The sequence below is a fragment of the Komagataeibacter saccharivorans genome (assembly GCF_004348195.1).
Lineage (GTDB): Bacteria > Pseudomonadota > Alphaproteobacteria > Acetobacterales > Acetobacteraceae > Komagataeibacter > Komagataeibacter saccharivorans.
Window position 1 is genome coordinate 1,377,773 of sequence record NZ_CP036404.1, and the last position, 57,054, is coordinate 1,434,826.

A 57,054-nucleotide genomic window follows, 5' to 3' on the forward strand; every position below is an offset into this window, starting at 1 on the left:
GGCTTCATCCTTGCTGGCGCCTTCCTTGATGGTCTTGGGCGCGCCCTCGACCAGATCCTTGGCTTCCTTCAGGCCCAGACCCGTGATCGCACGGATTTCCTTGATCACGTTGATCTTCTTGTCGCCGGCCTTGGTCAGGACAACGTCAAATTCCGTCTTTTCTTCTGCCGGAGCAGCAGCAGCCGCACCCGGAGCAGCAGCAACGGCTACCGGAGCGGCAGCGGAAACGCCCCACTTCTCTTCCAGCAGCTTGGACAGCTCAGCCGCTTCCAGAACGGTCAGAGCGGACAGGTCTTCAACAATCTTGTTCAGATCGGCCATAATTCGGTCTTCCTAATTTATACACTGGTTGACACAGCACAATCCCGTTTTTTCGGAAAAATGCCGTTTTGTTGATAACCCGGCGGGCCGGGCCATTGGGTCTCAGGCTGCTTCGCCCGTCTTGGCATAGGCACCAAAAACCCGTGCAAGCTGTCCGGCCGGCGCCTGGAGCACGCCTGCGATGCGGGTTGCCGGCGTGGAGATAAGCCCCACCAGCTGCGCACGCAGAACATCCAGGGACGGCAGTTCCGCCAGGGCCTTGATACTCGCGACATCGAGCGTCTGGGCACCAAGCGATCCGCCGAGCAGAACAAGCTTGTCATTGGTTTTGGCGAACTCGACCAGCACCTTCGCCATTGATACGGGTTCATCCGCCCACGACAACGCGGTCGGCCCCTTCAGCAGCGGCTTGATGCCTTCGAACTGGGTCCCTGCCAGGGCGAGAGAGGTCAGCCGGTTCTTCGCGACCTTGTGTGTAGCTCCAGCCGCACGCACGCGACGCCGAAGTTCCGTCACATCAGCCACAGTCAGCCCGTCATTACGGGTGACGATGACCATGGACGTCTTCGCGAACACGGCTGCGAGGGAGGCAACAAACTCCCGCTTCTCCGTACGGTCCAAATCCCGTCTCCATCATCATCCGCCGGCAAAACCGGCAGATAGGGTTTACCCTTGGGATGTTGCGGCAGGCCGCTTGCATCCCGGTTCGCCTGTCCTTTTTTAACGGAACAACCAGTGCGGGCTTTCGCCCCGATCCGGCATCCCCGTCTCCCGGTTGCAGCCCCTGCGGGCAATCAAGGCTTTCGCCACATCCGGTCATGGACAGGTTCGGAAAATGGCGGCGGACCGCCATCTCCTGTCCCCTACCCCTTGCAGGGCAGGGTCATTCGGAAGCTGGTGTCAGCCCGCCGTGAAGGCGGAGACATCAACCGTAACACCCGGCCCCATGGTGGAGGACAGGGCGATCTTCTTGACATACGTGCCCTTCGCACCCGTCGGACGGGCCTTCTGGACGGCGTCCACGAACGCACGGATGTTTTCAGCCAGCTTGGAGCCGTCGAACGACGCCTTGCCAACACCGGCGTGCACGATACCGGCCTTTTCCGCGCGGTATTCGACCTGACCGGACTTGGCTGCGGAAACCGCACCCTTAACGTCCATGGTCACGGTGCCCAGCTTGGGGTTGGGCATCAGGCCACGCGGGCCAAGGATCTTACCCAGACGGCCAACGAGGGCCATCATGTCGGGGGTCGCGATGCAGCGGTCGAAAGCGATTTCGCCAGCCTGCACCTTTTCGGCCAGATCTTCGGCACCAACCACGTCGGCACCGGCGGCCTTCGCTTCCTCGGCCTTCGGGCCGCGGGCGAACACGCCAACGCGCAGGGTCTTGCCCGTGCCGTTGGGCAGGGACAGCAGGCCACGGACCATCTGGTCGGCATGACGCGGGTCGATGCCCAGGTTCATGGAGATTTCGACCGTTTCGTCAAACTTCGCCTTGGCGTTGTTCTTGACCAGGGCGATCGCCTCATCAAGACCATACTGCTTGGCATTATCGACTGCGGCGCGGGCTGCGGTCAGACGCTTGTTCTTTGCCATTCTATCAGCCCTCCACCACGTCGATGCCCATGGAGCGGGCGGAACCCGCCAGCATGCGCACGGCGCCGTCGATATCGTTGGCGTTCATGTCTTTCTGCTTCGTCTCGGCAATCTCGCGCAGCTGCGCGATCGTCACCTTACCAACGGTGGCAGCCTTGCCCACGGTGGAGCTGCCCTTGGAAATCTTGGCAGCCTTCATGAGGAAGTAGGTGTTCGGCGGCGTCTTGGTGATGAAGCTGAACGTACGGTCGGCATACGCGGTGATGACGACGGGAATCGGCATACCGGGTTCGAGACCCTGTGTCTTCGCGTTGAACTCCTTGCAGAACTGCATGATGTTCAGGCCGCGCTGACCCAGTGCCGGACCAACCGGCGGGGACGGATTCGCCTTGCCGGCGGGGATTTGCAGCTTGATGTAGCCAACGATTTTTTTGGCCATATCCGGGGCTCCTGACTGTTTCACCCGGACCGCGGTTCTGGTGGCCACCCCCTACCCTGAAGGTATGATGGGGGTGACCTCCCGCGTTCCGATAAGAGGCGCGCACCTACCGCTGTTTAGGTGTGCCTGTCAAGTCCCCGTCCTGAAATCCCTTGCCTGAGAGGTCGTAGGATTCAGGCCCGTTATCGACATTGACGCCCTTGACGGCCTTGGGCGTGCGCAGATGCGTGTACTGTAACGGAGAGAACGGACGGATCTGCCGGTTATTGGGCAGTTCCGCCGTGGTCCACCCGCCGCCAAGCGCGCGGATAAGCTCCACCTGCGCCTGCATGTAGCGGGTTTCCACCTGCACTTCTGCAATGCGGGCCTGAAGGGCCGCGACCTGCGCCACCACCACGTCCAGATAATTGGTCAGGCCGCCCGTATAAAGCTGCATGGTCATGTTCTGCGTGCGCATGGCGGCCTGCACCGCCTCAGCCTGCTGCGTGGCCTCCGTATCAAGGCCATGGGTCAGGCTCAGGCCGTCCTCCACGTCCTTGAAGGCTGCCAGCACAGTGGCGCGGTACTGGTCTTCCGCCTGACGGTACTGCGACCAGTTGCGTTGCAGTTCCGCGCGCCGCAGTCCGCCCTGGAACAGGGGCAGGACAGCCTGCGCGGCATAGTTGTACATGCCGTTGGCGAATTTATCGAGCGTGAAGCCGTTATCCATGAAACCGGCAGTCGCACTGAAGGTTACATGCGGATAGAACGCCGCGCGCGAGACACCGATGGCGCGGTTGGCCGCCGCCATATGCCGCTCGGCGCTGGCGATGTCGGGCCTGCGCTCCAGCAGGGTGGCGGGAATGCCCACCGGGGCGGGCACCTTGGGGAAGCTGATCTGGGAACGGGGCGTGATATGGAAATCGGACGGCGCCACATTGGCCAGAATGGCAATCGCATGTTCCATCACCGCCCGGCGGGCCTGAAGGTCCGTATCCGCCGCCTGCGTGGACGAAAGCTGGGTCTGCGCGCGCGAGACATCGATTCCCGCGGCGATAGCCCCCGCCTGCCGCATTTTCGTGATCTGCACCGCGGTCTGGTAATAACGGATCGAGTCGAGATAGACCGCATGCTGCGCGTCCATGCCGCGCAACTGCATATAGTCATTGGCCAGTTCGGACTGGATGCTCAGACGCGCCACGGCGAAGTCAGCCGCCGCCGCCTGCGCCAGACGCTGCTGCACACGCCTGCGGTTGCGGATGCCGGACCAGAAATCCGGCTCCCATCGCGCGGAAGCACTATACTGCTCCGACGACATGTAGATCGGCCCCTGCGAACCCGCACCACGCCACAGCCTGTGGCTGGACGCCTGGTTCTGTGAGGCTGAAGCCGCCCCGCTGATCTGGGGGTACAGATTGGACTGCGCTTCCGCCACGATGTCGCGCGCCTGCGTGAAGGCTTCCGCATCGGCCTGCAGGTCCGGGTTCAGGCGGCTTGCACGTTCTTCCAGTTCATCAAGGGTGGGGTCGTGAAAGACCTGCCACCAATCCCCGCGCGATACGCCATCCTGCGGGTTGCCGTACTGCACAACCCCGTCGCCCTTCCAGTTATCGGGCAGCATGTAATGCTGCTGGCGATATTTGGGGGCAAGGTCCACACAGCCGCCCAGACCGCCCGCCAGGGCGGCGCAACCGGCAAGTGAGAGCATATGGCGCGAAAGGACATGGCGGAACCGGCTGGGCGGCGCTTCCATCATTGCCGCACCCCGGTATCGCTTGCGTTACTGTCACCCGCTGGCATGGCCCGCACGTCATCTCCCTTGTCGACTCCGGGGGATGCCGTGGCCCCGGCGTCATTGTACCCCGTCGTCGCGCCGACCAGATAGACCTTCTGGCCTTCCAGCAAGCCTGCGGACGGGTTGTTCACAATCCGGTCCTTCGGGCCGATACCCGCCAGAACCTGCACCTTCGTACCCAGGTTGGTGCCAACCGTTACATTGCGTAGGCGTATGCGGTTATCGTCATCCACAATCGCCACCTGCATACCCTGCGCACGGAATACAAGCGCGCCTTCGGGGATTATCAGAATATCGGGGTCACCGGGTGCGACAAAATGTACATTGGCATAGGAATCGGGCCACAGTTCCCGCTTGTCGTTATCGACAACCAGTTCCGTGGTCACGGTGCGGGTGCCGGAGTTGAACGCACGTGCGGTTGCAAGGAACTTGGCCCGGAACACCTTGCCCGGATACTGCGGCACCGACACGTCGCCCGTCAGCTTGGGGCTGATGATGTCCGCATAGTCCTGCGGGATGGATACGAAAATACGCATCCGGTGCACGTCGGCCACGCTGAACAGTTCGGTCGCCGTCCCGCGTGAGGAGACATCGCCCCCGCCCGCGTTCACGTAATCGCCCACGTCAGCCAGACGGGACGTAACCACCCCGTCGAACGGCGCCACAAGCTGCTTGAACCCGATCAGGGCGGCATAGCGCGAGACCTCATGCCGGGCGGCTTCCACCTCCGCCTGATTGACTTCGGCATTGGCGGCCTGCACGTCCACTTCCTGCTGCGACACGGCCTGCGTGCCCTGCAGCGCCCGCCAGCGCCGGGCCGTGATCTGCGCCAGCCTGTAGCGCGCCATGGCCACGTCAAAATTCGCCTTGGACGCCGCATACTGCGCATCCAGTCCCGGCGTGTCGATGGTGGCCAGAATCTCGCCCGCCTTCACCTTGGCGCCAATATCCTTGTACCACATCTGCACGTAGCCCGAGACCTGCGCATAGATCGGCGCCTGGTACCATGCGGAAATATTGCCCGGCAGGTCCAGCGTGCGGGTCTTGGGGCCTTTCTGCGGCAGGATGATCTGCACGCGGGGAATGGCCGCGTCCTGTGTCGCGGCCTTCAGGTGGGAGACATGGATGCGGCGTTCCACAATGCCGCCGATAACAACCGCGGCCAGCACGATCCCGCCCACAGTGGCGTACAGCCGCCCACGCCCGGACCTGTGCGGCGTGTGGTTTTCCCCTGTGGCGGTCATGCGTGCTCTCCTTCGCCGACGGCGGCCTTCTTGGACTTTCTGGAATGGATCAGGGCGAACACGCAGGGCACGAACAGCAGCGTGGCGCAGGTTGCGACAAGCAGCCCCCCCATCACCGCACGACCCAGCGGCGCGTTCTGCGAATTGCTCAGCGACATGGGCAGCATGCCGATAATCATGGCCGACGCCGTCATCAGGACGGGACGGATACGTTCATAACCGGCTTCGATCGCGGCGCGGACGGCATCGCCATGCACATCCATCCGTTCCCGCGCAAAGGAGACGACAAGGATGGAGTTGGCCGTGGCCGTGCCCATGCACATGATCGCCCCCGTCAGCGCCGGAACCGACAGGGTCGTGTGCGTCAGGAACAGGCTCCATGCGATACCCGCCAGCGCACCGGGCAGGGCCGTAATGATGATGAACGGGTCCATCCACGACTGGAAGTTCACCACGATGATCAGGTACACCAGCAGGATCGACATCGCGAGACCGCCGATAAGCTGGACATACGCCCCGTTCATGGTGGAAGCCTGACCACGCACGCTCAGGCTGGAGCCTGCGGGCAGGTCCTTGCTGGCCTCTGCCACCACGCGGTTGACCTCACGGGAGACCGCACCAAGGTCCAGTCCCTCGTTCGAGGCATAGATGTTGAACACCGGCATGATGTTGTAGTGCGAAACCTCGCCGGGCGTGCCCGTCTGCACGATCTGGCTCAGGCCACCGAGTATCTGCGGCGCCTTGTCCGACGGGTTGCCATCCCCCTTGTCGATGGGGATGGTTTCAAGATCGTTCAGGGTCTGCAGGAACTGCAGCGGCGTCTGGATATCGACCAGATGCGAAACCCCCGTCTTGGGGTCCAGCCAGTAGGTCGGCGCCACCTGCCCGCTGCCCGACAGCACGGCCAGCGCGTTGTTCGCCACGTCCGCTTCGGTCAGGCCCGTGCCCAGCGCGTAGGTCCGGCGGGCATTGACGCGCAGGGTCGGCGTATTCAGCGGTTCCTGCACCGACACATCGGCAATGCCGGTGACGTGCCGCAGCTTTTCGGCCAGTTTTTCGGCAAAATCGAAATTGCCATACAGGTTGCGCCCCGATACCTGCACATCAAGCGGCGCGGGCAGCCCGAAGTTCAGGATCTTGGCGGTCAGATCGGCTGGCATGAAGGTGATTTCGGTGCCGGGGAATTTCTCCGCCAGCCCCTTGCGCAGGATGCCACGGAACTCCGCCACCGGCGCTTCGTCATTCTTCAGCGTAACCGTCAGATCGCAGTCCTGCGCGCCAACGGTGGGCGTGGGAATGAACGCCTGATTGAGCGGACTGAACGGCAGGCCGCAGTTATTGACGATGCCTTCGACCTGATTGGGCAGCAGGCGTTCGATCTCGTCATTCACCAGCATCGCGATCTTGCCCGCTTCGGCAATCTTGGTGCCCATGGGCGCGCGCATATGGATCGCCAGCGCGTTGGAGTTGATTTCGGGGAAGAAATCCTGTCCCGCGAAAACCAGCAGACCCAGCGAACAGAAGGCGGACAGGGCAAATATCGGGACGAAACGCCCGCGAATGGTCACCAGATGTTCAAGCAGCCCACGGTAGTTGTTACGGAAGATGACGAAGCGGCGCTCGAACCCCTGCTGGAAGCGGCCAAAGACATTGCGTGGTTCCTGATGGCCACCCTCCGCCTTTGCTCTGGCATGGGCCGCGACCTGCGCCGCCAGCATGTATTTGGCCATGGTCGGCACCAGCGTACGCGACAGGATGAAGGATGCGATCATGGCGAAGATGATGGCTTCCGCCATGGGCATGAACAGCCAGCCCGCCACACCGGTAAGCTGGAACAGCGGCATCCACACGATACAGATACATAATGTCGAGACGAAGGTGGGAATGACGATCTGGTTTGCCGCATCGATAATGGCGGTTTCCAGATCCTTTTCCATTTCCAGATGCGCGTCGATGTTCTCGATCATGACGGTGGCGTCATCGACGAGGATGCCCACCGCCAGCGCCAGACCGCCCAGCGTCATGACGTTGATCGTCTGCCCTGCCGCCCCCAGCCCGATGACCGAGCACAGCATGGCCAGCGGGATGGACGTTGCAATGATGACGGTCGATCGCCACGAACCGAGGAACAACAGCACCACAAGACTGGTCAGCATGGCGGCAGTGCCCATTTCCTGCACCACGTCGCGCACCGCCTCCTTCACGAAGGTGGAGGCATCGCCCAGCACGGTGATGTCGACCCCCGGCGGCAGCGTCCTGACGATGGAAGGCAGAAGCTGCTTGATCCCGCTGACAACGGACAGGGTGGACGCATCACCACTTTTCATGATGACGATCAGCACCGCCTGATGCCCCTTGACCAGTACCATGTTGGTCTGTGGTGGTCCCCCCGCATGCACCCATGCCACATCGCGCAGGTAGACGACGGAATTGCCCTCCTGCTTGATGGGCATGTTGTTGAAGGTGTCTATCTCCTCGGGCGAGGCATTGGTCTGGACCATCCAGTCGAACGCGCCGATCTGCTGGTCACCGGCGGGCAGCACGATGTTCTGCTTGCCCAGCGCGTTACCGATATCCGTGGCGGACAGCTTGTGGGCCAGCAGCTTGCTCTGGTCCAGATCGACCATGATGTTGCCCGGCTGGCCACCATAGGGATTGGGAATGGCCGCCCCCGCAACCGATACCAGCGCCGGGCGGATCAGGTTGGAGGACATGTCGTAAATTTCCGACGCCGTCATGGAATCGGATGAAACCTGCAGCGTCAGCACCGGCACGGAAGACGCGTTGTACGTGAGTACAAGGGGTGGCGTCATGCCTGCGGGCATCTGCTTGATGACAGTCTGGGAAACGGCGGTGATCTGCGTCTGCGCCACGGCGGTATCGGTGCCGGGCTGGAAGAACACCTTCACGATGCCACGTCCGTAATAGGACTGGCTTTCGATATGTTCGATGTTGTTCACCGTGGCGGTCAGTGCGCGCTCGTAATAGTACACCACGCGCCCGGACATATCTTCCGGCATGAGGCCGGTATAGGTCCAGCAGATCGCGACCACGGGAATATTGATGCTGGGGAACACGTCCGTTGGCGTGCGCAGGAGGCCCCGCACACCGAACACGACAATCAGGATGGAGAGAACTACGAAAGTATATGGCCGCTTGAGCGCGGTAACGACAATACCGTTCATGCGCGGCCAGTTACCCTCCACTGTGGCGGTCTACGCCACGTAGCAAGGCGCATGTCGCATGCCGCCTTCGCACGGGACAGGTGGTGTTCATGCATGTCTCGTCTCCCCGTCTGTCCTTCCGGTGTTAATGAGGGAGCGTCAGGTGGCAAATGAAATTTCAATTTAGTTTCCGGGCTGCACAACTCCGGATGGCGGAAAAACGATGTTCATGGTTGCCCCGGGCAGACTGTCATGCACCCGCGACTGCAGGATATCGAGCCGCGCGTGATGCAGCGCCAGAATCGCTGATACAAGGCTCAGCCCCAGCCCGCTGCCGGGAATGTGACGGCTTTTATCGGACCGGTAGAAGCGCCCCGTGACCGCCCTGCGTTCGCCGGCGGGAATGCCGATGCCCGTATCGGCGATCTGGAGCATGGCGCAGCCATCATTCATGCGGGTGCGGATTTCCACCCGCCCCCCTTCGGGCGTGAATTTGATGGCGTTGTCCACAAGGTTGGCCAGAACCTCGATCAGCAGGTCCCGATCACCCAGTACATGAATGGGGGGATCATCACCCGTAACATGGGACAGGGCGATACCCTTGGTCTCGGCAATCGGTTCGTACAGATCGATGATATCCGCCACCAGCGATTCAAGGTCCACCGTGCCGAAACCCGCCCGGCGGCGGCCGTTCTCGATCTCGCCTATGCGCAGCAGGGCGGTGATGATGGCGAATGACTGGTCCAGATCATCGATGGTATGGGAAATGACATTGCGCAGCGCTTCCGCCGAGTGGTCGGCGTTCAGCGCACGGTCAAGACGCGCCCGCACACGCGCCAGCGGCGTACGCAGATCGTGGGCGATGTCGTTGCCCACGTCGCGTATTTCATCAAGGAGCTGTTCCAGCCGGTCGAGCATGCGGTTAACGCTGCCCGCAAGACGCTGGAGATCGTCATTCTGCTTACCCGCGGGCAGGCGTTCATGCAGGTCGCCTTCCATGATGCGGTCGATCGCCTCATGCATGTCCTTGACGCGGGAAAGGGCGCGATGGCTCAGCACGATGCCGGTCATGAGTGCGAACAGCACGGTCGGCACGATCGACACCAGCATGGAATGCCGCATCATGAGCCGCAGTTCGGTACGCATGTGCCGGCTGCGCCCCAGAACCAGATACCGCTCCCCCGGCACCTTCACCGCAACCATCCGCAATACGGTGGATGAGCCGCCGCCCGTTGCTTCGGGGGTGATGACATGGACATGCCCGTCCGCCACCAGATCGGCGGGCCAGTTATGCAGGTCGCCCACGATATAATGCTGCTGGCTGTCGAACAGCGTGGTGACATTGAGCAGGATGCGCAGGTCGTCGGTCGCGCGGTCGCGTACCTGCTGTTCGAGTTCCTGCGGGGTTTCGCGTTGCAGGATGCTGGCTTCACGCAGCAGGAGCATGTCGGAACGCCGGGCTTCGAACACGCTGGCCTGGCTGTAGCCGAAAAAGAACTGCAACGCCGCCGATCCGATCATGGCCGCGACCACCGCCAGCGTCAGGCGGAAAGTGGCGGTCCGGAACAGTTCGTTACGGAACACGCAGCATGAACCCCGCGCCCCGGATGCTCTGGATCAGGGCGGGCTTGCCACTTTCGTCAATCTTGCGGCGCAGCTTGCCGATATGGACATCCACAAGGTTGGTCTGCGGGATGAAGCGGTAATTCCACACATCTTCCAGCAGCATGTTGCGCGTCAGCACCTGATTGGGACGCCGCATGAGATATTCCAGCAGACGGAATTCACGCGGCAGCAGGTCGATCGGCACCCCCGCGCGCGTGACCGTGCGTTCGATCAGGTCCATCTCCAGCGGTCCCGCGCGCAGCATGGTCTGGCGGGAATTGTCCGGGCGGCGCAGCAGGGCTTCCAGCCGCGCGGCCAGTTCCTCCATCGCGAAGGGTTTGGTCAGGTAGTCATCGCCACCCGCCTTCAGCCCGCTGACCCGGTCGTCCACCGCCGAAAGGGCGGACAGCACCAGAACCGGCACATGCACCTTGCGCTCCCGCAGGGTCTCGATCAGCGTCAGGCCATCAAGTTCGGGCAGCATGCGGTCCACGACCATCACGTCGAAATGGGCGTTCAGCCCCATGGACAGGCCAGCGGCCCCCGATTCCTCATGCTGGACATGGAAGCCACGGCTTTCCAGTTCCTCCACCACTTCCTGCGCGATCTTGCTGTCATCCTCGATCAGCAGGATACGCGTCGCGGCCACGGGCTGCGGGGCCAGGGGCGCGGGCTGGGAAGGATTGATTTCGGACGGCATGGTCATGATCCCTTCCTTTATGCAGTGCTGCGCGGAAACGGGCCAATTAAAATCGTTTTCAGCCATGCCCGTCCGGGTGCGGACCATCATCGGCCCATGTGGGCATCATGTCGGCCTGCCGCGCCCCGTTCGCCATGCCGGGATGTGCCGCAGGGGCCGTCCCGTCATCCCCGGCGGGCACGGGATGTTGCGGGTCCATGTCCAGATCACGCAGCTTGCGGCTGACAAGGCCGGTGCGGCGGCGGGCCTCATCAATCGAGGATGACATGGCGGAAGCATTGCGGGCCAGCTTTTCCAGCACCCCGTCCATACGCAGCATTTCCTGCCGCGTGGCCCCCAGCAGGCGGGCAATGTCATCCGTGCGCTTTTCCAGCGCCAACGTCACATATCCCAGATGGATGGTACGCAGCATGGCGGGCATCAGCCCCGGCCCCATCACGATGACGCGATAGGCACGCCCGATTTCGTCCAGCAGGCCGGGAATTCGCGCGACTTCGGCATACAGCCCATCGGTCGGCAGATAGAGAACGGCGAATTCCACCGTTACAGGCGGCACGATATATTTGGTCGCGATCTTGCGCGCCTCGATCCGCAGGGTGGTTTCCAGCGCACGGCGGGCAGCACGCTCGGCATCGGGATTGCAGTCCTCCACCGCCTGCAGGAGCCGTTCATAGGCTTCGGTCGGGAATTTCGAATCAATGGCCAGCACCGGCGGGACCGTCGCGCGCACTGGCATGCGGACTGCGAATTCCACCACCTCCCTGCTATCGTCGCGCAGGCGGCGGTTGGTGTCGTACGCGCCTTCGGGCAGCACGTCGTCGAGTATGGTGCGCAGTTGCGCCTCCCCCCATCCGCCACGGGTCTTGACGTTGGAAAACAGACGTTTGAGGTCCCCGACCTGCGCGGTCATGGCCGAGACCTCCCCCATCGCCTTCTGCATGGCGCCGATCTGTTCAAGCACACGCTGGAAGGAAGTCTGCATCTGCTTTTCCACCGCCTGATGCAGGCGTTCATTCACGGCGGCACGCAGTTCATCGCTCTGCCGTCTGCCCTCCTCCGCCATTTCGCGCAGGGATTCGGCCTGGGTCACGCGCATTTCTGACAGGTCGCGGCCCATCATGCGGGCAATGCGGTTGAAGGTTTCCGTCATTTCCTGATGCCGCTGGTCAAGGCGGGTGGACAGCGCGCGTTCGATTTCGGCCATCCGCGCACGCTGGACTTCGTTTTCCGCCACGCGGGCCGTGGTCTCGCGCTCCATCATGATGCACAGCCGCGCCAGCACGTCGCCTTCCGCCTGCGGGTCGGGCTGCTGTGACATGCGGCGCAGGATGATGAAGGACATCACGCACGACGCAACGGCACAGAACATTCCGATCCAGACAGCAGCAGATGCGGGCATATCGGACATGGCTGGAGGTTTCCCATCAGATCAGAAAGAACAAATCAGGTCCGTGCCCTGTAATACGGGTGCTGTAAAGCCATCATGTTTTTTTGGAATATCTGGCAACCATGATATGCACCAACCGAAACGATCGCATATCACCTGTTTTTCAGGTTCCTGCGGTGCCACAAACCACTAGCGTGCGTCCTGCATGCCCATACCGCCGCGTGTGACCAGCACGGGCGCCCGAACCGTTCGTGAGGACCCATCCACCATGCCCGAGGAAACGCAGACCTGCCCGCAGGCCCGGCCCGCGCGGCGCAGATCCCTGTTTCGCAGCCTGTATGTGCAAGTTGTCCTTGCGGTGGTGGCGGGTATCGCACTGGGGCATTTCTGCCCTCATACGGCCGTAGCCCTCAAGCCGCTGGGCGATGCGTTCATCCGGCTGGTCAAGATGGTGATCCCGCCGGTCATATTCCTGACCGTGGTGACGGGTGTCGCCAGCCTGACCGATCTGGGCCAGGCGGGCAGGCTCGCGGCCAAGGCCATGGTCTATTTCCTCACCTTCTCCTCGCTGGCGCTGGTGGTGGGGATGGTCATGGCCAACATCGTCCGGCCCGGCGCGCATATCCATGCCGACCCCGCAACGCTGGATACCCATGCGGTCGCGGCCTATGCGGCACGGGCGCAGGCGCATTCCTTCAGTGATTTCCTGCTCAACATCATTCCCGATACGGTCGTCAGCGCCTTTGTCACGGGCGACATCCTGCAGGTCCTGCTGATCGCCATCCTGTTCAGCATCAGCCTTTCGCACATGGGGGCGCGGGGTCAGGCGATCCTGACGCTGCTGCGGCAACTGACGCAACTGGTGTTCGGCGTGGTACGGCTGGTCATGTATGCCGCCCCCATCGGCGCGCTGGGGGCCATGGCGTTTACCATCGGGCGTTTCGGCATTGGCGCGGTGCTGCATCTGGCCTTTCTGGTGGTGACGTTCTACGCGACATCGGCGCTGTTCGTGCTGGTGATCCTGGGGGCCGTTGCACGGTGGAACGGTTTTCGCATCCTTCCGCTTCTGGCCTACCTGCGTGAGGAACTGCTGATCGTTCTGGGCACCAGTTCATCCGAATCAGCCCTGCCCAGCCTCATGACCCGTATGGAAAACGCAGGCTGCGCACCTTCCGTCGTCGGTCTGGTGGTGCCGATGGGATATTCCTTCAATCTTGATGGCACCAATATCTATATGTCGCTTTCGGCGCTGTTCATCGCGCAGGCGACGGATGTGCATCTGGGCCTGGGCCAGCAGATCAGCCTGCTGCTGGTCGCCATGATCAGTTCCAAGGGGGCCGCGGGCGTGACCGGCGCGGGCTTCGTAACGCTGGCGGCCACGCTGGCGGTCGTGCCGGATGTGCCGGTGGCGGGCATGGGGCTGATTCTGGGCATTGACCGCTTCATGTCCGAATGCCGGTCGCTGACCAACATCATTGGCAACGCGGTGGCCACCATCGTGCTGGCCCGGTGGGAAGGCGCGCTGGATACGGAACGCCTTGCAGCCGCCCTGTCCGGCCGCCTGAGCGACGAGCAGGCTGAAACGCCGGTCATCCCCGGTGTCGAGACTGCCCCCGTCAACCGGTCATCCGCCGGTTAGGCTTCCCTACCCCCTTTTTTCCGCCCTGTCCCCTGCCCTTCATAGGTTCTTCCATATGCCTGTTTTCCAGACCCAGACCGGCGCGCTGACCACCGCACAGCGGATACGAAGCATTATTGCGGGTTCATCGGGAAATCTGATCGAATATTACGACTGGTACGTATACGCCGCATTTTCCATGTATTTCGCGCATGCGTTCTTTCCGCCGGGCAACGCAACCACGGAACTGCTGCAGAGTGCGGCGGTCTTCGCCATCGGCTTTCTCATGCGGCCGGTGGGCGGGTGGCTTATGGGACTTATGGCCGACCGTTACGGGCGACGGGCGGCGCTGAGCCTGTCCATCATCGCCATGTGCGCAGGATCGCTGGCCATTGCGGTCTGCCCGACCTATGCGCGCATTGGCGTGGCCGCCCCCAGCATCCTGCTGCTCGCCCGCCTGCTGCAGGGGCTGAGCCTTGGGGGCGAATACGGGGCAAGTGCTACCTATCTGTCTGAAATAGCGCCAGCCGCGCAGCGCGGCTTCTATGCCAGTTTCCAGTACGTGACACTGGTGATGGGACAGTTGCTGGCCCTTGTCGTGCTGCTGGTGCTGCAGTTCGCGCTGCTCAGCCCGGCGCAGCTCGGCGCATGGGGATGGCGCGTTCCCTTCGGCATCGGTGCGCTGCTGGCGCTGTCGATCCTGTGGTTCCGCCGGGGCATGGCGGAAAGTGAGCAGTTCAACGCCGCCACGCGCGACAGTGCGGCCCATGGTGGCCTGCGTGTCCTGCTGCGCCACCCGCGCGAGGTGCTGGGCGTATGCGGGCTGACACTGGGCGGTACGGTTTCGTTCTACACGTTCACGATCTACATGCAGAAATATCTGGTCAATACCGTGGGCCTGACCAAGGAGCAGTCAACGCTGGTCTCCACCGCGTCACTGGTGGTCTTCGCCCTGATCCAGCCCGCCTTTGGCGCGCTGTCGGACCGGGTGGGACGCAGGCGGCTGCTGCTGTCATTCGGTATTGTGGGCTGCCTGTTCACCGTGCCGCTCATGCGGACCATATCAACCGTGCAGTCGCCCCTTGCCGCGTTCGGGCTGGTTACGGCGGCCCTTATCGGCATTTCGGGCTACACGTCCATCAATGCGGTGGTGAAGGCCGAACTGTTTCCCACACGTGTCCGCGCACTGGGGGTCGCACTGCCCTATGCGCTGACGGTATCGGTCTTTGGCGGCACGGCTGAATACATCGCGTTATGGTTCAAGCAGATCGGGCATGAAGACCTGTTCTACTGGTACGTGACCGGCTGCATCGCGTGTTCGCTGCTGACGGTTATATTCCTTCTGCCCGCGCATGACCGGATCACGCAGGAAAGCTGAAGGGTGACCTGATCACCTGCCTCTCCTTCCGTCGAGAGGCAGGCGGTCAGTGGACGTGCATGAGATTACGCAGGAACCCCGGCAGCAGCATGGCATAGGGGTTCACATGCACAGCCGGGTTCCCCATCGGCCCTGTGACCTGATAGGTGGCCGAGACCACGCCGCTGTTTTTCTCGGGGCTGAACAGCCATCCCAGCAGCCCCGGCAGATGACCGGGGGCCGCATTGACGGCAAAGGCGGGGATGATGGTTCCATCAAGGGCCAGCGACTTCTTTTCAAGGTTCACATCCCCCGTCACCGTCGCGCCGAGAGAGGCATTGCTGACCAGCCCGTCGGCAATGTGGATGTTGCCCTCGTTCATCGTGACCGGGATATTGAGCTGGTCAATCTCAAGGCCCGGCGCATGCGGCGCGCGCATCCAGCCGTAAATCGAGGCATTATTGGCCAGCCGCACTACGGCGGGCACGTCGCGCAGCGTGAATGATCCCATCCGCACCGTGCCGGAGAAGGGAGCGGTGGCGACACTGTCATCAAAACTGCCGTTAATGTCGGTCACGCCGCCCTGCATCTGATCCGTCACCTTCATGGCCTGAAGCAGGCTGCCCAGACTGGCCAGATGCACATCCAGCAGGCGGCTGTTGCCCTGCGGGGTCACATGGGCCGTGGCGGCGACCGGTCCGCCCACCGTCAGCACGCCACGCATCAGCCGCGATCCGTTGGTTTCCAGATGGCTGTGCACGTTTGTCAGCGTGTCAGTAGGGCCATAATACAGCGTGCGGGCATCGACATTGAGGTTCCAGCTCCGCCCCGGCGGCCCGTTGACGCGGCCCGTCGCCATTTCGGGCATGTGGTATCCGCCACTTCCCTGCGATGTCTGGGTCTTCGCCGCCGCCGAACTGCTGGACGCGGTCTGGTAGGAAACCAGCGGGGACAGATCCAGCACCCGTGCGGCAACAGTGACACCAATGGGATCACTGTCACGCATGGGCAGCGTGACCGCCGCATTCCCCACCGAGCGCCCGACCCGGAAGCCACGCAGGATCAGCCTGCGGGCGATACCCGCCGTTGTTTCGGCATGGCCATCGATCAGCAGGTCCGGGCCGACGGCGCGTATGTTCTCGATGCCCGAGATTTTTCCGTGGTCAAGATCAAGCTCGACCGAGGCATTGGCTTCCTGCCCCGGTTTCTTGGACCAGATGGGAATGGCCAGCGCCGCACGGTCCAGATCAAGGTCGATATCGACCTGCGCCTTGCCGCCCACGTAACGGTCATAATCGACATCCAGCAGGGCGCTGCCGGAAAAATGCTCGCCCATCTCGAATCCCGCGCGCCTTACCCCTTCCGGCGTGACGTGACCCTGCAGGCTTGCGCTTTCCACCGCGCGCACCATCGGCCCGCTGCGGAAATCCATGGTGTAGATGACGCTGGACGGTATGCCCGCCAGAACCCCGGTTCCCTGCAGCAGCAGTCCGTTCATGGTCGCATCGATGCCAAGGCTGCCCCGGTCAAGCGGCCTGCCCACCACCACATTGCCCAGATGCACATCCCCCAGATCGGCATGACTGCGCAGGTCGATCTGGTTCAGCCTGACATGGGCATCCAGCGGCAGGGCAATATGCAACGATACATTCGCCCGCCCGGCCGGATGGGTGAACGACATGGGATGGCGCGACAGGACATTCAGCCGGGGTTCGGCCAGAAGGGCCAGCACGTCGCGCACATTGCCCAGCAGGGTGACGTTGATGTCGCCCTGCTGCACCTTTTCGCTCAGCCCCGTAATCCGCATGGAGCCGGGTCCCACCTCGATCCGGCCCGTCCCCTTCGCGTCGACATGCCGGTCCGCCAGATCCACAAGCTGATAGGCATGGCCGAAACGGATCATCATCTGGTCCGGCCCGTCAAAGGTCAGGTGCGCATCCATGTCATGCATGGGCGGGATCGGACGCAGCCAGTGCAGTTCCATCCGGTGCGCATCGATCGTCCCCCCCAACGAGGCGACATTCAGCCCCTTCCACCCCTTATTGCTGGCCATACCCATATTGACCTGCAACAGGTCCACATGGCCCTGCGGGATATTCTGCGTCACCCAGCGCCGCGCGCCCTTCATGGCGCGGGGGGGCCAGAAATCACCCAGTGTCGCAAAGTCCAGCGACTGCGCCCGCGCACCCACATTCAGCCAGATCGAGGCGGGATGGAGCAGGGAGGCGGATTTCAGGTCCGCCGTCGCATGCAGCGTCGGCCCGCTGCCGTCATCGCTGGCGTGACCCGGCGCACGCAGATGCAGGACCAGATTGCGCAGCGCCACATGCAGCGGCCCGTCAAAGGGCACTGCCCCCGCCCCGGTCCCCAGCGTGCCAGCCAGATCGGCCTCGCCTTCGCCCACCAGATACTGCCCCGCCTTGCGGGTCGTGACCTGACCATTGCCCGCACGCAGCTTGAGGCCGAATTCACGCGGCATGAGGAAAGGCCAGTCAGCGCGCCCGGCACGGAACGCCACATCCAGCCTGCCGCCTACCGGCAGGTCGAGGGGCGCGACCTCCTTCTGTCCCGGCGCGAAGGCGGCGGGGCTGATCGGGTCCAGCAGCAGCGTCCAGTTCACCTGCTGCGGGCCGACATGCTCACCCGATCCATGCAGGACAAGGCGTTCCCCATTGCCCTCAAGGCCGAGGCGTATATCCCCCGTCACCCCTTTCTGGCCGGAATCCGTTATGATGTTCAGATGCGCGTCCGCCTCCCCCAGTCGCCACACACGGCCCGTGGCGCGGTCGGTCAGGGTGACATGCGTATCGGATATGACGGCCTGACGGATATCCGTCAGGTCAACAGGGGATGGTTCCTGCGGCTTGAGCGAAGGGTATGGTGTGTTGGGTCCCAGATCGAGGCCGAATTTGCCATCCGCATTACGGGCCAGGCGCAGCCGCCCCTGCGAGACGGACAGTTCAAGGATACGCACGCTGCCATGGAACAGCGCCGGACTGTCCAGCGTAATACGCCCCCGGCGCAGCGTATCGGCCAGCGAGCCATCGTGGCGCTGGATGCGCACATCCTCCACCCAGATCACGAACGGGGCGCGTATCCCGCCATGCAGGGCATTCCAGCCCACGCGCACATGCCCGGCTGAAAGGCCGCCGATAATATCCTCATGCCGCAGACCATGGGCGACCGGGATGGGCATGAACAGCCTGATCGCGGGCGTTACATCCAGCGGACCTGCCGAAAGGCGCACCGTCAGCACAAGCAGGAACACCGCAGGCAGCGTTATGCACAGCAGCACCAGCCAGATCACCACGCGCCCCGCCGCCATGACCGCCCGGCGCACGCGCCCTGCGCCGGGGGCGCCGACGGGGGTGGGTTGACCTGTTTCCATCATACCGTCCACGCTACGCCAGCGCATGAAAATGCGTGACTTCCCAGTCTCCTGCCGGACCCTGCCCCATGGATATGCCCGCTACACCCGACCTTACGCTGCACCCGTCCTGGCGCGGATGCACATGGCCCCACCCGGCGGATGACCGGGCGGCCACCATCATGCACGAAAACCTGACGCAGGCATGCGCCCGCGCGGGACTGCCGGATATCGCCAGCATAGCGGGCGTGCGGGTCATGACCGATGCACTGGGAGGAAACAGTCCCTACCTGTCGGACCTGGCGCTGCGCGATACGGCAGCCTTCCTGCGCCTTCTGCTCGACGGGGCGGATGCGCATGTGCGCGAAATCCTCAGGGGGCTTGAAGCCCTGCCGCCCGAAACCCCGCGCATTGAGGTGATGGCCGCCCTGCGTATCGCCAAGCGGCAGGCCGCGCTGGCCATTGCACTGGCCGATATCGGGGGCGCATGGACGCTGGAGCAGGTGACGCTGGCGCTGAGCGGACTGGCCGAGAACGCATTGGGGGCCGCGGTCAGGCATCTGCTGCTGCATGCCTGCCAGACCGGACGACTGCGCCTGCGTGACCCGGAAAACCCGTGCCGGGGCAGCGGCTTCGTGGTTCTGGCAATGGGTAAGCTGGGCGCGCGGGAACTGAACTACTCCTCGGATATCGACCTGATCATCCTGTATGACCCGGACCGCCACCCCGGAAACGGGGAACTGCGACATACCTTTGTGCGCATGACTAGCGATCTTGTCACCCTGATGGAAGCGCGTGATGCAAATGGTTACGTTTTCCGCATGGACCTGCGACTGAGGCCCGACCCCGCCGCAACGCCCGCCGCCGTGTCCTTTCCCGCCGCCATTCAGTATTACGAAAGCATGGGCCGTACATGGGAACGCGCGGCCATGACGAAAGCCCGTCCGGTTGCGGGGGATATTGTGGCGGGCCGCCGTTTCCTCAAACACATTCATCCGTTCATCTGGCGCCGCCATCTTGATTTTGCGGTGATCGACGATCTGCACGACATGAAAGCACGAATCGACCGCCACCGGAATGCGGGCCACGCTGATCTGGAAAGCCTGCCCCCCGCGTCTATCCGCGATCCCGAGACCGCGACCGGCTGGCTTCTGGGGCAGAACGTGAAGCTGGGACAGGGCGGCATACGGGAAGTAGAGTTCATCGTGCAGGCGCTTCAGCTTGTATGGGGCGGCAGGCGGCCCGAACTGCGTGATCCCACCACGCTGGGCGGCCTGCGCAGGCTGCGCCGCGCGGGACTGCTGGAACGTGCCCAGTGCGCAATACTGGTCCGCAACTACCGCATGCTGCGTCAGGCCGAACACCGGTTGCAGATGCGCATGGATCACCAGACCCACACCCTGCCGGACACACGTGACGGATTCGCACGCTTCGCCACCTTCATGCTGGCTGCAACGCCGGGTGAACTGGCCTGCAGCATGCTGTCGGTCATGCAGCATTCGCGCCGCAACTTCGACCTGCAGTTTGCCGAAAGCGACCGGCAGGACATCACCATCGCGCCGGAGGATGTCGATGCCGCCGACCGGCTGCGTGACTACGGCTTCGCGCCCCATGACATCGGTGACGCGCTGCAGATCCTCAACCGGTGGGATGGCAACCGGCTGCGCGCGCTGCGTTCCGACCGGGCCCGCAAGCTGCTGCGCCGGCTGCTGCCTGCCATCATGACCGAAATCGGGGGCCGCCAGCAGCCGCTGACCGTGCTGCGCCGTTTCGATGCGCTGCTGGAGCGGCAATGGGCGGGCGTGCAGTTCCTGTCGCTGCTGGAACGCAATACCGCGCTGATCCACCGCATCGTGACCGTTCTGGACTGCGCGCCGTTCCTGGCCGACCATCTGGCCGAAACTCCCTCCGCCCTGGACGGGCTGCTGGACATGGATGGCGGTCCTGGCGCGCTGGGTACGGCCACGGCGCTGGTCAGACGGCATGTCACATCGGCACAATCGGCCGAGCAGGTACTGCCGGTGATGCGCGGACTGGTGTGTGGGGAGGAGTTCCGCCTGTCGGTTGCCCGCCTTGAACACCGCATGGGCGAGGACAGCGCCGCCCGCGCGCGCACGGCCATGGCCGAAACGGTCATGCGCGGGCTGCTGCGCGTGGTCACCGGTGAACACAGACGCCGCCACGGCACCGTGCCCGGTGGTGCGATGGCGGTTGTGGCGCTGGGCAAGGCGGGATCGCATGAAATGATGCCGGGGTCCGACCTCGACCTCATGCTCGTGTTCGACCATCCGCCCGATGCGGGGGAAAGCGTTGTTAATGGCACAGTCGGCACGGATGGCATGCGCGGACGCCCGCTTGCGGCGGGTACGTATTTCGTCCGGCTGGCGCATGCCTTCGTCGCGGCCCTGACCGCGCCGGGACGCGAGGGACCGCTGTATGAGGTGGATATGCGCCTGCGTCCTTCGGGATCGAAGGGGCCGGTCGCCGTCTCCCTGTCCGCCTTCCGCCGCTACCATGAAGAATCCGCATGGACATGGGAACGCATGGCCCTGACCCGCGCGCGCGTGGTGGCGGGACCGCCCCGCCTTGCCGCCCGCCTGCGCCACGCCATCGCCACGGCGCTGGACCATGCCCCGCTGACGGATGAGGAAAGCCGCCAGATCCTGCATGACGTGCGTCACATGCGCGAACGGCTGGCGCGCGAACATCCCGCCGCCAGCCCGTGGGACATCAAACGCCGCCGGGGCGGGCTGATGGATGTGGAGTTCATCGCACAGGGGCTGCAACTGCTGACGCCGGATGCACAGGCCCGCAATCCCTCCACCCGGCTGGCGCTGCTGCGGCTGGCGCAGGCGGGGACGCTGGATATGGCGGATGCCCGCCTGCTGCGGCGCGCGGACCTGTTCTGGCGGTCGATGCAGGGGCTGGTCCGCATCATATGCGGCAGCGTCGTGCCCGATGCGATCCCGCAGGCCAGCCTTGAAATCCTGATGGGGGAAGTCAGGGCGCGCAATGCGACGGCCCTGCTGGACCGGATGGATGATATGGCCGCCCGCGTAACCGCGATATTCGACCGTCTGATTCCCCCCATTGCGGACACACCGGCGCGATAGCCACGCCGGGAGTGTTTCCCCGCCCGCCAAAGCGTTGCATGATCGCAGCCCAACCCATATCCCCGCATGCCGGTCGCGCCGATACCGGACGCGCCACGCCATGCAGGCGGACAGATCAGCAAGGCAGGTCATGAGCAAGGTTCTTCCCCCTTTCCCCGAACCCGGCAGCGCCGTTCCCGATTTTGACATGCCCGCAAGTCATGGGCGCACGGTCAGCCTGACCGCCCTGCGCGGCCATCCTTTCGTGCTGTATTTCTATCCCAAGGCCAATACATCGGGCTGCACCAGGGAAGCCTGCGAATTCGAAGCCGCCCTGAATGACATGCAGAAGGATGGCGTAAGCGTCATCGGCGTCTCCCGCGATGGCATGCCTGCAATCGAGAAATTCGCAGCCGATCACGCCCTCACCTTCCCCCTTGCATCGGATGGCGATGGCAGCGTTACGGAAGCCTATGGCGTATGGGTCGAAAAATCGATGTACGGTCGCAAATACATGGGTATCGAACGCGCGACTTTCCTGATCGATGCCAATGGCCATCTGGTGGAAGCATGGCGCAAGGTGAAGGTCCCGAACCACGTCGCCGCCGTGCGCAAGGCCATTGCGACCCTGACGCTACAGGCGGGAACAGCGGGCTAGCACGTCAGTAGGGACGTCCCGGTCCGCCATAGGGACCATAGACCACGACCGGCGGCGGGGGTGGTGGGGCATAATAGGCCACCGCCGGCGGCGGGGACAGTAATAGACCGGGGGCGGAGGCGGCGGCGGCCGTAGCTGTCCACCATGGCCCCGCCGATGACGCCACCCACGATGCCACCCACCAGTCCCCCAACCAGCGCATCGCCCCCGCCGCCACGCCCATGGGCCTGCGCGCCCGGTGCGGCTGCCGCCAGCCCGGTCAGGACAAGCAGCCCGGTGGCTGCAATACGCCCGATGTTTTTCATCAAACTCTTCCTGCTCCTGTCTCGATCAGGCGGGGAACGCATCCCCGCCTGACAGGGATGAGACAGGAGGGTCATGGCGATTTACGGGCAGAAATCGCCCTTTTCATGCCATAAACCGGCCTCGGCCGTTACGGATGGGCCGCGCGCAGTTCCTTCAGGCCCGAAGGGATGGCAAACACGCCGTCCGCCTGTGGCACACGGGTGACGGCGGTGGCTTCCACCATCACCTTGCCATCACGGATGACTTCCAGCATCACGCCGTCATCGGTGTAGCAGATTTCGCTGGGGCGCTGGTCGGTGTCCTGCGTCTGCCATAACGTACACGGGATGTTGGCAACGGTGGCCGTGCCGGTGCGCAGCCAGTTGCCCTGCGCACGCTGCCCCATCTGCACATTACCGGCACCCGGCGCGGGAATGACCGTCCTGATCTTCTGCTCGGGGTTTACTACCGTCAGCGTGCCCGCGTGGTAGTCGGTAACCATGTAGGTGGTGGCATTGCCCGGATCGACGCGCTGCATCATCCGCCCGCTGGACCAGCGCATGCGCTGGGTCATGACCTCCTTCGTGTCATGGGGGGGGTAGATGGTGTAGGTCACGTCCACATCGTTCTGGGGGGTGACGAAGGGGGTCTCATCGGTGGCGGCGGACGCATGGCCTGCACCAGCCAGCAGCAGGCCAGCCACCAGCAGGGCCTGACCACTGCGATACGGAAAACGGGTCACGGTATGTAATCCTTCAAAACGGGGACGGGGCAGGCGCGTCAGCCGCCCTTCTGATCCGGGTTCGTGCGGGCGGCAAGCGTGCCGGGCGGCGGGGGCGGTTCGATCTTGCGATAGCCCTCGGGCGGCTGGAACATGCTGTCGGGAATGGGTCCGTAAACCACTTTCGTCGCTTCCAGCTTACCGCGCAGCCCGTCCCCATCCACACCGTCTTCCTGCAGGATCACGCCATCTTCCGTAACGCAGGTGGTGGCGTTGCCCTGATCGGTCGTCACGTCCCACTGCGTGCATGTGACCCCGGCCACGGTGGCGGTGCCCTTGCGCACGAAGGACATGGACAGGTCCAGCAGGAAGGGATTGCGGATGCCGTAGCGGGCATCAAGCTGGCTGTACACCTTCTGCGGATTGATGATGATCATGACCTGACGGGTCATGCGGTTGAGCACCATCTCGCCCATGGCCAGCGGGCTGTCGATTCGCATAAGACCGCCATTATAGGCGAACCATGTGCGCACGGCCTTGGGCTCGGGCATGCCATCGGGCTGCACGTTATAGTCCACCTGCACATCCCGCGTGGGGGTAAGCGGGGGGTGAACGGTGGCGGCTTCCTGCGCCATGGCGGGTGCGCCACCCGCTGCAATGGCCGCCACGAACATCATCATGCCCAACGGCCCCCTGCCCTTACCCTTTACCGGGCAGGCCGCTCCCTGTTTCATCACGTTTCTTCCCCTTCTTCTGCCAAGACGGAACCCTGCACGCGCAGGACTGTCAACCATCCGCGTCCATCGCGCCCGCGGGCCGCAGGGCACGGATGGCGGGCAGCAGTTCCGCCGCGCTGTCATTTCCGATCCATTGCGCCCGTCGCGCCACCGCGCGGACAAGCTGGCGCATGTAATCATCCGCCGGAATCTCGTATCCGCCGAAACTGGCCAGATGATCCGTGCCGAACTGTGTATCGAGCAGGGTAAAGCCACCCAGACGCAGGCGGGCCACCAGATGGACCAGCGCCACCTTGGATGCGTCGCGCATGCGGCTGAACATGCTTTCCCCGAAAAAGGCCTGACCGATGGCCACGCCATACAGGCCGCCGACCAGCCTGCCCTCATGATAGGTTTCGATGCTGTGGGCATGGCCCATGGCGTGAAGCTGACAGAACAGGGTGCGGATGCGCGGGTTGATCCATGTATCCTCGCGCCCCGGCATGGGTGCTGCACAGCCATCCATGACCCCTGCGAAATCCTGATCTGTCATTACTGCAAAGCGGTCCGACAGCACCGTGCGCATGAGCCTGCGCGGCACATGAAATCCCTCCAGCGGCAGGATGCCGCGCATCTGCGGGAAGAACCATTCCAGTTCGTCGGACCGCGCATCGGGCGCCATGGGAAACAGGCCGGCCCGGTAGGCGCGCAGCATAAGTTCCGGCGTAAGCGGAACCGTCTCTTGACCCGTCATGTTCTTAGGATAACCCTTTCGCATGCTTCTGCAGGCACGATCGCCTGTGTCATGCCCCCGTTAGGCCGGAGAAACCACCCTCTATGTCCGCTACCCGCCCCCGCGTACTGCTGACCCAGCGCCAGACCGATCCCGTCATGCAGCGTATCGAGCAGAACTTTACCATAGCCCCCGTCCCGGACCACCGGATGACAACCCGCGAACTGCTGGACGCCGCGCGCGCTTTCCAGCCGCAGGCCATCATGACATCGACGGGCCTGCCGCTGCGTGGCGATGACGTGGCGCAACTGCCTGACTGCGTGAAGGTTGTCGCAACCGTCAGCGTCGGCACGGACCATCTGGACATTTCAGCCCTTCATGCCCGTGGCATCATCGTCACTAACACGCCCGACGTACTGACCGACTGCAATGCCGACATGGCCATCCTGCTGATGCTGGCTGCCGCCCGGCGCGCGGGGGAATACACCACGCTCATGCGCGAAGGCTGGGGCCGTCCGCTTGCGATGGATGAAATGCTGGGCACCCGCATAAGCGGCAAGCGGCTGGGTATCGTGGGCATGGGCCGCATCGGTCAGGCCGTGGCCCGGCGGGCGCGTGGCTTCGACATGACGGTCATGTATTCCAACCGCCGCCGCCTGCCCGCCGCGCAGGAAGCGGGCGCCACCTATTTCAGCACCCTGACCGACATGCTGCCGCACTGCGATATCCTGAGCCTGCATCTGCCCGCCACGCCCGAAACCGAAGGCATGATCGATGCCGACCTGCTGGGCCGCCTGCCGCGCGGGGCCATTTTCATCAATGCCGCCCGTGGCGCGCTGGTGGATGAGGACGCCCTGATCGCGGCCCTGCGCAGCGGCCAGCTTGCCGCCGCCGGGCTGGATGTCTACCGCAATGAACCCAATCCCGACCCGCGCTTTCTGGAACTGCCCAACGTGTTCCTGACCCCGCATGTCGGCAGCGCCACCATCGAAACCCGTACCGACATGGGCATGCTGGCGATTGAAAACGTGGAAGCCGTGCTGAACGGCCGCGCAGCCCCCACCCCCGTCCACGCCTGATCCGGCCGTAAGGGAGGCACGCTTATGGGACTGCCCGGCGTTTTCATCGTTTTCACGCTGATCACACTGCTGCTGGAACTGTTCATGCCGCGCATGAATGGCCTGTTGCAGACATTGACCGGATTTTACGTGGTCTTCGCGCTGATCGCCGCGACCATCGAAATCGTAAGGAAGCCGCAGCCCGTGCGGCATACATCCGGCAAAGCATGACAGACAGCCGCTCCGGGCCATGCCCGGAGCGGTCGGGAACTGAAGTTTTTCACAGAAATAAAGTCGTGGCAGACGCCCCTCACCAATGGAGAGGAAGCGCGTCTGCCAGCATTATTACCGCTTCAGCCTTCGTTGACCTGACTTGCGGCGTGGGCCTTGAGGTCAGCGGCGGTGCGGCGGACTTCCGGTCCATATTCACGCTCAAGCCGCCGGATGGTGAAATGCGCCTGCGCCACCGCGCGGTAATGCGACAGGAACGCCGCGTTGAGCGACGCCCCGCACAGCGCGCCAGCCACCGGCATCATCTGCAGTGCGAACTTGCGCGACAGGCCCAGCCCGTAATGGGTCGCCACTTCACTGACCAGCATGACAACCGGACGACCGCGCAGCATCGCGCGGGCGGAAAAATAGCCCAGTTCGCTATCCTCCCCCGGCGCGGCCTTCCGGTTCGCGCCAAAGGGGAAGGCGCGGAGGGCGAATACTTCCAGACAGGCCGCCCGCGCATCTTCCTGCGACAGGTCTTCCCCCTGTTCGCGGGCGATACGCGCGATCTCGCGCATGATGGTCAGCGTCGTGAAGCCGACATCGGCCACCAGTCCCGGCAGGCCGGCAAAACCGCCTATGGCCCCCGACATGGTTACGGCGGCCTTCACCGCCGGGTCGCGCCATGCGGCGCCGCCGCCCGGTTGGGCGGACACGTCATGCGGGCGGTCCATGCCGATCACCGCGATGTCGAATGCACGCCGGATGGCCGTTTCGGCAGCGGATTGCAGGCTGGCCTGCAACGTGGGCGCAAGGCCCAGCGTGCGCATGCCCAGCATCGCCGCCTGCCCCACGGCACCGCCCATCAGGTCGGCCAGACGCACCAGCACGCCGCGCCCCGTCTCGACCCGTTCCAGCGCCTGCTGGAGTTCGGTAATACACGCGCTGTCCAGCGTCAGCGGTGCCAGTTCGTTGGAGGAACCTGCACTCATTACAATGCCCTTCGCCTGATCTTCCGTAACAGTACGGACCGGCCCCATGTCCCTGCACTACCGGCGGGATGGATGACGCCGCCCGCAACGCCCATGCGGCAGTTCCCACTGTTTCAGCACCATGATGGCGTTCTTGCAATGCGCATCACCATACCTTCTGGCATGAAACGCGCCTCAACCGTGGCTGTTCCAGCCGCCCATCGCGCACAGGTGTCCCCAGTGCGCATCCGAAACCGGCACGACCGACAGCCGCGACTGCCGCACAAGGGCCAGATCCTCCAGCACCGGATCGGCCTTGATCTGCGCCAGCGTGACCGGGCGGGGCATCGGCCCCACGGCGCGCACGTCCACGCATACCCATCTGCCATCCTCCGCCGTGGGGTCGGGATAGCCAGCACGCACGACTTCCACCACGCCCACGATCTCGCGCCCTACGTTGGAGTGGTAGAAGAACGCCCGGTCCCCCACTTCCATGGCCGCGAGGTTCTTCTTCGCCTGGTGGTTACGCACGCCGGTCCACGGTTCCACGCCGTTTTCCACCTGCTCGGACCATGAAAACGCGTCCGGCTCGGACTTGATCAGCCAGTAAGCCATGCCCGGTTCTTCACTCCACCCGCATGCAATCACGAAAAACTGAACGGAACGGACGGATGACCACGCTCTCGAACAGTTCGACACGGGCATAGGGGTCTTCCGCTGCGAAGCCTTCGGCCGCCGCGCGGTCAGCCACATCCACCACCAGCAGGCTGCCGCAGGGGCGGTTTTCCGCGTCCAGCAGCGGACCGCCATGCACGATGTGCTGCTTCCACTGTTCCAGATAGGCAAGGTGACGCTCACGGGTGGCCTTGCGGGTTTCAAGACCGCCGGGCCTGTCGGTACAAATGATCGCAAACAGCATGTTTTCTCCTCCTGTGGCGGGACAGTACCATGAAGGGACAGGACTGGCCGTGTCTTTTTTAACGCGATAGTGTAGAGCAGCAAAACGCCAGCCCCCGGCCAACCGCGGGCGATGGCGAAAATTTTTCTTGACCCTTTTCATTGCAGGGACAGGTGCCCCCGGCACGGATGGATCAACCTTGAACGCAACGCAGAGCCTTACCGCAAGAACCGGTAACCTTTTTCACCGCTACGCCAACCCGGGGCGTTTCCTGCGCATGGGTGCGAAGCTGCAGCCGTGGCTGACCTGGCCCGCACTGGCGCTGTCCGCGGCCGGAATCGTATGCGGGCTGTTCTTCTCCCCCGCCGACTGGCAGCAGGGCGACAGCGTGCGCATCATGTACGTGCATGTGCCCACAGCATGGCTGGCATCGTCGGGGTATATGGCGCTGGCGGTGTGCTCCCTTCTTTCGCTTGTATGGCGGCATCCGCTGGCCGACCTTGCGGCGGTGGAGATCGGGCCGGTCGGGGCCGCCATCACCGCTGTCTGCCTTGCCACCGGCTCCCTGTGGGGCAAGCCTATGTGGGGCACGTGGTGGGTGTGGGATGCGCGGCTGACATCCGTTCTGGTACTGTTTTTCCTGTATCTGGGCCATATCGCGCTGATCCGCGCATTTGACGAACCGCAGCGTGGCTACCGCGCCGCCGCCATACTGGGGCTGGCGGGCGCGATCGACCTGCCGATCATTAAGTTCAGCGTACAGTGGTGGAACACGCTGCACCAGCCCGACAGCATCACGGTTACGGGGGCGCCGACCATGTCCACCTCCATGCTGTGGCCGCTGGGCCTGACCACGCTGGGCTTCACGCTGGGATTTGGCGCGATCGTGCTGGCCCGCCTGCGCGCTTCCGTAATGGAAAGCCGCATCCGCACCATCCTTGCCGCCAGCCGTGGCCGCCAGTCCGCACAGACCAATCCCCAGACAGACAGTGCCGCCGTATGACCCACCTGCCCTATATCGTGGCCGCCTATGGCCTGACCCTTGGCGTCGCGGCGATCCTGTCGGTCAACGCCACCATCCGGCTGCGACAGGCGCGCAAACGGCTTGCCGCCATTGAACAGCCCGGCCGGACACGCAGGCCGTCATGACCCGCAAGAGCCGACGCCTGTGGCTGGTGGTTGCGTGCATGATCGGGCTTGGTTCCGCCGCTGCCCTGACACTCAACGCCTTTTCATCCAATATCGTCTTCTTCATGGCGCCATCGCAGGTCCATAAGAAGCCGCCGCCAGCCGACCGCACCATCCGTCTGGGCGGCATGGTCGTGGCGGGCAGCGTACACCGTGAAAAGGTGAAGGACACCCCGGTCGCCATATTCGACGTGACCGACGGGCAGGACGCCGTGACCGTTCGTTATGAAGGGATACTGCCCGACCTGTTCCGCGAGGGGCAGAGCGTCGTGGCCGTGGGCACCGTCAATCCCGATGGCACGTTCCGCGCCAGCGAAGTTCTGGCCAAGCATGACGAAACCTACATGCCCAAGGAAGTGGCCGAGGAACTGCGCCGCAGCGGCAAATGGGACCCACGTTTCGGCAAGGCGCCGGACGCGACAAGCTGGAACACCATGACGGCGACCGATACGGCGAAAAAACCGGCCACCCAGACACCTGACGGAAACTGACATCCGCGATGAACCCGGAACTTGGAAATTTTGCACTGGCGCTGGCATGCTGCATGGCCGCCGGACAGGCCATCCTGCCGCTGATCGGCGCGAACCGGCGTGACGCGCGCCTGATGGCGCTGGCCCCCGCGCTGGCCGTGGGGCAGATGCTGGCCCTTGCGACTTCTTTCGCATGCCTGATCCATGCGGCCATCACCAACGACTTTTCCGTGCAGAACGTGGCGGCCAACAGCGCGGTCAGCAAGCCGCTGCTGTACAAAATCACCGGCGTATGGGGCAATCATGAAGGCTCGGTGCTGTTATGGGCGCTGATCCTGTCCATCTGCGGTGGCGCGGTGGCCCTGTTCGGGCGCAACCTGCCTTCCGCCCTGCAGGCACGCGTGATTGCGGTGCTGGGCGGGGTTGCAGCAGGCTTCGAACTGTTCTGCCTGACCACGTCCAACCCGTTCGCCCGTGTCTGGCCCGCGCCGCTGGACGGGCAGGGCATGAACCCGCTGCTGCAGGACCCCGGCCTCGCGTTCCATCCGCCCATTCTCTACACCGGCTATGTCGGCTTCGCCGTGCCGTTCGCCTTCGCCATCGCCGCCCTGATCGAAGGGCGTGTGGATGCTGCATGGGGCCGCTGGGTGCGCCCGTGGGCAGTGGCGGCGTGGTGCTTCCTGACCTGTGGCATCGCCATGGGATCATGGTGGTCCTATTACGTGCTGGGCTGGGGTGGCTACTGGTTCTGGGACCCGGTGGAAAACGCATCGCTGATCCCGTGGCTGACGGGCACGGCGCTGGTGCATTCCGCCATTGTGGTGGAAAAGCGCGAGGCGCTGAAAATCTGGACCGTCCTGCTGGCCATCGGCACGTTTTCCTTCTCGCTTTCCGGCACGTTCCTTGTGCGTTCGGGCATCCTCAATTCCGTGCATGCCTTCGCCAACGATCCGGCGCGTGGCGTGTTCATCCTCGGGCTGCTTGCAGTGGTCATTGGCGGTTCGCTGCTGCTGTTCGCCATCCGCGCGCCGCAGCTCACCACGGGTGGCCTGTTCGCCCCCATGTCGCGTGAAGGGCTGCTGGTTCTCAACAACATCCTGCTGTGTTCCATCTGCGCGGTGGTGCTGACGGGCACGATGTATCCGCCATTCATGTCGCTGCTGTTCGGCAAGACCATTTCGGTGGGCAAGCCGTTCTTTGATGCGACTACCATTCCCCTTGCCATTCCGCTCATGGTGTTCATGGGTTTTGGCCCGATGGTGCCGTGGAAGCGTGCGCAGATGTGGCCGGTCCTGCGCCGCTTGTGGTGGGCGGCCTGCGTGTCGCTGCTGGCGCTGGCTATCGCCACCTTCCGCATGCGTGACATCCTGCCAGTGCTGGCAACCGCTACCGCCGTATGGGTGATCTGCAGCAGTATCGCCGATATCGTGGAGCGGCTGCGCCTGTTCCGCCAGTCACCCGCGCAGAGCTGGCAGCGTGCCCGTGGCCTGCCGCGTGCGGTATTCGGCGCGGCGCTGGCCCATGCGGGTGTCGGCATTACGGTGCTGGGCATTGCGGGCATGTCGCAGGCGGCGCACCGCATTGTCGAAGTCCATGTCGGCCAGAGCGAGATGCTGGCGGGCGATAGCTGGACCCTGACCGAAGTCCATCCCGCGCAGGGACCCAATTACACCGCGCTGGTCGCCACCATCGAGGTCCGCCACGATGGCAGGCTGATCACCACCCTGCATCCGTCCAAGCGGACATTCGCCAGCCAGCACCAGACCACCACGGAAGTGGCGATCCACACCAACCTCATGGCCGACATCTATGGCGTTCTTGGGGACAGGCACGGCAGCGATGCCGACCCCACCTATGTCCTGCGGCTGCATTACAACCCGCTGGCCCCATGGATGTGGCTGGGCGGCCTGATCATGGCCTTTGGCGGTGCGCTGTCGCTGTCTGACCGTCGTGTGCGCGTGGGCGCGCCGCGCCGGGCGAAGGCGGCTGACATGGTAGCGGCACGATGAACGATACGTCCCTTCCCCCTTCCCCCACGCGCCGCCGCCTGCTCATGGCGGCCCCGCTGGTTGTCGCAGGTGGCGCGGGTGTCGCGTTCTGGCGCATGCTGTCGGGCATGTCGCGTGGATCATTCGACCCCCATGACATCCATGCCCCGGCGCTCAACCGCCCCGTGCCGGACTTCGCCCTGCCCGATCAGGCGCCGGGAACCGGCTTTTCCGCACAGGACCTGCGCGCGCTGAAAACGCCGGTTCTGGTGAACTACTTCGCTTCGTGGTGCATTCCCTGCGTGGCGGAAATGCCGGTGCTGAACGTGCTGAAAAATCGCCTGCCAATCTGGGGCATCGCTTACAAGGACAAGCCCGAGCATGCGCTGGGCTTTGTCCAGCGTGCCGGAAACCCCTATGCCCGCATTGCCGCCGACCGCGACGGGCTGACGGCAATCGACTGGGGCGTGTCCGGCGTGCCGGAAACCTTCCTGATCGGACCGGGCGGGGTCATCCGCTGGCATACGGCCTCCCCCATTACCGAAAGCATGATTGCCAATACGATCATGCCGCTGGCGGACAGCCTGAAATCATGACGACATCCTTCCTGCGCCGGGGCTGGGTGATGGCCCTACTGGCCTGCCTGCTGCTGGCCCCCGTGGTGGCGATCGCGGTTGATGACCCGTCGGAGATGCTGCCGGACCCGGCACAGGAACAGCGGGCCGAAGCGATTGGCGCGCAACTGCGCTGCCTTGTCTGCCAGAATGAATCGATTGAGGACAGCAGCGCCGACCTTGCCCGCGACCTGCGCCACGTGGTGCGCGAACATGTGGCCAAGGGTGAAAGCAACCGCCAGATCATGGACTGGATGGTCAACCGCTACGGCAACTTCATCCGCCTCAAGCCGCCGCTGACCATCGGCACGCTGCTGCTGTGGGTCATGCCGCTACTGGCGCTTGGCATCGGTATCGGGATTGCGTGGTGGACGTTCCGCAGGCCGCGCGCGTCCACACCACCGCCCCTGACGGATGAAGAACGCCGCCGTCTGTCCGACCTGACCCGAACACGCTGAGATTGAGATGATCTGGATTGGTATCTGCCTGCTTGGCGTGATCGCGCTGCTGCCTGCCCTGCTGTCGTTCCGTCGCGCCACCCTGCTGCGCGATGAACGCGAAACCGCCCTTGCGCTGCATCAGGCCCAGCTTGCGGAACTGGAACGTGACCTGGTGGAAGGGATGATCGCCCCATCCGAACATGACAGCGCGCGGCTGGAAATCCAGCGCCGCCTGCTGGGCACGGACACCCTGCCCGCCTTTGTCGCGCGCAAAGGGGCATCCACCGGCGCCATTGCCGCGGCCCTGATCGGGCTGCCGGTTGCGGCGATCGCGCTCTACCTGACGGTCGGGCACCCGTCCCTGCCCGCGCAGCCCCTTGCCCCGCGTCTTGCCGCCATCCAGAAGGAAGATCATCGCAACGACGCGATCATCGACCGCCTGCGCGAGCAGTTGAAACAGATCCCGCCGGGCGATCCCAGCCTGTTTCAGGGGTATGTGCTGCTGGGTCAGGCCGAAGCGGGCCGCGACCACTACGCCGCCGCCGCCCAGGCCTGGCGCAACGCCATAGAACAGCGCTTCGACCCCGAAGTGGCGGCCCGTGCCGCCGAAGCCCAGATGATGGCGGATGGTGGCCATATTTCGGCTGAAACGGCGGATCTCTACCGCCGCGCGCTTGACGCCGCCCCGGCGGATGCGCCGTGGCGGATGACGGTGCAGCAGCGTATCGCGCAGTCCGAACATCAATAACGCGCTACCCGCATGGCATGGCGGGCTTTTCAGCTTGCCAGCCATCCGCATCCGGGCGGAAAATGCCGGGCATGAGCAAGGACAAGACCCCCACCCCCGCACCCACCGCTGAATCCGATGAGGCCGCAAAGGAAGCCGCCCTGCTGAAACAGCCGGCGGAACCTGATGAAATCGGCGGCCCCAAGGGACCGGAGCCAACCCGCTACGGCGACTGGACGGTCAAGGGAAGATGCGTGGACTTCTGATCCACGGCTGCTGCCTGTCAGCCGATTTCGTTCGGTAGCGGTCCGCGCCCGAAGGTCTGGCGCGCCCGGTGTCCCGGCGGCGGCATGTTGCAAGAAATCAGATAGATTCCCGCCACGAATACAAGCTGGGACAGGGAATTGAACCACAGGGCGAGTTCGTAAACCCGTTCCGCCGTCAGGGCCTGATAGAAGGCATAGACCGCAAAGGGAATGGAAATGGGCCGCATCCCCGCCAGCATGACCCGCAACGGGTTCTGGTAACCGGGGCGGACCATGCCGCGCAGGCGGTGAATGCCGATATAGAATATGACCTCGAAAAACCAGCCGAGCAGGTTGGTTATCACGTTATCCAGCGTCATGCCTTCCAGTACCAGCAGGGCGGATATGGACGCGGCCGACAGCACGATGGACCCCACCTGAAAGCTCATGCCCACTTCCATCGCAGGCAGACGTTCAGGCAGCGCATCGGCAAAAGGCTGAAAAATCCGGTCCAGAAGCCAGGCATCGAACTGGTTGACGCGTTCACCAAATGACATGACAGTTCCCAGTATCTTCGTATCCGTGCCGCATGGGGCCATGCCTTACCCGGCACAGACGGCGGCGACAACCGCATCGGGATAAGTTCCGGCCATGCCGGCCAGCGCCGTATTGCTCAGCATCACAATACTCAGGCCACGCGAACGGTCCACCACCCATTGATGGCCGTATACGCCGCCCCATGTGAAGCTGCCCGCGCCTAGCGGCGTACGCGCGGCATCAGGGTCGGTTATGACTGCGCCGCCATAGCCAAAACGACGCCCCCGTGTCTGCGGTCCCATATCCAGATCGCCTATGGCGTTGTGCCCGAACAGCATGGCGGAGGCAGGTGAAAGGATACCATCCCCGCCGCTGCGCACGGTATCGATGAAGGCAAGGAATTCGTGGGCCGTACCCACCATGCCCGCGCCACCGGACGGGTAGGAGTGCGGGTTGAGGATACGGTCGGGCGCGAAACGGATTTCGCCCACCCCGCCATCGGGCAGTATGCGGGACAGGACATATTCAGCCCCCATGCGGATGGGAACAGGTCGCGCATCAGCATAGCATGCGGCAAGGGTTTCAGGTGTCCGGACCGTAAAGCCACTCTCCCGCCATGACAGCACGCGCCCCACATGATCCTGGACCGCAGCAGGCAGGGACTGCTCGGATACCTGTTCAATCACCGCGCCAATGACATCCAGCCCCAGCGAATAGCACCAGCCCTGACCGGGCGGAAACAGAAGCGGGACCGAGGCCAGACGGGCCATATTATCCGCCAGCGACAGCCCCGGTTCCGCGATTCCATCCGATACCCCCGCACGGGTATAGGGATTGTCGTCGCGCGGCAGGGAAAACCCGTAGCCCAGTCCACTGGTATGGGTCAGTAACTGATGCAGCGTAATATCGCAGGGGCCACCATCGGGCAGGCAGGGCCGGAATTGTGGCAGGTAACGGCTGACCGGGGCGTGCAGGTCCACCAGCCCTTCTTCCGCCAGCGCAAGGCAGACAGCCGTAACAACCGGCTTGGTCAGGGACGCAAGGCGGAACAGCGTATCCACCTGCATCGGGCGGCCTGCTTCACGGTCCGCAAGACCCGCGGCTTCCGCCACCACAACCTCGCCCTCTACCGCAACCAGCACCACTGCGCCGACCAGTCGGGCCTTATCAATTGCCGTATCCATGACATGGCGGACACGGGCACGCATGCCACTGGTTTCGAGGGGGCCAGATGTCATGTTTCCATCCTTTGCGACACAGGGGGCGAGCGCGTGAACTGGTCGGCACGCTCAAAGCAGCGTAATCTTGTGATATGATAGCACGTCAGTTTTTCAAGGTCGTAAGCCTCTCCCTTCTGTTATGTGGCACAGGTCTGGGAGGCGCCATGGCCCCCATGGCACATGCAACCCGGCCCGCCCCCGTTCCCGCCCTGATCCAGCCGGAAATGCCATTACAGGCCACGCTGCCCAACGGACTACGCGTGGTGATCGTGCCGGACCGGCTAGCCCCGGTGGTCAGCACCCAGATCAATTACCTTGCCGGTTCCGCAGCCGCCCCGGCGGGCTTTCCCGGCACGGCGCATGCGCTGGAACATATGATGTTCCGTGGCAGCCACGGGCTGGACCGTGACCAGCTTGCCGCCATCGGCGCGCGGCTTGGCGGCAGCTATAATGCCGATACCACGGAAAATGTGACGCAGTTTTTCTATACCGCCCCGGCGGAAAACCTTGACGTGCTGCTGCATATCGAAGCCCTGCGCATGAATGGCCTGACACTGGCCGCAGAGGACTGGACACATGAACGCGGCGCGATCGAGCAGGAAGTCTCGCGCGATATGTCCAGCCCCGGTTATGTCTATCTGGCCCGGTTGCAGTCCATCCTGTTCGCAGGCACCCCATATGAACATGATGCGCTGGGCAGCCGTGCATCCTTCGACAGGACCGATACCGCCATGCTGCGCCGGTTCTACCGGAACTGGTACGCGCCCAATAATGCGATTCTGGTCATAACCGGCGCGGTAGACCCCACATCCACGCTGGAACTGGTCCGCACGACATTCGCGGGGATTCCGGCACGCAGGCTGCCGCCCCGCCCCGAAATCCATCCCGGCCCCGTCCATGCGCAGACGCTGCATTTCCCCACCGATTACCCCATCGGGCTGGTCGCCATCGCCAGCCGCATGCCGGGACAGAACAGCCATGATTACGCAGCCGCCCGGATTCTGTCCGATGTGCTGTCCAGCCAGCGCGGCGCGCTGTACGACCTTGTGCCCCAGGGCCATGCGTTGCTGGCCAGCTTCGATTTCATAACCAAGGCGGATGCGGGAATCGGTATCGCCATCGCGGCCTTCCCAAAGGATGGCACGCCTGCCCCGCTACAGGCCCGCATGCAGAATATCCTGCATACGCTGCGTGAAAATGGCGTGCCAGCCGATCTGGTGGACGCAGCCAAACGCAAGGAACTGGCGCAGTTGGGTTTCGCCGCCAACAGCATTTCCGGTCTGGCTGAAAGCTGGTCGGAAGCGCAGGCGGTCATGGGATTACAGTCCCCCGATGATGAAGCCAGCGCCTTCGCCACCGTAACACCGGAAGATGTAAACCGACTGGCCCGTCAGGTACTTGACCCGCAGCAATCCATTACCGCCATCCTGACCCCACGCGACGCGGGCCATCCGACCACTGACAAGGGGTTTGGTGGATCGGAATCCTTCGCCAGCACGCCGGATCATGCCGTTTCCCTGCCGCAATGGGCCAGTGACAGCCTGCTTGCGCTACGCCCGCCCGAACCATCGCCGCAGCCAGCTTCCTTCACCCTGCCGAACGGATTGCGGCTGATCGTGCGTCCGGCATCCGTCAGCCATACCATCAGCCTGTATGGCACCATTCGCCAGAATGAGGACATGCAGGAACCGCCCGGCAAGGAAGGCATCGCCGATATTACCGATGAACTGTTCCATTATGGCAGCACAAGCCATGACCGGATCGGACTGCAGAAGGCGTTTGATGATATTGCCGCAACCGAAAGTGCCGGAGCGGATTTCAGCCTGAGCGTCCTGACACCCGATTTCGCGCGGGGTCTGGACCTGCTGGCTGAAAACGAACTGCATCCGGCCCTGCCCGAACCGGCATTCAAGGTCGTGCGGGCCAACACGGCGGCCTCCCTGTCCGGCCTGCTGCATTCACCGGGCTACCTGTTCAGCCATGCGATGCAGGCCGCCATCTCCCCATCGGGGGACCCGTCGCTGCGCCAGCCCGACCCGAAACGGGTCATGAAGCTGACACTGGCGGACTGCCGCGCCTTCTGGGCGTCCGCCTATCGCCCTGACCTGACAACAATCGTCATTACCGGCGACATCACACCCGATGCCGCATACAGGGCGATCAGCCGCACCTTTGGCGCGTGGCACGCGACGGGACCGACCCCGGTTGTCGATCTGCCATCCCGTCCCGACAGCCATATGAGCGAGACACACGTCCCCGACCCGTCCAGCACGCAGGCTTCCGTTTCCCTGCCGGAAAGCCTTGGGCTGACGGTCGCCAATCCGGAGCATTTCGCGCTCAGCCTGGGCAACGAGATTCTGGGTTCCGGCTTCTCATCCCGCCTGTACCGCGACCTGCGGGTCCGCACGGGTTATGTTTATACCGTGCGTAGCAATCTGACATGGCGGCGCAACCGCAGCGCCTACAGCATTTCCTTCGGGGCCGACCCGGACAGGATTGCCGCAGCCCGTGAAGCCGCCCTGCGCGATATCAGGGCAATGCAGACCCAGCCTGTAAACGAGGACGAACTGACCATGGCCCGTGCGGGCATGTTGCGTGGACTGGCCCTGCAATCGGCCAGCCTTGACACCATTGCCGCATCTTACCTGCATTTCAGCGATCTGGGCCTGCCCCTGAACCAGAATGATATTGCAGCGCAGGCGTATTACACGCTGGATGCCAATGCGATACGCGATGCCTTCCGTAAATGGATACGGCCCGCCGATCTGGCGGAAATCGTGAAGGGGCCGGAAACCACACCGTAACGCGCCGGAAAAAGATCCCTGTCCCGGCTTTCCGGAGCGAGGCCACTTTTTTCCGCGCGACGACAGGTTCGCAAGACCCCGCAGCAGACGCTGCCAGCAGGACGCCTGCACACGGTATGGCTGCCTGCTGCGCGGCGTTATGCGACGGCATGAATTTGGGATGTCGCCTTTAAAAAAGGCAACGTCTTCCAAAGCTTTCTGAAAAAAGCTTTACCAAAAACTTCCTTATGATTTCTGGATGTTTCAGGACAGATGCCCGACTGTACGGTCAGCAATATCGCATGGATGAGCGCAGGCTGTCGTGCCATGGGTCTGTTACCCATAAGGTGGCAGGGGCAACAGACTGGAAAATATACGTATAAAAAAAGGGGCAATGCATTTCTGCATTGCCCCCTTTCCGTGCGCATACCCCAACCCGCGCAGGCGGGCCGGAGCGTGCGGCAGGATCAGCCCTCGGCGTTACGGCGACGGATCGCGGCACCCAGGATGTCACCCAGCGATGCACCGCTATCGGACGAACCGTAGTCAGAGATTGCCTGCTTGTCTTCCTCGACCTCACGGCCGCGGATGGTCAGGGCCAGCTTGCGCGCGGCGCGGTCAACCGAGACGATCTTCGCATCGACGCGCTCACCAACGGCGAAACGCTCCGGACGCTGGTCAGCCTTGTCACGGGCCAGTTCCGCACGGCGGATGAAGCCGGTCAGAACGTCGTCAACCTTCACCTCGATGCCGTTCGCCTGAACAGCAGTCACGATGCAGGTCACGATCGCGCCCTTCTGCACCTTGCTCAGGGTGTCAGCAGCGGGGTCTTCCTGAAGCTGCTTGATACCGAGCGAGATACGCTCCTTCTCCACGTCCACATCCAGAACCTTGGCCTTTACGACCTGGCCCTTCTCGTAGTGGCTCATGGCGACTTCGCCCGCCTCGTCCCAGGACAGGTCGGACATGTGAACCATGCCGTCGATGTCCGCGGACAGGCCGATGAACAGGCCGAATTCGGTGATGTTGCGGATCTCGCCTTCCACCACGGAACCAACCTTGTGCTCCTCGGCGAACTGCTCCCACGGGTTGCGCTGCACCTGCTTCAGGCCCAGCGAGATGCGGCGCTTCGCGCTGTCCACATCCAGAACCATCACATCGACTTCCTGCGAAGTGGCGACGATCTTGCCCGGATGGACGTTCTTCTTCGTCCAGGACATTTCGGAAACGTGCACCAGACCTTCGACGCCCGGCTCCAGCTCCACGAATGCACCGTAATCGGTGATGTTCGTGACGCGACCGGAGTAGCGCGCACCCGGCGGGTACTTGATCGCCACGTTTTCCCACGGGTCAGCTTCAAGCTGCTTCATGCCCAGCGAGATACGCTGCGTGTCGGGGTTGAAGCGGATGACCTGCACGCGGACGGGCTGGCCAATCTGCAGCGCTTCGGACGGGTGGTTGATGCGCTTCCATGCGATGTCGGTCACATGCAGCAGGCCATCGACGCCGCCGAGGTCCACGAACGCACCGTAATCGGTGATGTTCTTGACCACGCCGTCGAGGATCATGCCTTCCTTCAGGCCCTGGATCAGCTCGCTGCGCTGTTCCGCACGGGTCTCTTCCAGAACCGCACGACGCGAGACGACGATGTTGCCACGCGCACGATCCATCTTCAGGATCTGGAACGGCTGCGGCACGCCCATCAGCGGGGTCACATCGCGCACGGGGCGGATATCGACCTGGCTGCCGGGCAGGAACGCCATCGCACCGCCCAGATCGACGGTGAAGCCACCCTTGACGCGGCCATAGATGGTGCCGTTGACGCGCTGGTTGCCTTCGAACGCCTTTTCAAGGTTCGACCAGGCTTCCTCGCGGCGGGCCTTTTCACGCGACAGGACGATGGACCCGTCACGATCTTCGTACCGCTCGACGAACAGTTCGATAACGTCACCCGGCTTGACGTCGGGGGATACGCCCGGCGGACCGAATTCCTTCAGGGCGACGCGCCCTTCGCTTTTCAGGCCGACATCGACGATCGCGTATTCATCCGTCAGGCGGACGACGCGACCCGTGACAACGGAACCGTCAAATGCGGAATCCCGACCGAGAGTTTCCTCAAGAAGGGAGGCAAAGTCCTCGCCACCCTTATAATCGGCGACGGGCTGTGTTGTGGCTGAAGCCATGGGCTACTCGTAAATCCTGTAACCACATTCACCCCGATGGGGCATGTGGACAATCCTGCGCCCCCGACCGCCCCGCATGCGCGGGATATATTGGGAACGGCTTGCCCGGCGCATGTGCCGCGACACGGTCGCGGCCCGCCTGATGGCCAGTGAATGAACGTCATGCCCCGGCACGCGTACGCGCGGGGCATATACCGGTGTGCACAGACACCCTATGGATGGCGCATGTCAATAAAAACCATGAGCAGGACAGATAGTTCCCGCACAAAAGCGCCCTAGCGCGTCATGCGCGCCACGATCCGCAGGGCCTCGGCCAGTACTTCATCGGCGTCAAGCGTGTCGGTTTCGATACGCACCGCATCATCGGCCATGCACAGGGGGGCGGTGCTACGGCTGGAGTCCGCCGCGTCGCGTGCCACGATTTCCTGTTCCACGCGGGCGATCTGCTCCGCCCGGTCCGGCGCATGGGGATCGCTGGCAAGCTGTTCCCACCGCCGTTCGGCGCGCGTGCGGGCCGAAGCGGTAATGAACAGCTTCACCGTGGCATCGGGGAAAATGACGGTGCCGATGTCACGCCCGTCCAGCACGGCCCCATGTTCACCGGCAAAGCGGCGCTGCACGTCAACCAGCACACGGCGCACGGCAGGCTGGGCGGCGACAAGGCTGGCTGCACGGTCCACTTCCGGCACGCGCAGGTCGGTGCGGCTGAGGTCCTCCAGACCGACGCTGGCGGCAAATGTCTCCGCCGGGGCGTGCTGCGGGTCGAGACCGGCGTCGATCATCCGCCGTCCGGTCGCGCGGTAAAGCAGCCCGGTATCAAGGTAAGGCAGGTCCAGCGCCTGCGCCAGCCGCCGCGCAAGGGTGCCCTTTCCTGCCGCGGCAGGACCGTCAACCGCTATGACAAGGCGGCGCGTCATGCCGCAAGCCCGGCGCCGATGCTGTTCATCAGGGCCACGAAACCGGGGAAGCTGGTGTCAATAAACGCCGTATCATCCACGCTTACCGGGCTGCTGGCGGCAAGCCCCATGACAATCGCGCTCATGGCAAGGCGATGGTCCATGCGGGTCCGTACCAGACCGCCACCGGGGATGGCCCCGCCCGTGCCATGCACGATCATGTCATCACCCACCACGTCCACCTTCACGCCGTTGGCTTCCAGCAGGGCGACGGTCGCGGCAAGACGGTCGCTTTCCTTCACGCGCAGTTCCTCCAGCCCGCGAAAGCGCGACTGCCCCGTTGCATGGGCCGCCGCAACCGCCAGAACCGGATATTCGTCAATCATGGACGGCGCGCGCGTGGCAGGCACGTCCACGCCATGAAGCGTGCCCGCCGTGACGGTGATGTCGCCCACCGGCTCGCCACCTTCCACGCGTTCGTTGCTGATCGCCAGATCGGCACCCATTTCCCGCAGCGACGTGAACAGGCCCGTGCGCAGCGGGTTGAGGCCGACGCCCTGCACGACCACCTTCGATCCCGGTACCAGCAGGCCCGCGACCAGCACGAACGCCGCCGAGGACGGATCGCCCGGCACCACGATATCCTGCGCCACCAGTTCCGGCCGCCCCTGAAGGGTGATGACCCGACCGCCCGCGCCCATTGGCTCCACCCGCACGGTGGCCCCGAAATGACGCAGCATGTTTTCGGTATGGTCACGAGTCGCGACGGGTTCTTCCACCCGCGTCTCACCCACAGCGTTCAGTCCGGCCAGCAGCACGGCGGATTTCACCTGAGCGGACGCCACCGGCAGACGGTAGGACAGCGGGGCGGGATCGCCATTGCCCTGAATGGCCAGCGGCAGGCGACCGCCCTGACGTGACAGGAAAACGGCGCCCGTTGCGGCCAGCGGGTCCATGACCCGCTTCATGGGGCGGCCACGCAGGCTGGCGTCCCCCGTCATGACGGATGTGAAGCCATGGCTGGCCAGAATACCTGACAGCAGGCGCGCGGCAGTGCCGGAATTGCCCATGTCCAGCACATCATCGGGTTCGCGCAGACCATCCAGCCCGCAGCCCTTTACCGTCCACTCGCCCACGCCGTCGCGGATGATGTCGGCGCCAAGCGCGCGCATGGCGTCGGCGGTGCGCAGCACGTCCTCGCCTTCCAGAAGGCCGGTGATATGGGTCGTACCACGTGCGAGGGCCGCAAACATCAGGGCGCGGTGGCTGATCGATTTGTCACCGGGCACATGGATCGAACCGGACAGGGGCGCGCGCGGGGCATGAACCGTCAGCGCGCGGACGGAAGATGGGGCATGATCGGTTTTCATAACGCATCCCATTCCGTATTCCGGGTGGCAAAGTCAATCGCAGATCGGCATGATTGTGGGGTGGCGTCCGCCCGGCGTTTGACATTATACGCACAAACTGGCATGGGGCTGCGCCTTTCGCCACGTCCCGCTATTGTGGCTTCCTTCATCATTACAACAGGATCGACAGGTTCAAGATGGCCCAGCCCAACCTCGGCACCAAACGTGTCTGTGTCTCCTGCAGCGCCCGTTTCTACGATCTGAACAAGAATCCGGCCGTCTGCCCGAAATGTGGTGCGGAACAGCCCGTGGAAGCGCCCCGCGTGCGCCGCCCGGCTGAAATCATTCCCGAATCCAAGGCCAAGGCCGGGGATGACGCCCTCGACAACGACGTGGACGTCGATCTGGACACCGACGCGGATGAAGACGCGGATGCGGTCCTGCCCGACGATGCGGGGCTTGATGATGACGACGATGACGACATCAGCAGCGCCGATATCGACGTGAAGACCGACAAGGAAGACCACGACAACTGACCGATCCGGCCCGGGCATGTCCCGGGCCGTTTTGCATCAGGCGGCGGGGTTACGGCGCTCGATCTCGACGCCGACCGATTCGGCATCGTCAAAAATATCCAGTTTCTCGACCCGCACGCGGGTTATGCGCACGCGCCTGTCCGCCAGCACGCCCTGCGCGATTCGCTCGGCCAGTGTTTCCACCAGCGCGACATGGCCCTGCGCCACCAGTTCACGAATCAGCAGCACCACACGTTCATATGATACGGTGCGCTCCAGATCGTCCGCGCCCACCGCCTGCGTCACATCATCGGCAACACCGAAAGCCACGTTGACGCGGATGCGCTGGGTCACGCCCTGTTCATGCTCGAACACGCCGATATGGGCATCCAGCACCATGTTGCGCACGAACAGGCAGCGCAGCGGTTCGGGTTCATTCCATGGGGGCAGCACGAACATGGCGGTTTCCGTTGGTTTGGGTGGTCAGGTCCGGGGTGGCGCCGGCGACCATTGCATGTGCTGGCCGCCATCAAGGGCGAGCATCTGCCCCGTGACGGAAGGCAGGCAGAGCAGCGACAGCGCCGCGCGTGCGACCTCGTCCGGGGTGGCGACATACCCTAGCGGTACGGAAGCACACTGGCGGGCGAACTGGTCCGCACTCTGCCGCGGCGTGGGCAGGACGGGACCGGGACCAATGGCGTTCACGCGAATATGATGGGGCGCCAGCGCCAGCGCCATGGTCTGCGTCAGCGTCCATAACGCGGCTTTCGAGACCGTATAGCTGACAAAATGCGGGGTCAGTGACCAGACCCGCTCATCCAGCATGTTCAGCACCATTCCCGCCGCCAGTGGGGCAGGCTGGCGGGCAAAAGCCTGCATCAGCACGAAGGGCGCACGGGTATTGGGTTCGATATGGGCATCCCACCCTTCACGGGTGGCGCTGTCCCATTCATCGCGCTGGAACAGGCTGGCATTGTTCACCAGCACGCCCACGGTGCCCATACTGCGTGTCACTTCGGGCATGAGCGCGCATACCGACGGTTCGGACGCCAGATCGGCCTGAAACAGGCCTGCATTCTGCCCCAGGGCACGAATTTCGGCCGCGGTTTCAACAGCAGCCTGCGCCGATTCGTTGTAATGGAGGGCGATGTCAAAGCCCGCGCGGGCCAGTTCCAGCGCGATGGCGCGACCCAGGCGCGCTGCGCCGCCCGTAACCAGCGCCACGCGGGGAATGTCAGCCGGAACGGGCCAGACCATGCGATCGGTCATGCTGGCCTGCGCGCCATGATCGCGGCGGCAAGGGTGCCGTCATCCAGCACATCCAGCGCGCCCCCGACCGGTACGCCCTGCCCCACCCGGCTGATCCTTACGTCAAAACGGGCCAGCCGTTCATGCAGCCAGTGCATGGTCGTCGCCCCTTCCACCGTCGCACCCAACGCCAGAATGACCTCACGCACGCCACCTGCGGCAATACGGTCAAGCAGGGGCTGAACATTCAGGTCATCCGGCCCGGTGCCGGACAGCGCCGACAGCGTGCCCCCCAGAACCTGATAGACGCCGCGATGCACCCCGGCGCGTTCCAGCGCCCACAGGTCGCCCACATTTTCCACCACGCAGACCAGTCCCTCGTCACGTGACGGATCGACGCAGATGGCGCAGGGGTCGGACGTATCCAGATTACCGCACTGTGAGCAGGTGCGTACCGCATGCGCGGCCTGCGCCAGCGCATCGGCCAGTGGCAGCATGCGCGCCTGTGGCTGGCGCAGGAGCGCCAGCGCCGCACGGCGGGCCGAACGTGGCCCCAGCCCCGGCAGGCGACCGAGCAGGGTCACAAGCCGGTCGATTTCGCCCCTGCCGCTCATGCCCTACCGTCCATTCCTGTGCTGCATGCAAAAGATCAGAACGGGAATTTCATCCCGCCGGGCAGGTTCAGACCGCCGGTGACCTTCTTCATTTCCTCACTGGCGGTGGTATCGAGCTTCTTGCGGGCGTCGGCGCTGGCGGCAAGGATCAGGTCCTGCAGCATTTCCATTTCCGTCGGGTCAGCCAGCTTGGGGTCGATATGAATGGACTTCATGTCGCCCTTGCCGTTCATGGTGATGGTGACCATGCCCGCGCCCGCACTGCCTTCGATCGTCATGCCTTCAAGCTTGGCCTGCATTTCTTCCATGCGGGCCTGCATCTGGGAGGCCTGCTTCATCAGACCGGCAAGATTTTTCATGTTCTGTTTCTCTCCTCAGGCAAAATCATCTGTGTCCAGATCGTCCTCTTCTACCAGATCGGCATCGAGAGGGGCGAATTCGAGATCGGGCGCCAGTGTCTGGGACACCATTTCTTCGGGTGGCAGACCGTAATCATCAAGGGCATGGTCCGTGACCTCCCCCAGTCGCGCAGTGGGGAAGACCTGCATCGCGGCCTGCACCAGCGGATGGGCCTGCGCCGCCGCACGGTGAAGCTGGATGATCTCCGCCCCCTGTTCGGCCAGTGTGGCCTCGCCCTCCTCCTCGGACTGGCGGACCTGCCATGCCGGATCGCCGGTTCCTTCGCGCAGCACGGTTTCCAGACGCCGGGCAAGGCCGGGCAGGCTGTTGCGTTCGACCCGGATCGTAACCAGCGGTGGCGCGAAGGAGACCAGATGCGTGGCGTGACGCAGATGCCCATGCAGCATGGCGTCACGACCGGACACAAAGGCCACGGCCTCGCGCCATGTACGCGGCGCGGTTACCTGTTCGGGTTCGGGCTGCACGATTTCCGCACGTCCCACTTCCGGTACCGGATGCGGCGTGCCTTCAACGCGCATGCCACCATTGGCGACCATGCGGATTTCGCGGTCCCCATCACGGCCACCCGATATGGCCGCGCTACCCTGCGCGCCCTGTCCGTTCACGGAAGCATTCGGGGGGGCAGCGGAAACCTGCACGGGGGCCGCTGCCGCGTCCTGCCCCATGATCCGGCGCACCAGATCGCCCGGTGGCGGCAGGTCGGCCACGTAACACAGCCGGATCAGGATCATTTCAGCCGCCTGCCTGCGGTCGGGCGCCTGTTCGACTTCCGCAAGGCCCTTCAGCAGCATCTGCCATGTCCGGCCCAGAACCGGAACAGGCACACGTTCGGCCAGTGCGGCGCCGCGCTGACGTTCTGCTTCCGGCAGGTCGGGATTATCCCGCAGGGCCGGAATCGCCTTGATGCGCGAAATCGTATGCACCAGTTCCAGTACATCACCCAGCATTACGCCCAGATCGCCGCCGCGTTCATATACATCGGTGGTGATTTCCAGCGCGCGCTCGGGCTTTCCTTCCAGCACTGCATCAAGCAGGTCGAATATCAGCCCGCGATCAGCCAGTCCGAGCATGTCGGCCACAAGATCCATGCCGATGGGGGCTGCATCCGTGCCGCCTTCCCCATCCAGCGTGCCCTGGGCTATGGCCTGATCCAGCAGCGACAGGCCATCACGCACCGATCCGTCCGCCGCGCGCGCGATCAGCGACAGGGCATCGGGCGTGAAACGGACGTTCTCGGCCTGCGCTATGCGGTCGAAATGTGCGGCAAGCGCCACCTGCGGCACGCGGCGCAGGGCAAAGGTCTGGCAACGCGACAGGACCGTGACCGGCACCTTGCGCAGTTCGGTGGTCGCAAAAATGAAAGTGACCTGCGCGGGCGGTTCTTCCAGCGTCTTGAGCAGCGCGTTGAACGCGTTGCGCGAGAGCATGTGGACCTCATCGATGATGAAGACCTTCATCCGCCCCTGCATGGGACGGAATCGGGTTGCCTCGATGATTTCACGCACATCGTCCACGCCCGTACGCGATGCGGCGTCCATTTCCAGCACATCGGGGTGACGGTCCGCCAGAATGGCCACGCAGTTGGGGCAGACGCCACATGGGTCGGCCGTCGGGCCACCCTGCCCGTCCGGCCCGGTGCAGTTGAGCGCACGCGCGATGATCCGGGCCGTTGTGGTCTTGCCCACGCCGCGCACGCCCGTCAGCATGAAGGCATGCGCCACACGGCCCAGCGCAAAGGCGTTGCGCAGGATGCGGATGGTGGTTTCCTGTCCGATCAGGTCATCAAATGTCGTGGGGCGATATTTGCGGGCCAGCACACGGTAGGGCGTGGCGGCAGCGGCTGCCGGTGGCGGCGATGGTGCGTCGCCAAACAGGCCGGGGCCATCTGCGGGCGGCGCAGGCAACCCGGCCTCCTCGGAACGATCCTGATCCGACGGGACGGTCATTGATGCATCCGGACTGGAGAAGGGACAGTCACGCGGGGCGCGCGACGGCGACACGAAAACTGTCGGGTGGAAGACCGGCCATAACCCGGACGAAACTCACTATGGCTGCTTCCTTCCGGACCTGACCAGGTTAGCAAGGTATCCGTCTACAACCGATCTCCCGAGCGGGTTCTAACACATACACCCGCCCCATGCACAAGGGGGTGATGAAAAAATACCCCCGCCCCTTATTCCCCCACGGCCGCGCCGGACTGATGGCGCATGTCCGCGCCGCCATAATAGCGCATGCCGCCCGCCTTACCGATGCGCGGCCCACCGGCGAGGATGGTTTCAGCCAGTCCCCACGGGGCATGCTCCTCGATCGTGTAGCCTTCATGCGTCAACTGGCGCGTAACGGCGGGCGACAGCGCCCCATGTTCCACCTGCACCACATCTGGCTGCCATTGTTCATGGATGCGCGGCAGGTCAACGGCCTGCTGCACGTCCAGCCCGTAATCGACCACGCCCAGCAGGACGGACAGGACGATGGTGGGAATACGCGACCCACCGGGGCTGCCCATGACCAGAACCGGCTTGCCATCACGCGACACAATGGTTGGCGCCATGGATGAAAGCGGTGTCTTGCCCGGTGCGATGGCGTTGGCGGCACTGCCGACAATGCCGAACATGTTCGGCTGGCCCGGACGGCTGGAAAAATCGTCCATTTCATCATTCATGATGATACCGGTCCGTCCCGCCACGACGCCGGAACCAAACCAGCCATTGAGGGTATAGGTCACGGCGACAGCCATGCCATCCCTGTCAGCGATGGAATAATGGGTCGTTTCTTCCTTCTCGCCTTGCGCACTACCGGGATGCAGGCTGGCGGAAGGAACCGCGCGGTTGAGCGGAATATATTTGCGGACTTCCCCGGCATAGGCCGGGTCGGTCAGGTGCTGGATCGGATTGTTGACAAAGGCGGGATCGCCCAGTTCCTGCCGGTCGGCATAGGTGTGGCGCATGGCCTCCACCTCACGCTGCACGCTGGCTGCGGTATGCAGGCCGAGCGCATGCATGTCATAGCCGGACAGGATGTTCAGCATCTCGCACAGCGCCACACCACCGCCGCTGGGCGGGGGAGCCGTATCGATATGATAGCCCCGGTATTCGCAGGTCAGCGGCGCCATGAAGCGCGTATGGTAACTGGCGAAATCCTTTCGTGCCAGAATGCCGCCGCCCTTCTTGCTGCTGTTGACGATTTCACGGGCGATGGGTCCATTATAGAACGCCCGCGCGCCATCCCGCGCAATCCGTTCCAGCGTATGGGCCAGATCGGCCTGCACCAGCCGCTCCCCCGCCACGAGGGGCGTGCCATCGGCATGCAGGAAAATCCTGCGCGCATAGGGATCGCGGGCAAAGGATGCAGTCGCGAGGTTCAGCAGATCGACGTCGCTCTGTTTGAGGATGAAGCCGTCACGCGCCAGCGCAATGGCGGGGGCCATGACATCCGCACGCGAAAGCCTGCCCCAGCGGTCATGCGCCTGTTCGATTCCCGCCACGGTGCCGGGAATCGCCACGGCCCGCCATCCGGCGGTGGATGCGCCGGGCATGACCTGCCCCGATGCATCCTGATACATCGTGGGCGTGGCACGCCCCGGTGCGTGCTCACGAAAATCAATGAAAGTGACATGCCCGTCGGGCGTGCGCAGCGTCATGAAGCCGCCGCCGCCGATATTACCGGCAGCGGGATAGACCACCGCCAGCGCATAGGCGACGGCCGCAGCCGAATCCACCGCGTTGCCGCCGCGCGCCAGAATGTCCGCCCCCACCCGGGATGCGATATCCTGCGCACTGACCACCATGCCATTCTTGCCCGGCGTCGGCGCAAGTCCGACAGCCTGCCCCGTGCGCGTGGTTTCAAATGCCAGCGGGTCCGTCGCCGCCTGCCCCACGGCAGGCAACATCAGGGCTAGGCACGAGAAAAGGACTGCACGGTACCGCAGGCCACGGGAAAAAGGCATGGAAGCTCCCTTCGTGTTTTTACGCTCCTGCAGACAGGGGAAGACCCTTACGCCGCTGCGGGATAGGGCGGGCAGGTAAACCCGGCAGGAGAAAGGGTAAAGACCTCGCACCCGTCTTCCGTCACGCCCAGCATGTGTTCGAACTGGGCTGACAGGGAGCGGTCGCGGGTGACGGCTGTCCACCCATCGTCAAGGATCTTTACATCCGGACGCCCGATATTGAGCATCGGTTCAATGGTGAAGAACATGCCCGGACGCAGCACCAGCCCTTCGCCGGGGCGGCCATAATGCAGCACGTTCGGGGCGGCGTGGAAGGTCCGCCCGATTCCATGACCGCAGAAATCCCGCACCACGGAAAAACGCCGCGCCTGCGCATAGGTCTGGATGACATGACCGATATCACCCAGCGTCGCGCCGGGCCGGACCGCATCGATGGACAGCATCAGTGACTGATATGTCGCCTCGATCAGTTTCTGGGCTTTCAGGGAGACATTGCCAACCGTGTACATCCGGCTGGTATCGCCGTACCAGCCATCAAGGATGACGGTCACGTCGATGTTCAGGATGTCGCCGTCCTTCAGCGCCCGGTCGCCGGGAATGCCATGGCACACCACATGATTGATCGAGATGCAGCTTGACGCCGGATAGCCGCGATAGCCCAGCGTTGCCGGAACCGAGCCATTGGCGATCATGAAATCATGGATCAGCCGGTCCAGTTCGCCCGTGGTCACACCCTCACGCACATGCGGGGTGATCATGTCCAGCGTACGGGCCGCAAGCTGGCCCGCCGCGCGCATACCGGCAAAATCCTCCGGCGCGTGGATCTTTACCCCGCCGCCCTGCATATCGCCTTCCATGCCGTCATCCTTTCCTGTACTCGACACATGACCACCCGCCGGCGGTCATGAATGCACGACAGGAACCTGCCTGAACCGCAAACCAGCCGCGCCGGATAGATAATGGGGTTCCTATACAGCGCCCGGTAGCCGATGTCAGCTTCGCGCCTTCGCATGGACATGCGTGGTATGGGCTACATGCCCCATCCCCACCAGATGCACGCGCGCATGCGCCGTCGCCGTGGTGGTCGCATGCCCGCGCCGGAAGCGCGTGAAGGATGCAGGAATGGCCGGCGCTTCCGCCACCTGATCCGCACCGCCGCCATGCAGGCGGGCGGACGCCAGCCTCAGGCCCTGAATACCATGGTGCGTCGCCACCGCATGGCTGCTGGCGCGCGCCAGCAGAAGCGGACGGGTGACAGGCCGGGCAACGGGGGCCACGCCTTCCGCCTGGAAGCTCTGGTCCAGCAGGTCGGCCATCATCTTGTTACGGCGGTTATTGGACGGCGCGCCCATGACCACCCCGATCAGGCGGACATTGTCCCGCACGGCGGAGGTGACAAGGTTATGCCCCGCTTCGTCCGTATAGCCCGTCTTGAGGCCGTCGGCCCCGGGATAGGCACCCAGCATGGGGTCGTGATTGGGCACGGTCCGCCCATGAAAGTAGAAGCCGGGCACCGCGAAGTAATGATAATATTCGCCGTAATCGACGATCAGGTGCCGCGCCAGAACCGCGAGATCCCGCGCCGATGTCATCTGTTCCGGATTCGGCAGGCCGGATGCATTGCGGAATACGGTGTCATACATGCCAAGCCGACCGGCTTCGCGCGTCATCATCGCGGCAAAACGGGTTTCATCCCCCCCGCCGAGGAATTCACCCAGCGCGCAGGCGGCATCATTGGCGGACTTGGTCACCAGCGCCAGCACGCCCTGTTCCACCGTCAGGTGCGAACCGGGCCGCAGCCCCAGCTTGGACGGTTCCATCGACGCCGCATGGGCCGAAACCGGCATGACCTGATCCAGCGTAACCTGCCCTGTCCGCACGGCCTTGAAAGTAAGGTAGAGCGTCATAAGCTTTGTAAGGCTGGCGGGATAACGCCGCAGGTCGGGGTCCTGCTGGGACAGCACCGCCCCGGATTTCGCATCGACCACGATGGTGCTCATCTGGCCGACATACTGGGCGTGGGCCGCGTGCATGCCCCCAAGTCCAACGGAAAGCCCGACGGTGCATGCAACCTTCAGGCGGGAAAAACGGGTCATGGAAAGGCGGCTCATGGGATGGCGAAACCTGCGCGTGCAATAATCATCATACGGTTTCCGAATGCACGGTAGTTATCCGGCATCCCTCCATCCATTCATGGGTTGCTTGGCTGCAACCATACTAAAAGAAAGGTTTTCTATTCGTCCAGAGCGTATTTATGATGTTGTGCGACAACACGGTGACGGCGTGCCCCAGGAACGGGACATAAAAATTCCTTCCGTCCGGGGCCACGCGCCCCTTTCAACCAGCGGCCAAGTTCCAATATGGTAACTGTCATGTCTGCTATCGCCCGATCCTCCCTGCCCCGCCCCGTGCCGCATGGCCGCACGGAAAGCCTCCGTCCATGCGGACACGGCGGCAACACGCCACCGCGCCGTAATGGCGGACAGGATTCCCCGCCCGGAAACGATGATGGCATGATCGATGTTGTCATCCGCACCCGACCACAGACCCGCAAGCCGGCGATGTACAAGGTGCTGATGCTGAACGATGATTATACCCCGATGGAATTCGTGGTGCATGTTCTGGAACGCTTTTTCCAGAAAAACCGCGAGGAGGCGACAGACATCATGCTGCATGTTCACAAACGCGGTGTGGGTGTGTGCGGGGTCTTTACGTATGAGGTTGCCGAAACCAAAGTAACACAGGTGATGGATCTGGCCCGCCAGAACCAGCACCCGCTGCAATGCACCATCGAGAAGGACTGACCCCCACGGACAAGCGCATCATACAGCCCCCGTCGCGATCCGGTCGCGTTCCATGGCATTTTGTGCTGGCATTTCCACCGCAACAGGGCAAGGATTGTCCTGACTTACCGGTTATGATCTCCGGGGCCCGGGTGGCCCCTCTGGAAAAAGGAGCGTCTCGGCATGTTGTCACGTAATCTTGAACAGACGCTTCACCGTGCGCTGACATTGGCTGGCGACCGCCGGCATGAATATGCAACGCTTGAGCACCTCCTCCTCGCGCTGATTGATGATCCGGATGCCGTGACGGTATTCCGCGCCTGTGGCGTGGATCTGGCCAAGCTGCGCACCGACCTGACAGACTTCCTTGACAAGGACCTTGCGGGACTCGCCGCCGACCGTACGGTCGACCCCAAGCCCACCGCCGCTTTCCAGCGCGTGATCCAGCGCGCCGCGATCCACGTCCAGTCGACCGGGCGTGATGAAGTGACGGGCGCGAACGTTCTGGTGGCCCTGTTCGCCGAACGGGAAAGCCACGCCGTCTATTTCCTGCAGTTGCAGGACATGACGCGGCTGGATGCGGTCAACTTCATTTCCCACGGCATCGCCAAGGCGCCGGACCGCTCCACGCGTCGTCCCGTCGCGGGCAGCACGCCCGAAGGCAGTGAAAACGAGGAACGCGGCAAGACCGGGCAGAAAAGCCAGGATGCGCTGTCCACCTACTGCACCAACCTTAACGAGAAGGCGCAGGACGGCAAGGTCGATCCCCTGATCGGTCGCGACTCCGAAATCGAGCGCACGATCCAGATCCTGTGCCGCCGCACCAAGAACAACCCGCTCTATGTGGGTGATCCGGGTGTGGGCAAGACCGCCATTGCCGAAGGGCTGGCCAAGCGCATTGTCGAAGGTGACGTGCCGGAAGTGCTGCTTCATTCCACGATCTACTCGCTGGACATGGGTGCATTGCTGGCGGGAACGCGCTACCGCGGTGATTTCGAGGAACGGCTGAAAGCGGTCGTGACCGAACTGGACAACAACCCCGGCAGCATCCTGTTCATCGATGAAATCCATACCGTCATCGGCGCAGGTGCGACATCGGGGGGCGCGATGGATGCGTCCAACCTGCTCAAGCCCGCCCTCGCGGCAGGCACGCTGCGCTGCATGGGTTCGACCACGTACAAGGAATACCGCCAGCATTTCGAAAAGGACCGCGCACTGGTGCGCCGGTTCCAGAAAATCGATGTGGCGGAACCCTCGGTCGATGATGCGGTCAAGATCCTGCGCGGGCTGAAGGTCAATTACGAAAAGCACCACAAGGTGCGCTACACCGATGATGCGATCCGGGGTGCGGTGGAACTGTCCGCCAAATACATCCATGACCGCAAGCTGCCCGACAAGGCCATCGACGTGATTGACGAGGTCGGCGCATCGCGCATGCTGGTGCCCGAAAACCGCCGCCGCAAGACGGTCACGCTGAAGGACGTGGAGGACATCGTAGCAAAGATTGCGCGTATTCCGCCCAAGAGCGTTTCGACGGATGACAAGGAAACGCTGCGTTCGCTCGAACGCGACCTCAAGGGCATGGTTTATGGGCAGGACAAGGCGATCGAGGCGCTTACCGCCGCGATCAAGCTGTCCCGCGCCGGACTGCGCGACCCGGAAAAGCCCATTGGCAACTACCTGTTCTCCGGCCCTACGGGTGTCGGCAAGACGGAAGTGGCCAAGCAGCTTGCCAGCACGCTGGGTATCGAACTGATCCGCTTCGACATGTCGGAATACATGGAGCGGCATTCGATTTCACGGCTGATTGGTGCACCACCGGGTTATGTCGGCTTCGATCAGGGTGGCCTGCTGACGGACGCCATCGACCAGCACCCGCATGCGGTCCTGCTGCTTGATGAAATCGAAAAGGCGCATCAGGACCTGTATAACGTGCTGCTGCAGGTGATGGATCACGGGCGGCTGACCGACCATAACGGCAAGACGGTGGACTTCCGTAACGTGGTCCTGATCATGACGACCAACGCAGGCGCTGCGGACCTGAGCAAGGAGGCCATCGGTTTTGGCCGCACCTCCCGCGAAGGGGACGACGAGGATGCGATCAAGCGCATCTTCACGCCCGAATTCCGTAACCGGCTTGATGCGATCATTCCCTTCGCCAACCTGTCGCCCGAAGTGGTGGACCGCGTGGTGGAGAAGTTCATCTTCCAGCTTGAAGCCCAACTGGCGGACCGGAACGTGATGATCGAGATTTCGTCGGCCGCGCGGGAATGGCTGGCGGAACGTGGCTACGACCGCCTGTATGGCGCACGCCCCCTGGGCCGCGTCATTCAGGAACACATCAAGAAGCCACTGGCGGAAGAACTGCTGTTCGGCAAGCTGACCAAGGGCGGGGTCGCCAAGATCACGCTCAAGGACGGGAAGCTGGATTTCGAATATATCTCCCAGGCGGAAAACGCCGCTACGGAAGGTGACGAAGGCGATAGCACCCGCGAAGAAGAAGCCGCCGACTAAGCACTTCTGCCATTATTGAACACCGAACAGGAACAGGGGCCAGAAATGGCCCCTGTTTTTGTATAATCCCCTGTTCGGGCCATAAGGGAATCCATGCTGACCGCCACTATCTACATCCCCGCCGCCTTTGCCGAAATCTGCGGCTGTTTCTGTTTCTGGGCGTGGATGCGCCTTGGCCGTTCGCCACTGGTGCTGTTGCCGGGCTGCCTGTCGCTGGTGCTGTTCGCGTGGCTGCTGACGTTCAGCCCGGCAGATAATGCCGGGCGGGCCTATGCCATTTATGGTGGTGTCTATATTGCCGCCAGCCTGATCTGGTCATGGCTGGTGGAAGGACTGCCGCCTGACCGCTGGGATATGGGCGGGGCGGCAATCTGCCTGCTGGGGGCTGCGGTCATCCTGCTGGGTCCGCGGGCCTGACTGCGCATCCCCCTGTGGGAGTGCCGGAAATAATCTGTGTTTCCTGATGATTTCCCGACCATCCCCAAGGCTGGCTTTTACTGGTAACGCGTGCCGTTGACGATCACATAGCCTTCAACGGGCCAGTTGCGCCCCGTGCCGTGGTGGGTCCAGTCGATACCCTGACTGCGTGGGCTGTCATAATAATAACGTCCCAGCACATCGGCCTGATCGCCCTTGGCGACCCATGGCCATGATGGTGCCGTCATGCGGTCCAGATCAGACACGATGCGGATGGATACACCGTGTCCCACATCGACATAGAAATATCCGTGCCAGCCGCTGCGGGTCCGTTTAGCGGTCGATACCGCGATCACGCGCCCACAGACATGCTCGACCCGGTCGGGATGACGGCCCGTCGTGCTTTCCGCGGCTTCCACATCGGACAGGAATCTGGCGTCATCGCAGGTGGATGGCACGGAACCGACATCGGGCATTTCGGTCTGCCGTGATCTTTCACGACTCCGCCCATCGGCGGATGGGGCGAATCCTGCCTGCAGCGCGAGCGCCATCGCCAGACCTATCGCCCCACCTGTTCGCCACCGTGCCACCATCACACCCGTTCTCCATCCTGTATGTCAGATGGCACCGTTTTGCGGGGCACAGCGGCGCGCGTCAATGAAGTGCGCCCTGCCTGTTGTCCGGCGCTTCGGCCAGAAGCTTCTGGCGGGCCTTTTTCATCTCCGCTTCCATGGCGGGATCGGATGCGGGCATCTTCAGATGCAGCTTTTCCAGTGCATCAATCATGACTTCGATCACGACCAGCCGTTCAAACCATTTCTGGTCGGCGGGTACGACAAACCACGGCGCGTCAGGATGGGCGGTACGCCGGATCGCGTCTTCATAGGCGCGCTGGTAGTCATCCCAGTACTGACGTTCATGGATATCGGCGGGGGAGAATTTCCAGTTGCGTGAGCGATGGTCGATCCGGCGCAGGAAACGCTGGCGCTGTTCTTCCTTGGACAGATGCAGGAAGAATTTCAGTACGATTGTGCCCTGCCGGGCCATATACTGCTCGAAATGACTGATGTCCTGGTACCGGTTTTCCCAGAAACTGTCCTGCTTGCGCAGGGTTGGCGGCAGGCATTCATGGTCCAGAAGTTCGGGATGGACGCGCGTGACCAGCACTTCCTCATAATGGCTGCGGTTGAAAATACCGATCCGGCCCGCGGACGGGGCTGCCAGATGTTCCCGCCACAGATAGCCGTGCGCCAGTTCGACCGGACCGGGCTGCTTGAACGACGTGACACTGACGCCCTGCGGGTTGACGCCGGACATGACGTGTTTAATCACGCCGTCCTTGCCGCCCGCGTCGAGTGCCTGCAGCACAACCAGCACCGACCATGTATTGTTGGCGTACAGCAGGGCCTGTAGCCGCGTAAGTTCGCGCACCCGTGCCTTCAGCAGTTGCTTGCCGGTTTTCTTGTCCAGACCGAATGCTTCCGCAGCACGCGTGGGACAGGCGGACAGGGAGAAATCATGCCCGTTATGGACCGCGAAACGACGGGCCAGCTTTTTGCCGATATCCTTGTCGCTCATGCTCATTCCTTCATACCGCGCGCCACGGAAAGGCCACCGGCGGACTGGCAGACCGGCATCAGTTCTATTTCGTTGATATTAACGTGGCGGGGCAGCGACAGCACCCATGCAACGGTTTCAGCTATGTCGGCAGGCTGAAGCGGCTTTGTATCAGCATAGACGGCGGCGGCCTTCGCATCGTCACGCAGGCGGACATTGCTGAATTCGCTGCCACCGCACATGCCCGGCTCCAGATTGGTTGCCCGCACGTTATGGCCCAGCAGGTCGCAGCGCAGGTTACGCATGAACTGGCGCACGAACGCCTTGGTCGCGCCATACACATTCCCGCCGGTATAGGGATAGATGCCCGCCGTACTGCCCAGCGAGATGACATGCCCCCTGTCACGCGCCACCATGCCGGGCAGCAGCACGCGGGTCAGTTCGACCATGCCCGTCACGTTGGTGGAAATCATGCCCTGCCAG

The 57,054-nt window shown here is 63.4% G+C and carries 53 protein-coding genes and 1 other RNA gene (2 of these 54 only partly in view); 19 read left to right on the forward strand and 35 right to left on the reverse strand.

Annotation, left to right across the window (positions count from 1 at the left end; translation table 11 throughout):
• The 10 genes from rplL to KSAC_RS06355 form a co-directional block, all read right to left on the reverse strand.
• A protein-coding gene (rplL, locus tag KSAC_RS06310) for a 50S ribosomal protein L7/L12 (RefSeq protein WP_102323159.1) crosses the window boundary here: on the reverse strand, positions 1-321 show its 5' portion. 54 nt of this gene lie to the left of the window's left edge; the window shows 321 of its 375 coding nt (coding positions 1-321); its start codon is at positions 319-321; its stop codon lies beyond the left edge, outside the window.
• A 102-nt stretch (positions 322-423) separates the two neighbouring features.
• On the reverse strand, positions 424-942 hold the full coding sequence (gene rplJ / locus KSAC_RS06315; protein ID WP_102323158.1) for a 50S ribosomal protein L10: 519 nt from the start codon (positions 940-942) through the stop codon (positions 424-426).
• Positions 943-1,221: 279 nt separating this feature from the next.
• Entirely contained in the window at positions 1,222-1,917 is a 696-nt protein-coding gene (gene rplA / locus KSAC_RS06320) for a 50S ribosomal protein L1 (RefSeq protein ID WP_110546571.1), read from the reverse strand.
• Between the two features lie 4 nt (positions 1,918-1,921).
• Entirely contained in the window at positions 1,922-2,356 is a 435-nt protein-coding gene (gene rplK, locus KSAC_RS06325; RefSeq protein WP_102323156.1) for a 50S ribosomal protein L11, read from the reverse strand.
• A gap of 106 nt (positions 2,357-2,462) precedes the next feature.
• The gene (locus tag KSAC_RS06330) at positions 2,463-4,091 is read right to left on the reverse strand and encodes an efflux transporter outer membrane subunit (RefSeq protein ID WP_132304737.1); all 1,629 of its coding nucleotides are present in this window, start codon (positions 4,089-4,091) and stop codon (positions 2,463-2,465) included.
• Positions 4,088-5,374 carry an efflux RND transporter periplasmic adaptor subunit gene (locus KSAC_RS06335; RefSeq protein ID WP_102323154.1) on the reverse strand — a complete coding sequence of 429 codons (1,287 nt, stop codon included), beginning with the start codon at positions 5,372-5,374 and terminating at the stop codon, positions 4,088-4,090. Before KSAC_RS06335 ends, KSAC_RS06330 begins: the two co-directional genes overlap by 4 nt.
• The gene (locus KSAC_RS06340; protein WP_132304739.1) at positions 5,371-8,559 is read right to left on the reverse strand and encodes an efflux RND transporter permease subunit; all 3,189 of its coding nucleotides are present in this window, start codon (positions 8,557-8,559) and stop codon (positions 5,371-5,373) included. The genes KSAC_RS06335 and KSAC_RS06340 overlap by 4 nt, the downstream gene beginning before the upstream one ends.
• A gap of 162 nt (positions 8,560-8,721) precedes the next feature.
• The gene (locus KSAC_RS06345) at positions 8,722-10,122 is read right to left on the reverse strand and encodes a sensor histidine kinase (protein ID WP_102323152.1); all 1,401 of its coding nucleotides are present in this window, start codon (positions 10,120-10,122) and stop codon (positions 8,722-8,724) included.
• A complete protein-coding gene (locus KSAC_RS06350) occupies positions 10,112-10,849 on the reverse strand; it encodes a response regulator transcription factor (RefSeq protein ID WP_102324141.1) in 738 nt (245 codons plus the stop codon). Before KSAC_RS06350 ends, KSAC_RS06345 begins: the two co-directional genes overlap by 11 nt.
• A 52-nt stretch (positions 10,850-10,901) precedes the next feature.
• The gene (locus KSAC_RS06355; protein WP_102323151.1) at positions 10,902-12,251 is read right to left on the reverse strand and encodes a DNA recombination protein RmuC; all 1,350 of its coding nucleotides are present in this window, start codon (positions 12,249-12,251) and stop codon (positions 10,902-10,904) included.
• Positions 12,252-12,498: 247 nt separating this feature from the next.
• Between KSAC_RS06355 and dctA the strand changes: the two genes are divergently transcribed.
• Together dctA and KSAC_RS06365 are read left to right on the forward strand one after the other, a co-directional pair.
• Positions 12,499-13,869, forward strand: a complete 1,371-nt coding sequence (gene dctA / locus KSAC_RS06360; RefSeq protein ID WP_132304741.1) for a C4-dicarboxylate transporter DctA — start codon at positions 12,499-12,501, stop codon at positions 13,867-13,869.
• A 55-nt stretch (positions 13,870-13,924) separates the two neighbouring features.
• Positions 13,925-15,226, forward strand: a complete 1,302-nt coding sequence (locus tag KSAC_RS06365; RefSeq protein ID WP_110546581.1) for an MFS transporter — start codon at positions 13,925-13,927, stop codon at positions 15,224-15,226.
• A 46-nt stretch (positions 15,227-15,272) separates the two neighbouring features.
• Here the strand turns inward: KSAC_RS06365 and KSAC_RS06370 are convergent, their stop codons facing one another.
• Complete coding sequence (locus KSAC_RS06370) at positions 15,273-18,596, reverse strand: AsmA-like C-terminal region-containing protein (RefSeq protein ID WP_132306142.1); 3,324 nt, start codon at positions 18,594-18,596, stop codon at positions 15,273-15,275.
• A 65-nt stretch (positions 18,597-18,661) separates the two neighbouring features.
• Between KSAC_RS06370 and KSAC_RS06375 the strand changes: the two genes are divergently transcribed.
• Both KSAC_RS06375 and KSAC_RS06380 read left to right on the forward strand, forming a co-directional pair.
• On the forward strand, positions 18,662-21,685 hold the full coding sequence (locus KSAC_RS06375; RefSeq protein ID WP_207918776.1) for a bifunctional [glutamine synthetase] adenylyltransferase/[glutamine synthetase]-adenylyl-L-tyrosine phosphorylase: 3,024 nt from the start codon (positions 18,662-18,664) through the stop codon (positions 21,683-21,685).
• 130 nt (positions 21,686-21,815) lie between these two features.
• Positions 21,816-22,322: a peroxiredoxin gene (locus tag KSAC_RS06380; RefSeq protein ID WP_102324139.1), complete on the forward strand. Its 507-nt coding sequence runs from the start codon at positions 21,816-21,818 to the stop codon at positions 22,320-22,322.
• Here KSAC_RS06380 and KSAC_RS06385 read toward each other — a convergent pair.
• From KSAC_RS06385 to aat, 4 genes are all read right to left on the reverse strand, one after another.
• The gene (locus KSAC_RS06385) at positions 22,319-22,627 is read right to left on the reverse strand and encodes a hypothetical protein (protein ID WP_243705327.1); all 309 of its coding nucleotides are present in this window, start codon (positions 22,625-22,627) and stop codon (positions 22,319-22,321) included. The genes KSAC_RS06380 and KSAC_RS06385 overlap by 4 nt on opposite strands.
• A gap of 128 nt (positions 22,628-22,755) precedes the next feature.
• Positions 22,756-23,349: a hypothetical protein gene (locus KSAC_RS06390; RefSeq protein WP_132304745.1), complete on the reverse strand. Its 594-nt coding sequence runs from the start codon at positions 23,347-23,349 to the stop codon at positions 22,756-22,758.
• 38 nt (positions 23,350-23,387) lie between these two features.
• Positions 23,388-24,062 (reverse strand): DUF4412 domain-containing protein, encoded by a 675-nt coding sequence (locus tag KSAC_RS06395; RefSeq protein ID WP_243705328.1) that lies wholly within the window; start codon positions 24,060-24,062, stop codon positions 23,388-23,390.
• 52 nt (positions 24,063-24,114) lie between these two features.
• A complete protein-coding gene (gene aat / locus KSAC_RS06400) occupies positions 24,115-24,798 on the reverse strand; it encodes a leucyl/phenylalanyl-tRNA--protein transferase (protein ID WP_174234103.1) in 684 nt (227 codons plus the stop codon).
• A gap of 83 nt (positions 24,799-24,881) precedes the next feature.
• Here aat and KSAC_RS06405 point away from each other — a divergent pair, with 83 nt between their 5' ends.
• Both KSAC_RS06405 and KSAC_RS06410 read left to right on the forward strand, forming a co-directional pair.
• Positions 24,882-25,856 carry a 2-hydroxyacid dehydrogenase gene (locus KSAC_RS06405; RefSeq protein ID WP_132304747.1) on the forward strand — a complete coding sequence of 325 codons (975 nt, stop codon included), beginning with the start codon at positions 24,882-24,884 and terminating at the stop codon, positions 25,854-25,856.
• 24 nt (positions 25,857-25,880) lie between these two features.
• Complete coding sequence (locus KSAC_RS06410) at positions 25,881-26,066, forward strand: hypothetical protein (protein ID WP_132304749.1); 186 nt, start codon at positions 25,881-25,883, stop codon at positions 26,064-26,066.
• A gap of 122 nt (positions 26,067-26,188) precedes the next feature.
• On the opposite strand, the gene KSAC_RS06415 is transcribed toward KSAC_RS06410, so the two are convergent.
• From KSAC_RS06415 to KSAC_RS06425, 3 genes are all read right to left on the reverse strand, one after another.
• Positions 26,189-27,040 carry an EcsC family protein gene (locus KSAC_RS06415; protein WP_132304751.1) on the reverse strand — a complete coding sequence of 284 codons (852 nt, stop codon included), beginning with the start codon at positions 27,038-27,040 and terminating at the stop codon, positions 26,189-26,191.
• A 174-nt stretch (positions 27,041-27,214) separates the two neighbouring features.
• On the reverse strand, positions 27,215-27,634 hold the full coding sequence (locus KSAC_RS06420; RefSeq protein WP_110546593.1) for an EVE domain-containing protein: 420 nt from the start codon (positions 27,632-27,634) through the stop codon (positions 27,215-27,217).
• 10 nt (positions 27,635-27,644) lie between these two features.
• Positions 27,645-27,938, reverse strand: a complete 294-nt coding sequence (locus tag KSAC_RS06425; RefSeq protein ID WP_102323141.1) for a YciI family protein — start codon at positions 27,936-27,938, stop codon at positions 27,645-27,647.
• 178 nt (positions 27,939-28,116) lie between these two features.
• Here KSAC_RS06425 and KSAC_RS06430 point away from each other — a divergent pair, with 178 nt between their 5' ends.
• From KSAC_RS06430 to KSAC_RS06465, 8 genes are all read left to right on the forward strand, one after another.
• Entirely contained in the window at positions 28,117-28,920 is an 804-nt protein-coding gene (locus tag KSAC_RS06430) for a heme ABC transporter permease (protein ID WP_102323140.1), read from the forward strand.
• The gene (locus KSAC_RS06435) at positions 28,917-29,066 is read left to right on the forward strand and encodes a heme exporter protein CcmD (protein WP_102323139.1); all 150 of its coding nucleotides are present in this window, start codon (positions 28,917-28,919) and stop codon (positions 29,064-29,066) included. The genes KSAC_RS06430 and KSAC_RS06435 overlap by 4 nt, the downstream gene beginning before the upstream one ends.
• Entirely contained in the window at positions 29,063-29,596 is a 534-nt protein-coding gene (ccmE, locus tag KSAC_RS06440) for a cytochrome c maturation protein CcmE (RefSeq protein ID WP_102323138.1), read from the forward strand. Before KSAC_RS06435 ends, ccmE begins: the two co-directional genes overlap by 4 nt.
• An 8-nt stretch (positions 29,597-29,604) precedes the next feature.
• Positions 29,605-31,584, forward strand: a complete 1,980-nt coding sequence (locus KSAC_RS06445; protein ID WP_132304753.1) for a heme lyase CcmF/NrfE family subunit — start codon at positions 29,605-29,607, stop codon at positions 31,582-31,584.
• Positions 31,581-32,159 carry a DsbE family thiol:disulfide interchange protein gene (locus KSAC_RS06450; protein WP_132304755.1) on the forward strand — a complete coding sequence of 193 codons (579 nt, stop codon included), beginning with the start codon at positions 31,581-31,583 and terminating at the stop codon, positions 32,157-32,159. The genes KSAC_RS06445 and KSAC_RS06450 overlap by 4 nt, the downstream gene beginning before the upstream one ends.
• A complete protein-coding gene (locus KSAC_RS06455) occupies positions 32,156-32,635 on the forward strand; it encodes a cytochrome c-type biogenesis protein (protein WP_132304757.1) in 480 nt (159 codons plus the stop codon). Before KSAC_RS06450 ends, KSAC_RS06455 begins: the two co-directional genes overlap by 4 nt.
• A gap of 7 nt (positions 32,636-32,642) precedes the next feature.
• A complete protein-coding gene (ccmI, locus tag KSAC_RS06460) occupies positions 32,643-33,365 on the forward strand; it encodes a c-type cytochrome biogenesis protein CcmI (protein WP_132304759.1) in 723 nt (240 codons plus the stop codon).
• A 71-nt stretch (positions 33,366-33,436) separates the two neighbouring features.
• Positions 33,437-33,610 (forward strand): DUF1674 domain-containing protein, encoded by a 174-nt coding sequence (locus KSAC_RS06465; protein WP_102324137.1) that lies wholly within the window; start codon positions 33,437-33,439, stop codon positions 33,608-33,610.
• Positions 33,611-33,627: 17 nt separating this feature from the next.
• On the opposite strand, the gene KSAC_RS06470 is transcribed toward KSAC_RS06465, so the two are convergent.
• Together KSAC_RS06470 and KSAC_RS06475 are read right to left on the reverse strand one after the other, a co-directional pair.
• Positions 33,628-34,146: a hypothetical protein gene (locus tag KSAC_RS06470; RefSeq protein WP_102324136.1), complete on the reverse strand. Its 519-nt coding sequence runs from the start codon at positions 34,144-34,146 to the stop codon at positions 33,628-33,630.
• A 45-nt stretch (positions 34,147-34,191) separates the two neighbouring features.
• A complete protein-coding gene (locus KSAC_RS06475; protein WP_132304761.1) occupies positions 34,192-35,364 on the reverse strand; it encodes a serine hydrolase domain-containing protein in 1,173 nt (390 codons plus the stop codon).
• Between the two features lie 74 nt (positions 35,365-35,438).
• Between KSAC_RS06475 and KSAC_RS06480 the strand changes: the two genes are divergently transcribed.
• Complete coding sequence (locus KSAC_RS06480) at positions 35,439-38,150, forward strand: M16 family metallopeptidase (RefSeq protein ID WP_132304763.1); 2,712 nt, start codon at positions 35,439-35,441, stop codon at positions 38,148-38,150.
• 446 nt (positions 38,151-38,596) lie between these two features.
• Here KSAC_RS06480 and rpsA read toward each other — a convergent pair whose 3' ends face one another.
• The 3 genes from rpsA to aroA form a co-directional block, all read right to left on the reverse strand.
• Positions 38,597-40,312 (reverse strand): 30S ribosomal protein S1, encoded by a 1,716-nt coding sequence (rpsA, locus tag KSAC_RS06485; protein WP_102323131.1) that lies wholly within the window; start codon positions 40,310-40,312, stop codon positions 38,597-38,599.
• Positions 40,313-40,587: 275 nt separating this feature from the next.
• On the reverse strand, positions 40,588-41,229 hold the full coding sequence (gene cmk / locus KSAC_RS06490) for a (d)CMP kinase (protein WP_118962926.1): 642 nt from the start codon (positions 41,227-41,229) through the stop codon (positions 40,588-40,590).
• Complete coding sequence (aroA, locus tag KSAC_RS06495; protein WP_110546608.1) at positions 41,226-42,578, reverse strand: 3-phosphoshikimate 1-carboxyvinyltransferase; 1,353 nt, start codon at positions 42,576-42,578, stop codon at positions 41,226-41,228. Before aroA ends, cmk begins: the two co-directional genes overlap by 4 nt.
• Positions 42,579-42,754: 176 nt before the next feature.
• On the opposite strand from aroA, the gene KSAC_RS06500 reads away from it, so the two are divergent.
• A complete protein-coding gene (locus tag KSAC_RS06500; RefSeq protein WP_162900446.1) occupies positions 42,755-43,093 on the forward strand; it encodes a TIGR02300 family protein in 339 nt (112 codons plus the stop codon).
• A gap of 36 nt (positions 43,094-43,129) precedes the next feature.
• Here the strand turns inward: KSAC_RS06500 and folB are convergent, their stop codons facing one another.
• The 9 genes from folB to KSAC_RS06545 all read right to left on the reverse strand — a co-directional run bounded on the left by folB (position 43,130) and on the right by KSAC_RS06545 (position 51,411).
• The gene (gene folB, locus KSAC_RS06505) at positions 43,130-43,531 is read right to left on the reverse strand and encodes a dihydroneopterin aldolase (RefSeq protein WP_110546611.1); all 402 of its coding nucleotides are present in this window, start codon (positions 43,529-43,531) and stop codon (positions 43,130-43,132) included.
• 24 nt (positions 43,532-43,555) lie between these two features.
• Complete coding sequence (locus KSAC_RS06510) at positions 43,556-44,341, reverse strand: SDR family oxidoreductase (protein WP_132304765.1); 786 nt, start codon at positions 44,339-44,341, stop codon at positions 43,556-43,558.
• Positions 44,338-44,934: a recombination mediator RecR gene (recR, locus tag KSAC_RS06515; RefSeq protein ID WP_102323125.1), complete on the reverse strand. Its 597-nt coding sequence runs from the start codon at positions 44,932-44,934 to the stop codon at positions 44,338-44,340. The genes KSAC_RS06510 and recR overlap by 4 nt, the downstream gene beginning before the upstream one ends.
• A 35-nt stretch (positions 44,935-44,969) precedes the next feature.
• Positions 44,970-45,293 (reverse strand): YbaB/EbfC family nucleoid-associated protein, encoded by a 324-nt coding sequence (locus KSAC_RS06520; RefSeq protein ID WP_102323124.1) that lies wholly within the window; start codon positions 45,291-45,293, stop codon positions 44,970-44,972.
• Positions 45,294-45,308: 15 nt separating this feature from the next.
• Positions 45,309-47,300 carry a DNA polymerase III subunit gamma/tau gene (locus tag KSAC_RS06525; RefSeq protein ID WP_132304767.1) on the reverse strand — a complete coding sequence of 664 codons (1,992 nt, stop codon included), beginning with the start codon at positions 47,298-47,300 and terminating at the stop codon, positions 45,309-45,311.
• Between the two features lie 66 nt (positions 47,301-47,366).
• Positions 47,367-47,461, reverse strand: an RNA gene (gene ffs, locus KSAC_RS06530) — signal recognition particle sRNA small type.
• A 66-nt stretch (positions 47,462-47,527) separates the two neighbouring features.
• Entirely contained in the window at positions 47,528-49,300 is a 1,773-nt protein-coding gene (gene ggt, locus KSAC_RS06535) for a gamma-glutamyltransferase (RefSeq protein WP_132304769.1), read from the reverse strand.
• A 47-nt stretch (positions 49,301-49,347) separates the two neighbouring features.
• A complete protein-coding gene (gene map, locus KSAC_RS06540) occupies positions 49,348-50,157 on the reverse strand; it encodes a type I methionyl aminopeptidase (protein ID WP_110546624.1) in 810 nt (269 codons plus the stop codon).
• Between the two features lie 135 nt (positions 50,158-50,292).
• Positions 50,293-51,411, reverse strand: coding sequence for a D-alanyl-D-alanine carboxypeptidase family protein (locus KSAC_RS06545; protein ID WP_102323120.1), 1,119 nt, complete (start codon positions 51,409-51,411; stop codon positions 50,293-50,295).
• Between the two features lie 261 nt (positions 51,412-51,672).
• Between KSAC_RS06545 and clpS the strand changes: the two genes are divergently transcribed.
• From clpS to KSAC_RS06560, 3 genes are all read left to right on the forward strand, one after another.
• Complete coding sequence (gene clpS / locus KSAC_RS06550; protein WP_243705329.1) at positions 51,673-52,104, forward strand: ATP-dependent Clp protease adapter ClpS; 432 nt, start codon at positions 51,673-51,675, stop codon at positions 52,102-52,104.
• Between the two features lie 162 nt (positions 52,105-52,266).
• The gene (clpA, locus tag KSAC_RS06555) at positions 52,267-54,597 is read left to right on the forward strand and encodes an ATP-dependent Clp protease ATP-binding subunit ClpA (RefSeq protein ID WP_102323119.1); all 2,331 of its coding nucleotides are present in this window, start codon (positions 52,267-52,269) and stop codon (positions 54,595-54,597) included.
• Between the two features lie 93 nt (positions 54,598-54,690).
• A complete protein-coding gene (locus tag KSAC_RS06560; RefSeq protein WP_102323118.1) occupies positions 54,691-55,014 on the forward strand; it encodes a YnfA family protein in 324 nt (107 codons plus the stop codon).
• Positions 55,015-55,091: 77 nt separating this feature from the next.
• On the opposite strand, the gene KSAC_RS06565 is transcribed toward KSAC_RS06560, so the two are convergent.
• From KSAC_RS06565 to KSAC_RS06575, 3 genes are all read right to left on the reverse strand, one after another.
• Positions 55,092-55,490: a hypothetical protein gene (locus tag KSAC_RS06565; protein ID WP_243705357.1), complete on the reverse strand. Its 399-nt coding sequence runs from the start codon at positions 55,488-55,490 to the stop codon at positions 55,092-55,094.
• Positions 55,491-55,668: 178 nt separating this feature from the next.
• Positions 55,669-56,592, reverse strand: a complete 924-nt coding sequence (locus KSAC_RS06570) for a polyphosphate kinase 2 family protein (protein ID WP_371207292.1) — start codon at positions 56,590-56,592, stop codon at positions 55,669-55,671.
• Positions 56,593-56,594: 2 nt separating this feature from the next.
• A protein-coding gene (locus tag KSAC_RS06575; protein ID WP_110546631.1) for an SDR family NAD(P)-dependent oxidoreductase crosses the window boundary here: on the reverse strand, positions 56,595-57,054 show its 3' portion. 299 nt of this gene lie beyond the right edge of the window; the window shows 460 of its 759 coding nt (coding positions 300-759); its start codon lies beyond the right edge, outside the window; the stop codon is at positions 56,595-56,597.

Bases quoted from the DNA above. Each gene is read 5' to 3' on its own strand.
- KSAC_RS06560 (WP_102323118.1), top strand. From the start codon at position 54,691: ATGCTGACCGCCACTATCTACATCCCCGCCGCCTTTGCCGAAATCTGC.
- clpS (WP_243705329.1), top strand. From the start codon at position 51,673: ATGTCTGCTATCGCCCGATCCTCCCTGCCCCGCCCCGTGCCGCATGGC.
- KSAC_RS06335 (WP_102323154.1), bottom strand. From the start codon at position 5,374: ATGACCGCCACAGGGGAAAACCACACGCCGCACAGGTCCGGGCGTGGG.
- rplA (WP_110546571.1), bottom strand. From the start codon at position 1,917: ATGGCAAAGAACAAGCGTCTGACCGCAGCCCGCGCCGCAGTCGATAAT.
- KSAC_RS06395 (WP_243705328.1), bottom strand. From the start codon at position 24,062: ATGAAACAGGGAGCGGCCTGCCCGGTAAAGGGTAAGGGCAGGGGGCCG.
- KSAC_RS06445 (WP_132304753.1), top strand. From the start codon at position 29,605: ATGAACCCGGAACTTGGAAATTTTGCACTGGCGCTGGCATGCTGCATG.
- ccmI (WP_132304759.1), top strand. From the start codon at position 32,643: ATGATCTGGATTGGTATCTGCCTGCTTGGCGTGATCGCGCTGCTGCCT.
- KSAC_RS06365 (WP_110546581.1), top strand. From the start codon at position 13,925: ATGCCTGTTTTCCAGACCCAGACCGGCGCGCTGACCACCGCACAGCGG.
- KSAC_RS06415 (WP_132304751.1), bottom strand. From the start codon at position 27,040: ATGAGTGCAGGTTCCTCCAACGAACTGGCACCGCTGACGCTGGACAGC.
- rpsA (WP_102323131.1), bottom strand. From the start codon at position 40,312: ATGGCTTCAGCCACAACACAGCCCGTCGCCGATTATAAGGGTGGCGAG.
- KSAC_RS06565 (WP_243705357.1), bottom strand. From the start codon at position 55,490: ATGCCCGATGTCGGTTCCGTGCCATCCACCTGCGATGACGCCAGATTC.
- KSAC_RS06370 (WP_132306142.1), bottom strand. From the start codon at position 18,596: ATGATGGAAACAGGTCAACCCACCCCCGTCGGCGCCCCCGGCGCAGGG.
- KSAC_RS06500 (WP_162900446.1), top strand. From the start codon at position 42,755: ATGGCCCAGCCCAACCTCGGCACCAAACGTGTCTGTGTCTCCTGCAGC.
- KSAC_RS06385 (WP_243705327.1), bottom strand. From the start codon at position 22,627: ATGAAAAACATCGGGCGTATTGCAGCCACCGGGCTGCTTGTCCTGACC.
- KSAC_RS06420 (WP_110546593.1), bottom strand. From the start codon at position 27,634: ATGGCTTACTGGCTGATCAAGTCCGAGCCGGACGCGTTTTCATGGTCC.
- aroA (WP_110546608.1), bottom strand. From the start codon at position 42,578: ATGAAAACCGATCATGCCCCATCTTCCGTCCGCGCGCTGACGGTTCAT.
- ccmE (WP_102323138.1), top strand. From the start codon at position 29,063: ATGACCCGCAAGAGCCGACGCCTGTGGCTGGTGGTTGCGTGCATGATC.
- KSAC_RS06405 (WP_132304747.1), top strand. From the start codon at position 24,882: ATGTCCGCTACCCGCCCCCGCGTACTGCTGACCCAGCGCCAGACCGAT.
- KSAC_RS06475 (WP_132304761.1), bottom strand. From the start codon at position 35,364: ATGACATCTGGCCCCCTCGAAACCAGTGGCATGCGTGCCCGTGTCCGC.
- KSAC_RS06425 (WP_102323141.1), bottom strand. From the start codon at position 27,938: ATGCTGTTTGCGATCATTTGTACCGACAGGCCCGGCGGTCTTGAAACC.
- clpA (WP_102323119.1), top strand. From the start codon at position 52,267: ATGTTGTCACGTAATCTTGAACAGACGCTTCACCGTGCGCTGACATTG.
- KSAC_RS06350 (WP_102324141.1), bottom strand. From the start codon at position 10,849: ATGACCATGCCGTCCGAAATCAATCCTTCCCAGCCCGCGCCCCTGGCC.
- KSAC_RS06330 (WP_132304737.1), bottom strand. From the start codon at position 4,091: ATGATGGAAGCGCCGCCCAGCCGGTTCCGCCATGTCCTTTCGCGCCAT.
- rplK (WP_102323156.1), bottom strand. From the start codon at position 2,356: ATGGCCAAAAAAATCGTTGGCTACATCAAGCTGCAAATCCCCGCCGGC.
- KSAC_RS06455 (WP_132304757.1), top strand. From the start codon at position 32,156: ATGACGACATCCTTCCTGCGCCGGGGCTGGGTGATGGCCCTACTGGCC.
- dctA (WP_132304741.1), top strand. From the start codon at position 12,499: ATGCCCGAGGAAACGCAGACCTGCCCGCAGGCCCGGCCCGCGCGGCGC.
- KSAC_RS06450 (WP_132304755.1), top strand. From the start codon at position 31,581: ATGAACGATACGTCCCTTCCCCCTTCCCCCACGCGCCGCCGCCTGCTC.
- KSAC_RS06510 (WP_132304765.1), bottom strand. From the start codon at position 44,341: ATGACCGATCGCATGGTCTGGCCCGTTCCGGCTGACATTCCCCGCGTG.
- KSAC_RS06570 (WP_371207292.1), bottom strand. From the start codon at position 56,592: ATGAGCGACAAGGATATCGGCAAAAAGCTGGCCCGTCGTTTCGCGGTC.
- ggt (WP_132304769.1), bottom strand. From the start codon at position 49,300: ATGCCTTTTTCCCGTGGCCTGCGGTACCGTGCAGTCCTTTTCTCGTGC.
- KSAC_RS06470 (WP_102324136.1), bottom strand. From the start codon at position 34,146: ATGTCATTTGGTGAACGCGTCAACCAGTTCGATGCCTGGCTTCTGGAC.
- KSAC_RS06480 (WP_132304763.1), top strand. From the start codon at position 35,439: ATGATAGCACGTCAGTTTTTCAAGGTCGTAAGCCTCTCCCTTCTGTTA.
- cmk (WP_118962926.1), bottom strand. From the start codon at position 41,229: ATGACGCGCCGCCTTGTCATAGCGGTTGACGGTCCTGCCGCGGCAGGA.
- aat (WP_174234103.1), bottom strand. From the start codon at position 24,798: ATGACGGGTCAAGAGACGGTTCCGCTTACGCCGGAACTTATGCTGCGC.
- recR (WP_102323125.1), bottom strand. From the start codon at position 44,934: ATGAGCGGCAGGGGCGAAATCGACCGGCTTGTGACCCTGCTCGGTCGC.
- KSAC_RS06525 (WP_132304767.1), bottom strand. From the start codon at position 47,300: ATGACCGTCCCGTCGGATCAGGATCGTTCCGAGGAGGCCGGGTTGCCT.
- map (WP_110546624.1), bottom strand. From the start codon at position 50,157: ATGGAAGGCGATATGCAGGGCGGCGGGGTAAAGATCCACGCGCCGGAG.
- KSAC_RS06520 (WP_102323124.1), bottom strand. From the start codon at position 45,293: ATGAAAAATCTTGCCGGTCTGATGAAGCAGGCCTCCCAGATGCAGGCC.
- KSAC_RS06545 (WP_102323120.1), bottom strand. From the start codon at position 51,411: ATGAGCCGCCTTTCCATGACCCGTTTTTCCCGCCTGAAGGTTGCATGC.
- KSAC_RS06380 (WP_102324139.1), top strand. From the start codon at position 21,816: ATGAGCAAGGTTCTTCCCCCTTTCCCCGAACCCGGCAGCGCCGTTCCC.
- KSAC_RS06375 (WP_207918776.1), top strand. From the start codon at position 18,662: ATGGATATGCCCGCTACACCCGACCTTACGCTGCACCCGTCCTGGCGC.
- KSAC_RS06465 (WP_102324137.1), top strand. From the start codon at position 33,437: ATGAGCAAGGACAAGACCCCCACCCCCGCACCCACCGCTGAATCCGAT.
- KSAC_RS06355 (WP_102323151.1), bottom strand. From the start codon at position 12,251: ATGTCCGATATGCCCGCATCTGCTGCTGTCTGGATCGGAATGTTCTGT.
- KSAC_RS06435 (WP_102323139.1), top strand. From the start codon at position 28,917: ATGACCCACCTGCCCTATATCGTGGCCGCCTATGGCCTGACCCTTGGC.
- KSAC_RS06340 (WP_132304739.1), bottom strand. From the start codon at position 8,559: ATGAACGGTATTGTCGTTACCGCGCTCAAGCGGCCATATACTTTCGTA.
- folB (WP_110546611.1), bottom strand. From the start codon at position 43,531: ATGTTCGTGCTGCCCCCATGGAATGAACCCGAACCGCTGCGCTGCCTG.
- KSAC_RS06410 (WP_132304749.1), top strand. From the start codon at position 25,881: ATGGGACTGCCCGGCGTTTTCATCGTTTTCACGCTGATCACACTGCTG.